Origin of the sequence: Thalassotalea euphylliae, assembly GCF_003390335.1 — a bacterium.
Lineage (GTDB): Bacteria > Pseudomonadota > Gammaproteobacteria > Enterobacterales > Alteromonadaceae > Thalassotalea_F > Thalassotalea_F euphylliae_B.
The window spans coordinates 3,747,786-3,805,456 of sequence record NZ_QUOU01000001.1 but is presented as its reverse complement, the minus strand read 5'-3'; the positions used below and the strand labels follow the sequence as shown (position 1 = coordinate 3,805,456).

Genomic DNA, 57,671 nt, shown 5'->3' with positions numbered 1-57,671 from the left:
GCACAATGGGGGAAACCCTGATGCAGCCATGCCGCGTGTGTGAAGAAGGCCTTAGGGTTGTAAAGCACTTTCAGTCGTGAGGAAAGGTTAGTAGGTAATATCTGCTAGCTGTGACGTTAGCGACAGAAGAAGCACCGGCTAACTCCGTGCCAGCAGCCGCGGTAATACGGAGGGTGCGAGCGTTAATCGGAATTACTGGGCGTAAAGCGTGCGTAGGCGGTTTGATAAGCCAGATGTGAAATCCCGGGGCTTAACCTCGGAACTGCATTTGGAACTGTTTGACTAGAGTACTGTAGAGGGTGGTGGAATTTCCAGTGTAGCGGTGAAATGCGTAGAGATTGGAAGGAACATCAGTGGCGAAGGCGGCCACCTGGACAGATACTGACGCTGAGGCACGAAAGCGTGGGGAGCGAACAGGATTAGATACCCTGGTAGTCCACGCCGTAAACGATGTCAACTAGCTGTTTGTGTTCTTGAAACGTGAGTAGCGTAGCTAACGCGCTAAGTTGACCGCCTGGGGAGTACGGCCGCAAGGTTAAAACTCAAATGAATTGACGGGGGCCCGCACAAGCGGTGGAGCATGTGGTTTAATTCGATGCAACGCGAAGAACCTTACCATCCCTTGACATCCACAGAAGTTACTAGAGATAGTTTCGTGCCTTCGGGAACTGTGAGACAGGTGCTGCATGGCTGTCGTCAGCTCGTGTTGTGAAATGTTGGGTTAAGTCCCGCAACGAGCGCAACCCCTATCCTTATTTGCCAGCGAGTCGTGTCGGGAACTCTAAGGAGACTGCCGGTGATAAACCGGAGGAAGGTGGGGACGACGTCAAGTCATCATGGCCCTTACGGGATGGGCTACACACGTGCTACAATGGCGTATACAGAGGGCAGCAAGACCGCGAGGTGGAGCGAATCCCAGAAAGTACGTCGTAGTCCGGATTGGAGTCTGCAACTCGACTCCATGAAGTCGGAATCGCTAGTAATCGCGAATCAGAATGTCGCGGTGAATACGTTCCCGGGCCTTGTACACACCGCCCGTCACACCATGGGAGTGGGTTGCAAAAGAAGTGGCTAGTTTAACCTTAGGGAGGACGGTCACCACTTTGTGATTCATGACTGGGGTGAAGTCGTAACAAGGTAACCCTAGGGGAACCTGGGGTTGGATCACCTCCTTATCTTGAAGTAAGACACATTATGGGTCGACAAGTCAGACATCCTGTCGAGTCGACACAGGTACATCCATGTACCTTGAGTGTTCACACACATTGCATTGATAACGATGAATGAAGAAGTAAGATCTTGAAATAGGTCTGTAGCTCAGCTGGTTAGAGCGCACCCCTGATAAGGGTGAGGTCGGCAGTTCAAGTCTGCCCAGACCTACCAATTCACGTCAGTGACATTGGCCCTTTGTTTTCAAGTCGACCCAGATCTACGTTAGTAGGTTACCCAATCGATGGGGCTATAGCTCAGCTGGGAGAGCGCCTGCCTTGCACGCAGGAGGTCAGCAGTTCGATCCTGCTTAGCTCCACCACTTCTTCACAAGAGCAAGAAGCCAAATTAAAGCTTACTGATGAGTAATATTTAATTTGGTTTTTTTAACCACGATTTAAGCGAATGCGTCTTAAATTGAGTTCTTTAACAATTTGGAAAGCTGATATATATCCCGAAATAATTAGTAACTTAATTATTTCGAATGGTTGCTTTAGGTAAGACAAGAGTGTCGCGCTCTTTTCTTTAATAAATAAAGTAATCAAACCTGAAATAAGATTTTTCCTTATCTTATTTCAATCTAATTCAAGCATACTCCAATCATTCATTTGATTGAGTACGTGAAAATGTCAGTCATACATTAGCATCAAGGCTTGTCTCTTGATGACTTAAATAAGTAAAACTATTTGGGGTTGTATGGTTAAGTGACTAAGCGTATATGGTGGATGCCTTGGCAGTTAGAGGCGATGAAAGACGTGTTAATCTGCGATAAGCTGAGATGAGGTGATAAAAACCGTTATAGTCTCAGATTTCTGAATGGGGAAACCCAGTTGCATAAGCAACTATCTTTACGTGAATACATAGCGTAAAGAGGCGAACCGGGAGAACTGAAACATCTAAGTACCCCGAGGAAAAGAAATCAACCGAGATTTCCTTAGTAGCGGCGAGCGAACGGGAATTAGCCCTTAAGCTTATGGGCGTTAGTGGAACAAGCTGGAAAGCTTGGCGATACAGGGTGATAGCCCCGTACACGAAGACAAACATAAGTGAAATCGAGTAGGTCGGCACACGTGAAATGTTGACTGAACATGGGGGGACCATCCTCCAAGGCTAAATACTCCTAACTGACCGATAGTGAACCAGTACCGTGAGGGAAAGGCGAAAAGAACCCCTGTGAGGGGAGTGAAATAGAACCTGAAACCGTATACGTACAAGCAGTGGAAGCCTTAGGGTGACTGCGTACCTTTTGTATAATGGGTCAGCGACTTATATTCTGTAGCAAGGTTAACCGATTAGGGGAGCCGTAGCGAAAGCGAGTGTTAACTGCGCGTTCAGTTGCAGGGTATAGACCCGAAACCCGGCGATCTACCCATGGGCAGGTTGAAGGTTGGGTAACACCAACTGGAGGACCGAACACACGTATGTTGAAAAATGCGGTGATGACCTGTGGGTCGGAGTGAAAGGCTAATCAAGCCGGGAGATAGCTGGTTCTCCCCGAAATCTATTTAGGTAGAGCCTCGGACGAATACCATTGGGGGTAGAGCACTGTTAAGGCTAGGGGGTCATCCCGACTTACCAACCCTTTGCAAACTCCGAATACCAATGAGTACTATCCGGGAGACACACTATGGGTGCTAACGTCCGTAGTGAAGAGGGAAACAACCCAGACCGCCAGCTAAGGTCCCAAAGTCATAGTTAAGTGGGAAACGATGTGGAAAGGCATAGACAGCTAGGAGGTTGGCTTAGAAGCAGCCATCCTTTAAAGAAAGCGTAATAGCTCACTAGTCGAGTCGGTCTGCGCGGAAGATGTAACGGGGCTAAACTATGCACCGAAGCTGCGGATTTGAGCTTTTGCTCAAGTGGTAGGGGAGCGTTCTGTAAGCCGTTGAAGGTGTGTTGAGAAGCATGCTGGAGGTATCAGAAGTGCGAATGCTGACATGAGTAACGATAAAGGGGGTGAAAAACCCCCTCGCCGAAAGACCAAGGTTTCCTGTCCCATGTTAATCAGGGCAGGGTAAGTCGGCCCCTAAGGCGAGACCGAGAGGTGTAGTCGATGGGAAACAGATTAATATTTCTGTACTTCTTTATATTGCGATGGAGGGACGGAGAAGGCTAAGCAAGCATGGCGTTGGTTGTCCATGTGAAAGATTGTAGGCTGGAAACTTAGGCAAATCCGGGTTTCTAAGGCTGAGAGTCGAGACGAGACGCTACGGCGTTGAAGTTGTTGATGCCCTGCTTCCAGGAAAAGCTTCTAAGCATAGATATAAAGGAACCGTACCCCAAACCGACACAGGTGGTTAGGTAGAGAATACTAAGGCGCTTGAGAGAACTCGGGTGAAGGAACTAGGCAAAATAGTACCGTAACTTCGGGAGAAGGTACGCCGGCTCTGGTGATGGGACTTGCTCCCTAAGCTGAGGTCGGTCGAAGTAACCAGGTGGCTGGAACTGTTTATTAAAAACACAGCACTGTGCAAAATCGAAAGATGACGTATACGGTGTGACGCCTGCCCGGTGCCGGAAGGTTAATTGATTGGGTTAGCTCTGCGAAGCTCATGATCGAAGCCCCGGTAAACGGCGGCCGTAACTATAACGGTCCTAAGGTAGCGAAATTCCTTGTCGGGTAAGTTCCGACCTGCACGAATGGCGTAATCATGGCCACACTGTCTCCACCCGAGACTCAGTGAAATTGAAATTGCGGTTAAGATGCCGTATACCCGCGGCTAGACGGAAAGACCCCGTGAACCTTTACTATAGCTTGACAGTGAACATTGCTCCTACATGTGTAGGATAGGTGGGAGGCTTTGAAACTTGCACGCCAGTGTGAGTGGAGCCAACCTTGAAATACCACCCTTGTATGCGTGATGTTCTAACCTAGGCCGATAATCTCGGTTGGGGACACTGTCTGGTGGGTAGTTTGACTGGGGCGGTCTCCTCCCAAAGCGTAACGGAGGAGCACGAAGGTTGGCTAAGTACGGTCGGACATCGTACGGTTAGTGCAATGGCATAAGCCAGCTTAACTGCGAGACAGACACGTCGAGCAGGTGCGAAAGCAGGTCATAGTGATCCGGTGGTTCTGTATGGAAGGGCCATCGCTCAACGGATAAAAGGTACTCCGGGGATAACAGGCTGATACCGCCCAAGAGTTCATATCGACGGCGGTGTTTGGCACCTCGATGTCGGCTCATCACATCCTGGGGCTGAAGTCGGTCCCAAGGGTATGGCTGTTCGCCATTTAAAGTGGTACGCGAGCTGGGTTTAGAACGTCGTGAGACAGTTCGGTCCCTATCTGCCGTGGGCGTTTGAGAATTGAAGAGGGCTGCTCCTAGTACGAGAGGACCGGAGTGGACGAACCTCTGGTGTTCCGGTTGTTTCGCCAGAAGCATTGCCGGGTAGCTACGTTCGGAACTGATAACCGCTGAAAGCATCTAAGCGGGAAGCAGGCTTTGAGATGAGTTCTCACTGGGCCTTTAAGGTCCCTGAAGGGTCGTTGGAGACTACGACGTTGATAGGTCAGGTGTGTAAGGGTTGTGAGGCCTTGAGCTAACTGATACTAATTGCCCGTGAGGCTTAACCATACAACACCCAAATGGTTTTGTAGACTGACAGAATAAAGAAAGTCACGTACTAACGTGTGCTTGAACAAGATATATAGCGTCGACAAACAACTGTCATCCATGACACTTGTCGACATCAGTGCATCCATGCACGTCACAGTTTTCCAGATTGTAATTTACTGCTAAGGCAGTAAATAAAAGTTTCGCCTAGCGACAATAGCGTTGTAGAACCACCTGACCCCATGCCGAACTCAGAAGTGAAATGCAACTGCGCCGATGGTAGTGTGGGAGGTCCCATGTGAGAGTAGGTCATCGCTAGGCACATATTTTAAAGCCCGATTCGAAAGAGTCGGGCTTTTTACGATTATATCCCAATGGCTTTCTCTTATCACTTAGCAACAATAGCGTTGTAGAACCACCTGACCCCATGCGCTCTTGCCACAGGAAGGCAGAAGCGGCCGCTCCTGAGCATCTATGCTCTCGCGGCATAAACCTTCCGACTGCAAACGATCGGTAACACTCCATGGCGCGTTCAGCCCTAAGAGGTTGATTTATGGTTTCAAGATGAAGCGCGTTTTGGACAGCAAAACCAAGTGATACCAATTGAAATAAACATGTGATCTAATAGCCATGACTTTTCAACCAGTAGATCAGCATGCATCACCCAACAGAATTAAAAAAGCTCGCCCAACAAGAAAGTAACGCGAGAGTCCGAATGAGGTTGCTCGCCATTTATCACTTTTCACTTGGTCAAAATAGAGCGCAAATAGCTCAATTACTCGGTGTTGCTCGAGGCAGCGTTAATAAATGGGTTAACAGCTACCTATCGGCAGGGCTTAAAGGGCTGCAATCCAAAGTAAACAAGGGGAGACCCTCCAAACTCTCACAAGCGCAACTGAATCAGCTGTCAGCATTTGTGTTGTCCCATGCAGAAAAAAACAGTGGCGGTAGACTGATTGGGGAAGATATTCAACAGTTCATTGCTCAAGAATTTGATGTGACTTATTCACTACGCAATATCTATCACCTGCTCCATGCGCTCGGCTTTAGTTGGATAACGAGCCGCTCCAAGCATCCTAAGCAATCCGAACAAGCCCAAGCGGTTTTTAAAAACCTTCCGACTGGAAACGATCCTTAACACCCCATGGCATGTCCAGCCCGAAGACGTTGATGTGTGGTTCCAAGATGAGGCTCGTTTTGGCCAGCAAAATCAAGTAACAAGAACGTGGGCGAAAAAAGGAAGTCGTCCACGGGCGGTTAAACAACAGCAGTTTGACTACGGCTATTTATTTGGTGCTGTTTGCCCTTCGACAGGCCAAACCGAAGCGCTAATTACGCCGCTCGTCAATAAAGCGATGATGACAGAGCACTTGTCTCAAATATCCAAAGCTACACCTCAGGGTAGACATGCGGTGGTTATCATTGATGGTGCGGGGTGGCATACAATGGATACAGCTAGTCCATTTTCTAATCTTACGCTAATCAAGTTGCCACCCTATTCACCAGAGCTAAACCCAATTGAGCAAGTGTGGCAATGGTTACGCCAGCACTGTTTATCTAATCGTGTATTCAGCGGGTTTGATGAAATAGTAGAACAAGTCTCAGTGGCCTGGAATACATTCATTTCGGATATTGATAGGGTGAAAAAACTCTGTACTCGCGATTGGATCAAGGTGGTCAGATAATTATTTCAATTGGTATGACAAGATTATGGGCTAAGAAAGGGAGTCGCCCCAGAGTGGTATGGCAGCAGCAGTTTGACTATGGCTATTTATTTGGTGCCGTTTGTCCTGCGACGGGGCAAACAGAGGCGCTTATTACGCCATTCGTGAATAAAGCGATGATGACAGAGCACTTATCCCAAATATCCAAGGCTACACCTCAGGGTAGACATGCGGTGGTTATCATTGATGGTGAGGGGGGCATACAATGGATACAGCCAGCCCATTTTCCAATGTGACACTAATCAAGTTGCCACAATACTCACCTGAGCTCAATTCAATTGAGCAGGTGTGGCATTGGTTACGCCAACACTGTTTATCTAATCCTGTGTTCAGTAGGTTTGATGACATCGTGAAACAGGTCTTGTTGGCTTGGAATACATTCATTTCAGATATTGATAGGGTGAAAAAACTCTGCACTCGTAATTTGATCAAGGTGGTCAGATAATTATTTCAATTGGTATAAATTGGTATTAAAACTTGCTCAAGGAAATCAGAAAAAGCTTACTAGTTGATTTAACGTTTTGGGAATTCAAAAATAGAGGAAAAATGGTGGCCCCTCCCAGACTTGAACTGGGGACCTACCGATTATGAGTCGGGTGCTCTAACCAACTGAGCTAAAGGGCCATTTTTATATTGCTTGGCGACTTAGAGTAAAGTCTCCGAAATAAGCGGGTGGCAGTATAAGCATTTTTACTTTTATTGTCACCAGCGTGACGTTAAATAATTAGTGGATAGCATTCAATAGCTTATTTCTTGTTCATTTTGATCGCTTTAGGCTTTATCTGGATATTTCTCTGGATTATAGTGAGATTGTTAATTCACTAGATAATTACATGGCTTTCAAAGATATTTCAAAGCAAACTAGAGAGTGCTGCTTGTAATTTGTGGTGGCTAACGATGTTTACTTAGCTCTGAATCTTTAGGCCTTAGCTAGAGGAAACTTTAAGTCAAAGCGCGTGCCTTTACCTAGTTCTGATTTGACGCTAATTTTACCTCTGTGGTGCTCGATTATCGCATAAGAAACAGAAAGCCCAAGCCCAGTGCCTTTACCTTCGGGTTTAGTCGTGTAAAAAGGTTCAAAGAGCTTCTTTTGCGTATCTACTGTCATGCCAGCTCCGTTATCGGTTACGCTGACATTCACAGTCCCTTGATACCACGACTTGATGGTGATGATACCATTGCCCCCAATAGCGTGTGATGCGTTCACTAATAAGTTGATAAAGACTTGCTGTAACTCTCCTTTGTGACCCATGATCTGCGGCAAGGTTTCATCAGCCTCGACGACCACTTCGCAAGTATGCTTAATATTATTCCATGCGATTTTAATGCTGTCTTGAATGACTTTGTTAATGTCGACTAATGATGTTTTTGTGTTGTCTTCTTTGCGAGCAAAGGAGTTAAGGCTACTTACTATCTCGGCAACCCGGTCAACTCCTTCTAGGCAAGAGCTAATCAATTCACCGACATCTTGCTGTGCAAATGTTAAATCATCATTTTCACCCAAGTGAGGCTCGGCTTCGCTTAACGCACCTTTAAATAAATCTATATACTCATTTAACACGCTTAAATTACTTTTTACATAGCCAATGGGGTTGTTAATTTCGTGTGCTATGCCCGCTGCGAGTTGGCCAATTGAAGCCATTTTTTCACTGTGAATAAGCTGGTGCTGCACTGAACTGAGCTTGTGCACGGTTTTTTGTAAACGGTCATAGTTTTTGGCGAGCTTTTCTTCTGTCGCACGCTTTTGTATTGCTGACACAAATTGCTGGCCTGCCGTATCTAACGTTTGTTTAACCTCTTTACTGTAGCAGTAGTGTGGCAAGTCGATGACCACTAAGTTCTTGCGTTGCTTTAACCTTTGGTAGTTAAAGACAAGTTGATTTTCGTGGTGAAACAAGTCGTGCAAGCTTGACTCTAATGAAGAGTTTTCTGCAATTCGTTGCCAGTGGCTATGGTTTGTTTTGACCGAGCTTTCAGTTTTGTCAGTATTGTCAGCCTCCAAGGCTTGGTGGAGGATAGTGCTAACATCAATTCTGTGTTTATAGGGCTTAACCAGCTTGCTGCTGCCCTTTTCAAGTAAGTAGGCAATCGCGCGTTTGGGGTTTTTATAGTCAAATAAAAGTACCGTTGCTCCTTCCAGTAGCAGTGATATTTCCTTTAAGAAATTTACTAGCATTTCAGCGGTTGAGCCTGAACTTGCGTGATGGTTTGCCAAGTTCGATAGCACTTTAAGTTGCACCTGCCGATTATTTGCCTGCTCAAGCGCATTGATCAACTCGCGGTAAGAGTCATACCTGTGTTGGTCAATATTATCTAGCTTAGCTTCTAGCGCTTTTTTGGCAGTACGCTCGTCTTTTAATGCGTTCTCTAGCAGTGAAACTTGCTTGGTAAGCAGTGCTATTCGCTGATCACTTTCATTAGGCAATGCTTGTCTCCTTGATGCGTACAGCTTAAATGCTCAATGGTTACTTTTTGCTTAAAGTGTTTCGCCGCGCCATAAATCAGCCCTTCGGCAAGAAAACAGACCTGTCGATGGGATGTGTATTTAATGAGTAATTCATTCTCTGAAACCGTGTCGAGAATAAGCGAGGGGGTATAAGCCAGCGGATCTGCTTTTTTGACTTCAATGTGAATGACGTTTTCTACGTGGTCAAGGAACTCAAAAACATTGCTACAGTTGCCAATGTGGTGCTTGGCACTGCCGAGTAAAGTAGGAAAAAGAAATTCGCCGAACTCGGTAAGAATCTCACTTAAACTGACATTTAGTACTTCACTGCTGATAGTGAGTAATTCAACAAATATGTTATCGTCATAGATATCTGTTGCGATAAAACTACTCGATTGTGCTAACTCACTTCTATCAATAATATCAAGCCATGTTAACAAACCATGTGCTTGCTCAACGTACTCGCCGTATCCGCAGAAGATAGCTCCCTTCACTAGACTACTCCTCTCGTTGCCATCAGCTATGAGTTTAGTCTTTGTTTTTCAATCTGTTAAGGTTTTTTCATTAAGTTTTTATCTTAACCACTTTACTATAACTGACTTAAATTAACGTTTATCAACGGTACATGCTATCGGTATCGAAATCGTTGCGGCTAACTGCCTCGTGTTGCATTGCAAATTGCAACTTTGTCTTCATGTCGAGTTAAGGTTTTAAAGATAAGTTTATGATAAATAGGTAAAAAGATTGTTGGAATGTTACTTGCTCAACCCTAATTAACACTATGTAAGAGGGGTGACATTATGCTGAGTTCTACCTTATTCAGTCGTTTATTAATACTGGGGTTACTCGTATTGAGCTGCGGGTTATTTAGCTCGAATTCTAGGGCTGGGGCGTTCGCTACCTGCCCATCAAAAGCCTTCCTTGTGCAGCAGGGCATTGCACAGTTATACGGCGTAAATCTTGTGACAGGCCAATACTCGTTATTGTCTGGCGATTTAGGCACTACCAATAAAATTAATGGTGTGGGCTTTAGTTTTCACGATAACTACATTTACGGTTGGGGTTATGAGTGGGGAACCTTAGTTCGTATTGGCGATGACTACCAAGCGACACCAATAACCATTGAAAATAATCCCGGTGGGAATTTCTATGTCGGTGATGTTGCGCTTAGCGAGAACAGCTACTTTTTTTACAGAAAGGGCAATGGTTTATACAAGATTCCACTTGATGAACAGCACAGTAATTACCTAGTCGCTGAAAAGGTTGCGAGTGGCAGTGCGTTACCACTGACGATATTTGATTTAGCTTTTCATCCTGACAACTCATTTGCTTACAGTGTCGATAACAAAGGCCGCTTGCACAAAATTGATGCCTCAGCAGGCACCAGTGAAATGCTAGGCAATGTTGGTCAATCAGGCACATTTGGGGCGGTTTATTTTGATGTCGATGGCAATTTTTACATTAGCCGTAACAGTGATGGCTATGTGTTTATTATTGATGTTGATGCGCAATCGCCACAAGCGGAGCTATTTGCTTACGGCCCCAGTTCGTCAAATAACGACGGTGCCCGTTGCGCAACCGCGCCAATTGTTGATGACTCTGTTGCCCCCACGGTTGACTATGGCGATGCCCCTGACAGCTATCGCACATTACTCGCCAGTAATGGTGCACGCCACAGTGTGGGGAGCAACTTTTTAGGCGCTAGGATTGATGCGGAGCACAATGCTCAGCTTTATCCAGCAAGCGATGATACCAGTGGTGTTAATGATGATGATGGTGTGGTGTTTATCACCCCGCTAATTGCCGGTATGAGTGGTTTGTTGCAAGTAACGGCTACTGGTGGTGGCTACGTTAATATCTGGGTTGATTTTGATCAGGACGGGACGTTTTCAGAAAGCGAAAAGCTACTGACAGATCATTATCTTTACAATTCAAGTGAAACCTTACTCGTTGAAACGCCGTTCGAAGCGGTAGCCGGTTACACATGGGCGCGAGCACGATTAACTACCGAGCCAGGTATTATCGCCTATGGTGGCGTGACTGACGGTGAAGTTGAAGACTATCGCGTTTACGTGACGAATCCAAACCTGAGTCAGATAAAACACAATACGTATTTCATTGCATTTGAAGACAACTGGCCAGAAATGGGGGACTACGACATGAATGATGTCGTGATTAAGCAAGAGTCATCAATATTACTGAGTCAAAACAATGAAATTCATCAACTGGAAATTACCGGTGAAATGATGGCTTACGGTGCGGCCTACGCCAATGGCTTCGCTATTCAAATTGACAATGTTGTACCAAGCACAGTCAATCAAGCGCTGGTTCGATTTGAAATTAATGGCGTTGCCCAAACGGCGTCTCTAGTAGAAGCTGGCACAGACTCACTGGTACTGATGATTTCTGATAACTTGGGTGACTACTTCAGTGCAAAGTCGGGCTGTAGTTTCTATAAAACCCAATCAGGCTGCCGCAATGGCGAACAAATGAAGTTTAGCTTGCAGGTGCCGTTTATCACACCGATTGCTTATAGCGCGTTTCCACAGGCACCGTTTAACCCATTTATCTTCGCTAAACCAGCAACTTATCACGGTGATTCATTTTTCCATCCCGGTCGCAGTATGGAAATTCACCTGAAAAACAAAATGCCAACATCAAAAATGGACACAGGTTACTTTGGCTTAGCATCAGATCGCACCGATCTGGCAGCAGGTCACACTTTCCAAACTGAAACAGGGTTACCTTGGGCGTTAGCCATTAATCCGGGCTCATCACAAAATTGGCGTCATCCATTAGAAAAAGTCGACTTACTCGAGGCTTACCCAATGTTTCGAGATTATGTAAGCAGTAGTGGTGTTTCTTCAGGCGATTGGTACACGGAAAGCAAGGCGAATTCGGCCAGGGTCTACAAGTAATAATATTGATTAAGACATATATCTTTTTAAACAACGGCTTATTAGTAAATGTGTTTGCGACAAAAACCATTTACTAATAAAAGCGAGGTGAATTATGAACACAGTAACAAGAATGGCTTTAGTAGCTCTGCTACCTTTGGTATTAGCAGCATGCGGTGGCGGTGACGATAGTAGTAGTGCTTCACCCGCCCCACAACCTGCGCCAGCTACACCAGCTGATAGCGGTGCCAGTGATAGCAATACAGAGCAAACTGAAACAGAGACTGCCAATCAAGCTGCCGACACGACAGCAGAGCTGATCAGTACGCCAGAATTCGAGTTTACTGGCACTTTTGAGTTGAACGTTAAAGTCGCGCCTGCACCTGCGGGAAGTGTGCAATATTACGTGAATATCTGTAGTGACTTTGAGCAACTTGAGGCTACAGAGGCTAAGCCTGCTAGCTGGCTAGTTAACTACGATAGTTGCTTATTACGTACGTTTGTCACTTCACAGGAGCAAGTATTTAACTTGTCGTTAAGTGAATCGCAAAGTGAGTTGATTGCCCAAATTTGGCCTATGGAAAACGGTGCTATTCCTGTGAATATGTTTTGGCAAAAACAGTCGCAAGCAAGCGAGTGGATAATCGCCTTGTAACATGGGAGGTATATTGGCTCTATTGTTATCGGCCCCGCTTTGGCGGGGATTTTTTCTGGCTTGGGGAGTGAACTCACCCAAGCTCTGTTTATCACTGTGAGCAATAAAAACTATATTTAGCAATGGCTTAGTGCCTTGAATTGAACTAATAAGCTCCCCCGCTTCCTTTCTAAAAAAGCAGCAGCCCTTTAAACATTAAACAATGCACCTTTCTATTAGCATTTGCGCTGCATTTCTCTAAACGTGAGTTTGCAACTCTCGCAACTCTCGCAGTTCTTGCAATTAAACAAGTCACTGCATTGCAATTTGCAAAACTACTGGTGGTTTGATTTTTGTTTTTCTATAAATATCTTTTAAAAACAGTGGTTTAATTTTTTTATTTGCTTGGTACATAAATTGAAATAGAAGTAACAGTAGAGAACTAACAACACGGAAAAGTAGGTACAGCCTGCTTAAATGGATGCCAAAGGTTAGCAAGATGCAAGTAATGAACAGACAACGAGTAAAACAAGTCGCCATGATGATATGGCTACTGAGCGCTCCTTTCGTGTTGACGGGCTGTGCATCTACGCTACTAATGAGTGCTTTGCAACAAGACCAACACGCTACGAACCAAGCGCCTACCGTTAATCATCAGGTATTAAACGCAATTCAATCGCTACGGGCATTACAGGCTAAACAGCAGCCTAATCAGCAAAATAGCGCATATCAATCGGCACACAGTAAATTTAATCGAGAGGATATTACTTTCGAATATCCGTTAAGCAATACCGAGTTAGCGGTTGTTGATCGTTTAGCACTAATGCAGCTGCTTAATCGCTCACAAGCGTTGACGCTGCACATAGCGCCTGCTAAAGCCAATAGCCTGTGGCAGCAGTTGTCGCTGACCCAAAAAAGGGTAGCGGCGTTGCAAGCCATGGCTGCTAAGCAGAACAGAATGCTTGTTATCGAATTTCAGCCGTCACTTGCTGACGATACCTTGTTGATCAAAGTGGAGGTGTAATGTGAATACCGCTGTGATTGTCAACATTCACCTATTACTTGCAGCCTTGTGGCGCAGACGTTACTTAATTGTTGTCCCACTCATTGCTTTGCCTGTGCTCGCGGCGATTGTCAGTGTTATTACCCCGCGTAACTGGCAAACCCATACCACGATTTTGGTGCAGGAGAGTGCCAAGATGAATCCCTTTTTGGAAGATTTGTCTGTTTCGACTGATTTGGAAAACAGAATCACGGCGCTCGACACCTTACTGCACAGTCGACACATGTTGTTAAAAGTGGGGGAAGACTTAGGTGAGTTAAGCCGCGAGTCTACGCCAGTAATGCAGGAAAAGTTTGTTAAGCGAGTGTCGAGCTCGCTCAGCGTTCAGCTTGTTGGCAAAGATTTGGTGAAACTGATTTATCGCAGTCAGCAGCCAGAGAACATTGACAATACCTTGTTGGCAATTCGCCATCGCTTTCTTGAAAAGCTACTGGCGCCAGAGATATCGGCAATTGCTGCTTCGGAAACGTTTTTAACAGAGCAATTGACGATTAAGAAAGCCGATTTACAAAGCGCTGAGCTTAATCTTGCGCAATTTAAACAGCAGCATGCCGACAGTTTACCGCGTTTGTACGGCAGCAATAGCAATCGCTTAGCCGAGCTTACCGAGCTTATTGCTAAGCGCAAAATTGACCTGTCAGGCGCTATTGCGGCGAAGAAAACCATTCGTACTCGTTTGGCACAGGTTGATCCTGTGATGAGCGAAATCGAGCAAAGTATCGTTGATACCAAGGGCGAGCTCGCCATTTTACGCTCTCGTTACACCGACAAGCACAGCAAAGTCCAACGGGCGCTGCGTAAACTGGCGCAATTACAAGATGAACGTGCGATTCAAAGCAAAGCCTCGTACCAGTTAGATGAGCAAGCGTTAAGCCGTTTGTGGGAGGTGGCGAATCAGATGCAAGCAGGCGATTTAGACAATCAGCAGCACCCGCTTTTAGTGTCACAGCTTAAAGAGTTGCAATCTGCGGACGGCAAAGTTGAGCAAATTCGCGAAGAACTGGCGTCGATTCAACAGCAGGCCAAACAATTACAATCGGCGATTGCGGGGACGGGCGATATGGAACGTCAACTGCAAGAGCTTGAGCGAGATTTATCGGTTAAACGAGCGCTTTACGACGATCTCTTATCACGTTTTGAGAAGGCCAAAATTACGGGCGCGCTAGGACGTTTTGAGCAACCTGAGCGCATTAAAATTATCGATGAGCCTTATCAGCCATCAATTCCCAATAATTTTCCGCTAGTGGTGTTTTTACTCGCTGGCGTAGTGGGTGGCTTGGCGCTTGGTATGGGGATGGCGTTATTCGCAGAATTAGCCGACACCACGATTCGTGCCAAAAAACAGCTAGAGGCGCTAACTCGTGTGCCAGTGTTGACACGCATTCCGAATTTAGCGGGCCAACCCGCCACAGGTAAATATTCATCAACACAGAAACACAGCATTAAGCAGCATAGCATTAAGTAAAAGTAAGCAGGAGAGCCATTATGAAGCCTACGATCGTACATGTCGTGCAACATCTAAAACCGGGTGGCATCGAAAATTTCGCTTTAGAGTTTCAGCGCGCCGCCGCGCCTTACTACGATGTGCATATCATTGCGTTGGAGCGCAGTAATAGCCAAAGCATTCAGGGTAAATATCACGGCTCAAGAAAGTTTATTCATATTCTCAACAAAAAGCCCGGTTGGCGGCCGAGTGTGGTCAGTAAAATTAAACAACTGCTGGCTGAAATTAAGCCGATGTATGTGCACACGCATCACATTGGGCCATTGATTTACGGCGGTTTAGCCGCGCGTATGTTGGGCATTAACTGTGTTATTCACACGGAGCACGACGCATGGCATTTAAAACAACAAAAGCGACGCTTATTGCAAGAGTTGTGTTTAAAGCTCGTTCGCCCAGTGTTTGTCGCAGATGCGGAGTTTGTTGCCGAGCAAGTTAAGGCGATGTTACCAGCGACGACCCCCTACGTTATTGCCAATGGTGTTGATACGGAGCACTTTACGCCAAGTGCTGTTGATAAGCGTGTACTGAAAGAGCGCGCTGACCTGCCAACAGACATGAGGTTTATTGGCTGCGCGGCGCGCTTAGAGCCCGTAAAAGCACACCATTTGCTGATTGAAGCACTCACTCAGCTACCTGACGATACTGGCTTATTGTTAGCAGGCACAGGCAGCTTGGCGCAAACCCTCAAGGCGCAAGTGAAGCAGCTCAAGTTGGAAGATCGTGTCTTTTTCCTCGGGCACTTGGATGATATGCGCGGCTTCTATCAGCTGCTTGACGTATTCTGTTTATCGTCAAGCAATGAGGGCTTGCCACTGGCGCCACTCGAAGCGCAGTCTTGTAATGTGCCCGTTGTGCTTACTAATGTTGGCGGTTGCAAAGAGGCCATTTGCCAAGCAACAGGTAAAGTGGTTGAACCAAACAATGTACAAAAGCTTGCTCAAGCCTTGAAGCAAAGGTTGGCGCAACCTTTGCAAAAGTCTCCAAGAGTGTTTGTTGAGCAAAAGCGTTCAATCAAATCCATGATCAATCAATATGTGGCGCTGACCCAACCCAGCTTGAGGGGAAAATTATGATGGTATTAACCTTAATTGCAATGTTTGCTTTCGCGGTGTTTTTGGTGATTTATCACCATGTGCTTTATCCGGTGATGCTGGCGTTGTTTGCCAAGCAAAGGAATACACCACTGCGTGAAATTAGCACTCGTCACTACGTACAAAGCGGCGAAGACGCTAATATGCGCCGTTTTTCAATCGTCATCCCTGCGTATAACGAAGCGGCTTATATCGCGGATAAAGTCAGAAACCTTGGGTGTCTAGATTACCCTAATGATCGCTTTGAATTAATTTTATTGTGCGATGGCTGTCAAGATCAAACCTATCAGTTAGCGACAGAAGCGCTGGCGGAATTGGGCTTAGAAGAGTTGGACTATCAAGTCATTAACTTCGATGTTAACCGCGGTAAAGTTGCGGTGTTAAAAGACGGTGTGAGGCGCGCCAAGTATGAACATTTAGTGTTTTCTGATGTATCAGCATTGCTGCCTGTTAACGCATTGTTGATGCTTGACAGTAACTTCCAAGACTCAACGGTAGGTGCTGTTTCTGGCGGTTATTGCTTTGCCAATAAAGGTTCGTTGGGCGAGCAAAAATACTGGCAATACCAGCGACAAGTGCGAGAACGAGAAAGCTCTGTAGGTAGTGTGATTGGCGCACATGGGGCATTTTATGCCGTTCGCTCAGATTGTTTTGAAGATATTCCTGCTAACACCATCAATGACGACTTCTTAATTCCCATGAAAGTGGTTAAGCAAGGTTATCGCGTGCTCTACGACTCGCGTGTTGCTGCGATTGAACTTGAGCAAGTTGAGTTGGCGCAAGATATGCAGAGACGTTTACGTATTGCGGCAGGTAACTTTCAACAAATGTTGATGCTCGTGCCGTTAATGAACCCTAAATACAGGTGGAACGCGGTGAATTTTGTCTCTGGTAAGGTACTGCGAGCGTTAATGCCTTTTATCTTGCTTTTCATTTTGCTAAGCAATTTAGTAATCACGGCACTTTTACCTGTTGGTTTATCGACGGCAGCTCACGGGGGAATAGAGCAACTGGCGCTTTGGTCATGGTTTTTTCAAATGACGTTAAGTGCTCAGGTGTTGTTATACGCTGGGGTGAGCCTGCTCAATGTGAGTCGCAAAGTACCGGCAAGCGGTCTCGTTAAAATAATGTGTTATATGGTGAATGGTTATTGGGTGGCGCTGATTGGCTCGACTAAGTACATGTTGGGTTTACAAGCCAAAGTGTGGTCAAAAATTAGTGACTAATTCGACCCCAAGCAATGTCAACTAAGCGTTAAGGGTATTGAAAAATACAGCAGGAGTAGTATATGAACAAGCAAGTTTTTATCACCCCAAAAGTGAGTAAAGCAAAACGGGTTTTCGACGTACTAGTATCGGTATTGGGGTTAGCTTTTAGTGCGCCGTTATTTGTTGTTATTGCCGCGGCAATTAAATTGACCAGCAAGGGGCCAGTGTTTTATCGCCAGCAGCGCATTGGTGCAATTTCTAATGCGGGCGCGAATTATTTTGAAATGATTAAGTTTCGCACTATGCGCGTTGATGCCGAAGCAGGCACTGGAGCGGTTTGGGCAAGTGCTAATGACAATCGCCTTACCCCGGTTGGGCGCTTTTTACGCAAAGTTCGTTTAGATGAGTTACCGCAGTTTATTAATGTGCTACGTGGCGAAATGTCACTTATTGGCCCAAGACCAGAGCGCCCAGAAATCGCTAAAACATTAGAAGAAAGCATCCCCTTTTATCTTGAGCGCACTTATGGTGTCGTGCCTGGGATCACTGGGCTGGCGCAAGTTAACCAAGGTTATGATACCTCGCTTGATGATGTGCGCTCGAAAATTGCTTACGACTTTGCCTATGCAATGTCGCTGACTTCCGTGAGCCGCTGGCTGTACATGGATATTAAAATTATGATGAAAACTGTGATGATTATGGTGTTGGGCAGGGGGCAATAAATGACTAGGCGATGTTTTGTATAGCTATTTATATACAGCTCATTAAGTCTGTTCTCGAAAGGTGGTAGGCGTTATTGAGGCTATTCATTGATTTTGTTTTAAAAACTACTCACGGTGTGCTTAATTATATACGCAGCTATGTATGTAACTATGTACCAAGTTGTGTATACTAATTTCAATACACTGTTTATTTGGGGCATTGAATGGCAATTCAATCAATATTAGCGGAAAAGACCGTCTCGGTAACTGAACTGAGAAAAAAGCCATGCGATTATTTTATGGATGAGCCTGTTGCAGTGTTATCTAACAATAAAACTGCTGGATATATGATAAGTGCACAAGTCTACGAGCAAATGATCGCACTGATTGAATCTCAATCTAAAATATCACGGTTTAGACCCACGCAAGAGCGGCTTTCGCAAATAGCCAAAGAAAATGCTCAAGTATTATTGGCTGCTTCTGATGAGACGCTCGGCGACTTTACAGAGTGATACGAGTATTTAAAAGTAAAGTCATCAGTAGTACGTTGTCTGAGCTAGAACTTGACAATCTTGTCAATGATTTTAAAAGCTATAAGTTAACAGGCACTGCCCCTCAATACTTAGGACGCGACGTTCCCTACGATCATCCAGGCACTCTCCCTACTGTATTGGCTGAAGAGGTTCAGCATATTCACTTAGGTAACCAAGATAATCCTTTACCATTAAATAAAATTCAATACCATCGTACAAGCGACGTTCACTTGGTATATTGTCAAGGCGCTTTAGATGGTAATTGTTACTTATTGATGGCCATATTAGCTCCTGACGCTCATAACCAAGCAAAATCTAGAGATATTATGTTTAAGCTTGGCACAATGGCGGAAAAGTTCAGGAGTCGCTTTTAGTTAAATTGAGCTTTGTGAATCCTTGGGAGCAAATTTGAGACATGGATCGAGTTAACCTTACCTGTATTGGTGGTGGCCACGGCTTGGGTCACTTACTTAGCGCCGTATCGTCATTAGCACATTGCCAAGTGACAGGCATTGTTTGTACAACTGACAATGGTGGCTCGACAGGGCGCTTGAGGGAACATAGTGACGGTATCGCGTGGGGCGATATCCGCTATTGTTTGTCAAAATTGAGTAAGCCAAACGAGATCAAGTCACTGTTGTTTGAATACCGATTCGACAATGCAGGTGAGCTGTCTGGTCACAGCCTTGGCAACTTAATGTGCACTGCGGTTGACTCGCTGTGCCTTCGTCCAACCGATAGCGTTAAAGTAATGCGTGACTTTTTAGGGATTAAAACCAAAATTTTACCTATGTCTGATCATGCGACAGACTTAGTTGGCGTGCTTAATTCTGGCGAAGAAGTTATCGGTGAATTAGCCGTTGACGAGAAGGCTGTGTTAGGTATTGAGCAATTATTGCTTCGTCCAGCGGTTCGTACGAGCGAAGAAGTCATTACTGCTATTGCCAATACCGATATACTACTGCTTGGCCCCGGTAGCTTTTATACCAGCGTGATACCGAGTTTACTGGTGGCTGGCGTTGTCGAGGCAATTAACGCGAATTCAACGCTTCAACTTTATTTTCTCGCCAATGTAAAACCTGAATTTACCTCCATTAACAATGAACTAGACAAGCAAATTAAGCTTTTTGCACAATTGGGCATTAAACATCAAATTACGTGTTTGCTACCTACGCAAAGAGCAGACGAAGCCGCTTTACTTGAACCTTGTATAAATGAATCCTATTCAAGTGAACCTGACGCAAGTGAACCTTATACAAGCGGGCATAGGGCAAGTGTGAGACTATTACCAATCGAAATTGGTGCTGATAAACACGGCCGTCATCGCATTGATGAGCTCCAACAATTGATCATACGATTAACTACGGCTTCATAAAACGCTTAAACGCTTTAAAAAGTGTATACGCAACTTTAATTGTTCAATTTATCATCGCTTACTGATAGCCAAATAGCTGGGGGCTGTTACCTGTTGGAGTTTGAGTGTCTCGAATTTGTTTTAGGTACGTGTCAAACCTGACGTCTATTTCTTTTTAACACGCATTTGTCTCGCCATTGACCTCGCGCTTTGCAATCTGCAATTCGCTCCACTGCTTTTTGCAAAAGATACATTTACTAAACTTCTGCAACGTATTTAAGTTATTGTTAAATATGGTTTTAGTTTTTTGGTTCGATGTTTGCTCTAAGTGTTAGTAGTACGAATAAATGCAAATTACACCGTCAGTAACCAGAATTCGAGGTGCTTATGTTAAATGAAATTTACAACTTAAATAATGATGTCGTGATTAAATTATTTGAAGACTTAGATGCCGATGCCGTCAAAGCAATGAAGGCCGATTTAGCGGCTTACGCTGAGCTTTCTTCAGACATCGTGATTGACCTAAAAGACGTTGATTTTATTGATTCCTCTGGCATTGGTGCCATCGTATTTTTGTACAAGCGCATGGTAGCAAAAGGCAAGTTAGTGGCGGTTGTTGGCTTGAACGAGCAGCCTAAGGAACTTTTCAAAATGCTGATGCTGGATAAAACCATTCACTGCTTTAACAGTTTAGAGCACTACGTCACCAGCGCCAGTATGTTGAAGGCGGTATAACATGAAAGCTTTATTGCAACTGTTACCAGTGTCTGAGTTAACCGTGGCTAAGCCAAGGTTAACTCCGCTAAAATTAGCCAAGCACAAGTTACTTAAACCGAGAGTTTTGCTGGCAGCTATCATGCTAAACACAGCTTTGTTGCTTGCCAGTTGTAGCGTTGCTAATCGCGCTCAAACAACTTTAGCGTCAACTGCTGCACAGCCTGCTGCGTTAAATTCAAATCAACAGGTTGTACATGAATATTTGCAAGCCACACGTTTGAAAGTCTTGTCGCTCACCACGCGGTTAAGCCATCAATGTTTGGCGGGGCAGCTTGACGTTAGCTACCGTTTGTTGAACCAGACTGAGCAAGAAGTTGCTGGGCAAATGTACGCAGATGCGTTTATTACGCTTACTCACTTAGATCGTCAGGTACGTAAGCTTGAATGTATCCAAGGCTACATTGAAGGTCACTTTGGTTGCCATCAAACTGAAAATATCACGGTACTAAGAGACTGGTATAAAGAAGGGCCGTTCGATCAATGTGATCGCAACCCCGCTTTTGCTGATACTCGCTTGAACCGTTTAACCGCGGCGAATCAGTTTGAAGCAGCCAATCAATCTGAAACAGAGAGTGTTGAGCCAAGCCGTCATACGATTATCACTGAAACACTGCATGACTTTGACCAAGCTGGCATCAAGCCTATTTACTTTCCAGCGCTCGATAAGCTCGTGGCGCTAATGCTGTCATTTCCCGACTCAACATTAGTGATATCAGGGCATGCAGACAGTCTGGGCAGTGAAAAATACAACCTAGGTTTAAGTCAACAACGCGCTCAGCAAGTGGCTGACTATTTTACCGCGGCAGGCGTTGCGAGTAGCAAGATTCAAATTAAGGCGCTAGGCGAAACTGCGCCACGCCAAGTAGCGACTTCGCCCGTGCAGCGCGTTTTTAACCGTTACACACAAGTCTCGTTAAGTTTGGTATTGCCATCAACAGCCAAAACATCTTCGCTATCCCTTGCTAGCAGTAAATAGCAAGAGGCCAAGCAACAGCAAGTAAGAAGCATGGAGGTGAACAATGAATAAGTGGACTATATTTTTCTGGTTAATATTCACGACTTTCCTAGCGTTACCAATGAGTGGCTTAGCGCAAGAGCCCGTTGTGCTGCGCGCAGGTGATATCGTAAAACTCAACCTGCCAGGTGAGGCGGACTTCGAGCAGAACTTTCAAATTAACCAAGACGGTATGCTAATGCTACCTGAAGTGGGTCAAGTCACTTTGGGGGGCATGCAGCTACCAGCAGCTACGCAACACGTGAAGGCGTTGTTAGCTGAACAATATCGCGCCATAGATGATTTCGCATTGTTGTTAATTGAGCGCCGCTTACCAGTGCGTGTACTTGGCTTTGTCAAAGCACCGGGTATGATTGATTTACCCGCCGATGGCAACATACAGCTTGCTTTGCAACAAGCGGGTGGGCCAAGCGCGGGTGCTCAGCTAGATAAAATTCAGTTAAACCGCGCAGGCGAAATTACGGCCTTTGATTACAAAAAATATTTAGACACAGGTGATTTTGCGATTCTGCCGGAATTACAACCGTTAGACGTTATCTTTGTACCAGCTTCTCCTTTGATTGGTAATGTGCAAATGGACTTTGATGCGGCGACGCTATCGGCGAGTGGTGATGGCGCGGAGGCTGGAACAGCGATCAAAGTATTTGGTGAGGTATTAAAACCAGGTGTGTTTTCTTACAAAGCCGGCAATACAGTGGTTGATATGTTAATGCGCGCAGGTGGCGTAACTCGCTATGCTGGTGTTGAACATATCCGTGTCATTAACCAAGGCGTGCCTGAGTTGTTTGACCTTAAACATTACCTTGATACTGGCGACGTTGCGAGCATGCCAAAAATTACTGCGGGCTCTACTTTGTTTGTCCCTATTCAAGAAGAGGAAATTAAAACCGGGTTACGCACTATTTATGTGATGGGGGAGGTGTTTAAGCCCGGGGCGTATGAAGCGCCAGACGGTACAGCTTTCTTTGATATTTTAGCCAATGCTGGTGGCCCAACTCGTTTTGCGGAAAGCCGCCAAGTACGTATTATCCGCGCTTCAGGCGAGGTCGACGCATTTGATTTACAAGCTTATACCGAAGGCCTTTCAGCTCGCAAAATTCCAGAAATTTCACCTGGTGACGCGATATTTGTACCGGAAAAAACCGATATGAATGAAAAGTCATGGCTAAAAATTACACCTGACCGCGCTATTCGCGTTATTGGCGCGGTGATCAAGCCCGGTCGTTATGAGTGGGGCGATGAAATGTCATTTCTCGATATCTTGGCGCACGCCGGCGGCCCTACACAAGATGCTGATATTTCACAAATTAAGGTACTAAAAGACGGCCAAGCCAGTCGTGAAAAACCGTTTGATTTAGCGGCATTTATTACCGATGGTGGTGACTTTTCATTGTTACCCCAAGTCTCGGCTGGCGATACCATTATTGTCCCTGAAAAACCAAGAGATGTTATCGACAATAAAGCTCGTTGGTTGCGCCAGTCACAAGAAAGTTCAATTTACGTGTTTGGTCAAGTAGGACAACCTGGTCGCTACGCATTCGATAACAAATTGCACTTTCTCGATATTTTGTCAGCAGCCGACGGCCCAAACCAATTTGCCGATATTCACGCGATTAAGGTGACGCATCGCAATGGCTTTACCAGCAAAGTCACCACCGTCGATTTAGGCTTGTATTTTGAGACTGGTGACGAAACCTTGCTGCCGCTGGTACGTGCAGGCGACACCATCTATGTACCACAACGAGACAAAGCTTGGCTTGATCACAAAAAAGAACAAACGGTGCGTATTATCGGTGCTGTTGCTAAGCCGGGTCGCTATACCTTTAGCGAAGCCATGACCATTTTAGATTTACTGGCAGAAGCCGGTGGCCCGACGGATAAAGCACATTTGTCTGACATCATGGTGGTCAATATCTCTAAAGCCAAAGCCAGCGAAAATCAAAGTCAGCGTTTTGATTTAGAAAAGTTCGTCAAGCGTCCAGACTTTACCAAGTTGCCTTTGGTGCGCAGTGGTGACACGGTTTATGTCCCCGATATTAGTAATAGCGATTGGAATGTATTTTTAAACAACGTAAAAGATATGGTCAGCGTTGCATCTCTAATTGCCATCACCGGAGGGTTATAAATGATGACTTCACCTAGCCACAATTTATCTAGCAACAACTTAGCTTGCGACGATCTACCCTGTCATGACTTACCTTGCCACGATCTACCCTGTCACTATGCGGAAGTTGAAGCGGTTTACAGCCAAACCTTAGGGGCTAATTATCGCACGTTAGCGGTGACTTCGGCCGCTCCGGGGGAAGGCAAATCAACCTTGGCCGAAGCCTTGGTAAAACGCGCACAAGCAGCCGGTAAAAAGGTGCTGCTAGTGGAACTTAATACCTTCAACCCTGTGTTAAAGGCGCGCTTAGATGCTGTGCAAAAACAGGCGTCTACTGTTCAAGTAAATGAAAGCAGCCAGTGCCAAGAAGCCTCTCACAAAGATCATGAGGCCGCCAGTAATGGTGATAAAAATGGTACTTTTTCGCTGAATGAACAAGGCTACAGTGTGCTGGCGGTAAGTGGCAATGTCGCTCTAATCAACCAATACCGCGAGGCGAGCCTGTTAAGTAGCGCCATTCACCATTGGTTGAATGAATTTGATTGTATCGTTTTTGACACCGCATCGCTGGCTATGCTAAATCAACACAACATTCCTGCAGATACGGTTTGCCAAATGTGCGATGGCGCAGTATTGGTCGTCGAGGCGGGCAAAACTCCTGCTAATCTAATAGAAGAGGGAATTGAAAAGTTGGTGGCAAAACAGGTAAATATTGTTGGCACTGTGATTAACGATAAAACCAATCCATCGCTACTGGCTGAAATGATCCGTGAAACCTACAAGCTTGATCCTTGGCTACCGAACCTGATGCGTAAGCTAAGAGCCAAATTAGCGGATGTAGTAATGTTAAACGTAGCTGTATAAAGGGAATTACGATGACGTTATTTGACCGAAAAACAGAGCATAAGCACTGCGCGCCTTTTACTAACAAAAGTAGTCAGGAAGGTAGTAACGAATACGGCAGAGATGGTGATCATGAGGTGAGCAATATGTCGGATAACAAGCTATCGCGCCACGAACGATTGAATGACGCGGCATCACACAAGCCAATAAAACAGCTAAACCAGCCAAGTCCGCCAAACCCGCTAAATCAAACAGGCGAAACATCATCTGTCGAAGCTAATCAGGCACCTGTTCGCATACTTTTTGTCGATGACGAACGTGCCATTTTGGCTGCGATTAAGCGCTTAACACGCAATATTGCTGCGCATTTTGAGTTTGTCACAAGTCCATTAAAAGCGTTGGAAATTATTGCCCAGCAAAACATCGATATTATTGTCTCTGACATGCGAATGCCAGAGATGGACGGGGTGACGTTTTTGTCTGAGGTTGCGGCGAACTATCCTGAGACTATTCGTATTATGCTAACTGGCAATGCCGATTCAGAGTTAGTGATGTCGGCCATTAACAAAGGGCGAATTTGGAGTTTTATTGAAAAACCGTGGGACAGTGAGCAGCTGATCCTTACGTTGCAGCAAGCAATACAAACACGCAATTTAATGCGCAGTCGTGTCAATCATTTGTACCACGAATTAGAGCAAGCCAAACTTGCTGCCGATTCTGGCTCGCAAGAAAAAAGTAACTTTTTAGCCGTAATGAGTCATGAAATTCGCACGCCGATGAATGCGATGTTGGGCTCGATGGAGTTATTGACCAGTACTGCATTAGATGACCATCAACGACAGCTGCTAAACAACGCCTTAACTGCTGGCGAGTCGTTGTCGACACTGGTGAACGACATTCTGGACTTCTCCAAAATAGAAGCAGGTAAACTGCAACTGACGCCGCATGAATTTAATACCCTAGATCTCGTTGACGATTTACACAGCCTCTTTATTGAGCGCGCGAAAGAGAAAGGCATTGGCCTGATGTTTTGTCTGTCGCCACAGCTATCTAGTCAATTGATGTTAGACGAGCAACGGGTAAAGCAGATCCTGATCAACCTGATCGCCAATGCGATTAAATTTACCCAACACGGCGGAGTTGAGGTCAGTATTTATGCCAACGATAGCGTCCTTCAGTGTGAAGTCAGAGACACTGGCGTAGGTATTAAAAATGAAGATATCTCTAAGTTGTTCAAGAAGTTTGTACAGGCTGATTCTTCCTATAAGCGCCAGTTTGAGGGGACCGGGCTTGGCTTAGCGATCACCAAACAACTGGCGGAATTGATGGGCGGTGAAATTAGAGTTGGCTCAAAAGAAGGGGAAGGCAGTACGTTTTTGGTGGTGATTCCTCATCAGCATTACACCCAGCCACTAGTGGCTAGCGAGTCTCTGACTCACAAGCAAATGACGTTTGTGAATTTTAGCCCCTTCTATGAAAATGCGATAAAAAAACAGCTGCATTTATGGCAATGTCAGGTAGATTTTGTTCGTGATTCTAGTGGCGGTAGCCAAGTTATTCAGCAATTAGCCTCGCTACAAGCTAATCCGCAAAGTCCTTTACAACACCAATTACAACGTCAGGAGCAAGAGGACAACACTTATGACGAGGTGCTGCTCTTTAACGAAGGCGAAACGCGCTGGCTAGCATCCCCCAGTGAGCTGATGGCCTTAGTGCTAGGGCAGGCGGTTTCCAAGAAAGATATCGAGCCTGGGCCTTGCGATAACTTAACCGGGCATGGCGAGCGCATTTTAGTGGTAGAAGACAGCTTGCCTAACCAACTGGTGATAACAACTATGCTTGAGCGCGCTGGTTACCAAGTGGATATTGCCAATAATGGTGCCGAGGCGGTGAAACAAGTGGAATGCGAGCGCTATGCCTTGGTGCTGATGGATTTGTCGATGCCCGTGATGGATGGTGCACAGGCATGTCGTATTATTCGCAGTAAATCACCGCAGTTTAAGCAGTTGCCTATTTGGGCAATGACAGCTAATGTCACTAAAGATGATATGCAGCATTGCTTTGCGGCGGGCATGAACGAGTTTGTTGAAAAGCCAATTAACAGAGAGCAGCTACTGTTAAAAATATACAGCTATTTTGAACAAATACGTCAACAGCAGTCGTTATCAAACACAGTTGCTAACTCAGACAGAGAACAAGCCAATTTAACAAGCACTGTCGAAATCAATGCCGAAACCAATGCCGAAACAAATGCCAAAACAACTGTAGCAACTAAGCGAGAACCATCGCCAATCACTCAGCATAGCGCGGCACTGAGCGCATCGCCTAAGTCGGCAGCTGATAAGAAAATCATTGAAAAACCGATTATCGACCAACTGTTAGTGGATACTGGAGAAGAGATTTTTCAACGCGTACTGCATCTCTTTGTTGATGAAACACGACGCCGTATTGCGGTTATTGAGCAAGCGCAAATTAAAGCCGATGCGAGTCAAATTGAAAAAGAAGCGCATGCCATCAAAAGCAGTGCAGCCAGTGTTGGTGCCATAGGACTTGGCGAACTAGCTAAACAGCTTGAGCACGTGTGTCAGCGTCAACCAAGCAATGGGCAACTATCAGACGCGACGATTAGCTTAGTCGAGCAAGTTTCTGAGTCGGCAGTACTGGCATTACAGGCACTAGAGCAAGATTATCTTGGCCACAGTGCGGGTTGAGACCTGACTTATTAACCCGCACTAGAGCCACAATGAGTCTTGCCGCTAGACATATAACTACGTTCAACAACTAAACTGAGTAGCCTTAAATGCCACAGATTGTATTGCTTACACTTACGCGCCCTGCGTCACTTGATGAAATTAAAACACTGCGCGATGCAACCGCCAAAGTGTTAGCTAAGCTCGGCATTGATGGCGCCCAAATCAATAAAGTGAAACTGGCAATCTCTGAGTGGACGACTAATATTGTCAAGCACGCTAAACACCCTGCCAGTTTTGTAAAACTTGTTATCTCACAAATCAAAAATATTGAGGGTAATGAGGCACAGCCATCACTAGAACAACGAATTGTAATAAGTATTGAGGATAACAGTACTTACTTTCAGGCTTTTAGCGAACACCAAGCACAAATGACAGGCGAAATGCCGAGCGCAGCTCAATTAGAAAGCTCAACTCAAACAAAAAGCACAGACCAAATTACTCTAAGCTTTGGCGAATCAGGTATGGGGTTGGGCATTATTTTTAAGTTATTTGCCGATTGTGCATACCAACAGAAAATTTCAACAGCGGCGTTAGGCGATCAGATCACCAACGTATTCACCTTTTCTTTACCTTACCAAGCAACGCAGCGCAAAACCGTGCACGTCGCCATCGTAGAAGATGAGCCTATGATGCGCGAGCTGATAAAAGGTTATTTACCTGCGCACTACGAAGTCACTATGTTTGCCGATGGATTAGCGTTTCTTGCAGCATTTCAGCAAGATAGCCCAAGTTCGGCCGCTGCACTGTCGCCAATACCTGCATTCGACTTGGTTATATCGGACATTGCGATGCCCAATTTAGATGGCTTAGCCCTTAAAAAAAGGCTAGCTGACCATCCGCACTTGGCGCAGGTGCCGTTTATATTTTTAACCGCCCAAGACGACTTCGATGTTGAAATGCAGGCGAACCACTTAGGTATCGATAATTATCTGTTAAAACCGATACAAAAAGCGAAATTGCGCTTGTCTGTTGAACGGGCGTTAATTCGTCATCAGCAGCTTGAGGCCGAGCGAGCCGACACGCTAAACCGATCACTCGACAATGCGTTAAATCAATCGCTCAAACCTCAAGTTAACAATACGATTGATGGCTATCAAGCCGGCGTGCGGTCGATATCCCCCATGACAGGTGGAGGAGACTTTATTTATCAACAAGCCATTGGTGACAAAACCTTATTGATTCTGGCTGATGTTATGGGGCATGACGCACAGGCCAAGTTATTTGCTCACAGTTTCAGTGGCTTTTTTGCCGGATTTTTTTCCGGCTTGGCGCAAAACCAACAAAATACGTATCAACAAACAGCTTCCTTTGCATTAACTGAAATGATGGCAGCCCTGTCCAACAAGTTATTCGAAGACGAGTTGTTAAGCACGAGTATGTTTACTTATGTGGCGCTGCTAATTGATAAGCAAGGGGTAGAAGTTGCTTGTGCAGGCCACCCACCACCCGTGCTGATGAGCAATCAAAACGCCAGGCACAAAAACAATCACGACACAAGTAAACACGAATCAATGTACGCCGTTCTTAATGTCGGAGGAGCACTTGCTGGCGTGTGTCCGGATCTTTCATACCAATCGAGCTATGTGCCAATGCAAACCGGTGAGCAGTTAGTGCTGTTTACCGATGGCTTAACCGATTGCTTACCTGATGGGATGACGCCAAACGCCTTATTTGCGCAGTTCGCAATCATCAAGCAGCAATACTCGAGGCTAGATGAGGTTATGGAGCATAGTTTTGGTTATTTTCAATCGCTTTGCCTTGCGTTTGATGATGACGTGACATTGCTGATGTTGGCGAAAATTTAACTGCATGAATGATTTATACCAATTGAATTAATTAATTGATCAATTCAGAGCGCTGTCAGCGGTGGGAGAGCAAGTCAAATTTTTGTTGATATAGTTATTCTACATCTCATCAATTTGGCGCAGTTATCGCGACGCTGACACGCTCCCAAGGGCGAGTTTAAAAGGCTCATATGCGGCGTTATTGATTTTGACAAGGGAGCGACCATTCTCTGCAATCAATGCCTTGCCTCTAAGCCTTTTAATTCTCGCTGAATGATTAAGTATTTATTTCAATTGGTATTAAAGCTCAATTCATCACTTTTCCCGCACTTTCAGGCGAAATTTTTATGGTGTTTAACAGCGACCTAGCTTAGAGTTAGGGGGCGTGTTACTTGCCAAGGAATGAAGTCTGTGACGGAAAAAACACAAATTCTGCTGCTTGAAGACAGCCCAACCTTATCAGCGATTTATGCTGGCTTCTTATCGAAAGAACCCTACGATTTATTGATGGCTGGTAATGGCCAAGCGGCGCTTGACATTATCAACACTGAATGCCCGCGAATCCTGCTGCTCGATTTAAACTTGCCAGATATGTCTGGCATGGATATTTTAAAATATATTCACAAGCAAAATTTACCTATTGCCGTTGTCGTGCTAACCGCTCATGGCTCGGTTGATATTGCCGTAGACGCGATGAAGTATGGCGCATTCGACTTTATCAGTAAGCCTGTTGAACCCAAGCGATTGCTGATCACTTTACGCAATGCCATCAAAAATCAACAAATGAGCCAGATTATTGATGAATATCGCGAGTTAGACCGGCAAGACTTTTGCGGCTTCATCGGCTCGTCAATGGCGATGCAAGGGGTTTATCGCATCATTGAAAGTGCCGCGCCAAGTAATGCAACCGTATTTATTACTGGTGAAAGCGGTACAGGTAAAGAGCTAGGTGCCGAAGCGGTGCATCAATTAAGTGCTCGTAAGGACAAACCTTTCGTTGCCCTTAACTGTGCGGCGATTCCAAAAGATTTGATGGAAAGTGAAATTTTCGGGCATGTGAAAGGCGCGTTTACTGGCGCTTCAGCAGAGCGCAAAGGTGCAGCAGCCATGGCAGATGGCGGCACCTTATTCCTTGATGAACTATGCGAAATGGACTTGGATTTACAGAGCAAGATTCTGCGCTTTATTCAGTCAGGCACCTTCCAAAAAGTTGGCTCAAGTAAGCAAGAAAAAGTCGATGTACGCTTTGTTTGTGCAACCAACCGCGACCCGTTAAAAGAAGTGCAAGCGGGGCGTTTTCGCGAAGATTTATATTACCGACTGCATGTTATTCCCGTAACACTGCCTGCACTGCGTGAGCGCGGCAATGACATATTGCAAATTGCGAAAAAATTCTTGCATGCGATCAGTAATGAAGAGGGTAAGGCATTTAACCGTTTTGCTGCCGATGCTGAACACGTTTTCTTATCGCATAGCTGGCCGGGCAATGTCAGAGAGCTGGAGAATGTCATTCGCAATTTGGTGGTACTCAACAATGGAGAAGCGGTTACTGCCGATATGCTACCGGCGCCATTAAACCAATTAGCACTGGGTACAGCAAAGCTAGCGACAAGCTTTACTCAATCAGTACAGCCGATGAGTGCAGCTGAAAGTCCTGTACTTGAAAGCGCACCATTAATAACCGCAGATCACGCTCAGGTACACGAAGGTACGGCGAGCAATGGCGCAACTATTCATGCAACAGGCGCTGAAACCAAAGCCCCTAATGTTGCTGACATCATGCCACTGTGGCTGGCAGAAAAGCAGGCGATAGAGCAAGCCATTGACGCTTGTGACGGCAATATTCCTAAAGCCGCTGCGCTATTAGATGTCAGTCCGTCAACCATATATCGCAAAAAACAGTCTTGGGATGAGTAACGGCTTAATTGATGCGTTTTGTATAGCAAGCGCTAATTATCGTAGTGAGCAAACCGTTTAAGCGTAAAGGATTGCGTAAATTCTTCGAGACTGGCAGTAAAGCTGGCATTCAAGCGAAACACGAGCGTCGACTGAGGATGCAGTTGGCGCTTTATGCTATGTGACAGCGTCAACACTCAGTCGAATCTTAACAGGCCAAAGCGCCATTACATTCAAAATGTCGCTACGTATATCCCAAACCTTAGAGCGCTCGCCAGCAAGCTGGTTGGGGGCTGTCTAGTGATTGGTTTGTTAAGCGATTGGCTTTGCATCATTTTGCTTATTTAACGTTAACCTTCCAAAAAATTTAGCAGCTTGCAAATATTTAACACCGCTCACTTATTACAGCGTTGCAGTTTGCAAATCGCTGAAGGTATAGATGTTTAACTATTTGTAAATTAATAGAAAAATATATTGGCGCGTATTGTGCTGTTACTCACTTAAAATCGCTAGGATGCAACATAAGGTGAATATCATGAGTCGTTCTTCGCTAAATATCGCTCTGTTGGCTGACAGCCGCAGTTTTGGCGGCATAGAAAGTCATATTGCCAATTTGGCTTTGGGATTAGAGCAGTCAGGGCACAGGGTGTTAATCGTGCTAATGGCAAATTATGGGGAGCATCCGGTGTTTGATGCTAACCCTAAGCTAAGAGCCAAAACCATTAAACTTAGTGGCGGGGTAGTAGAGCTTTATAACACGCTCGACAAGCTCTCGGTCGATGTGGTTCACACTCATGGCTATAAAGCCGGCATCATCGGTCGCTTTGTTTGCCGCATGCAAGATAAAGCGGTTGTTTCAACCTTTCATGCGGGTGAGCGCGGCAGTCTTAAAATTCGCTTTTATCGCTGGCTAGATCGCATCAGTGCCAAAGGGCATCAGTGTATTAGTGTGTCTCAGCCCATTGCCAGAGAGCTCGGTATCAGCAGCGATGTTATTCAGAATTTTGTCGAACCAGCGACAACGAAAAATGTCTCGTTTGGCGGCCGTCAATTGGCATTTGTCGGGCGTTTTAGCGCTGAGAAAGGCCCAGACACATTCGTGAAAGTGGCAGCATCAATGCCAGAGCATATTTTTGCCATGTACGGCGCAGGCCCTCAGTTCTCTTCGCTGGACAAATGTAAACCACTTAATATGTGCTTGCTGGGGCAAGTGCCATCGATGTTACCGCACTGGCAAGATATCAAAGTACTGTGCATTACCAGCCGAGCTGAGGGGCTACCCTTAGTGGCGTTAGAAGCCATGGCGCACGGTATTCCCGTTGTCAGCTATGCCGTTGGCGGTTTGCCGAGTTTGATTGATCATGGCAATAACGGTTGGTTGGTTGAAGGTCATGAGCCGAGCCAGTTTATTGCGGCGCTAACGCAAGTTATGCAGCTTAGCCAAAGTCGTTTCAAACTGATTGCGCAAAACGCGCGAAAAACCATTCTCGATAAGTTCTCAACGTCAGCAGTGGTACCGCAAATTGAAACCGTATATCGCCAGGCACTGGGTGGTTAAGTAAACGCTCAGGTGGTTAAGTAGCGCGCTTTTAGGTTGCAACTATTGATTCGTTAGCATTAGCAGTAGGAGGCCAATCAAATGTTATCTCGACAAGTGAAAAGCTTACTTAGCGATTCTGCCCTGTATGGCTTAGCCATTTTTTTAATGAAGGGCATCTCGCTGCTGATGCTGCCGGTTTACACCCACTATTTGTCGCCCAACGACTATGGTTGTTTAGAGGTGCTGGTGGTGGTTGCTAATGTGTTTTCTATTTTTCTCGGCTTTGGTTTAGTCGAAGCTTTGTATCGCTTTGTTGGACTCGCTGATGGCGATAAACAAAAGCGCATACATGCAGGTGAGTGTTTACTTATTGCTTTGGTGATTGGCTGTTTAGCTTATCTGGTGTTTCATGTTTATTGTGATCAACTTGCCAGTTTGCTGCCAGACCATATCCAAGGTGAAGAAGTTTATTTGTTGGGGATTGCACTGGCGCTGGGCGGTATTATCAATGTGCCGTTAGCTTGGTTGAGAATCACCAGTCGCGCTCGACTGTTTTTCGCTGTCACTATGGTGAAGGTGATCATTCAAGTGGGCTTATCATTTTATTGGTTAGCACAAGGCTGGGGTGTGAAGAGTATTTTAGCTTCTGGTGCCGTTTCTTCTTTAGTGATTGCGCTCTGGCTAAGTGCGATTCAAATCAAAGAAACTGGTTTATCGATTAGTCGCGAGCATTTGGTCGCCATCCTTAACTACGGTTGGCCTATTTTTATCGGTGGCGTGGCGACTTTTGCGTTATCTGGCATGGATCGCTGGCTGCTGGCAGAACATTTTAGCGCCGCAGATATTGCCACCTATGCGATTGCGTTAAAGTTCGCGCTAGTGCCTACGCTATTGATCCAGCCATTTACGCTGTGGTGGTATCCAAAGCGCTTTAGCGTGCTAAAAGCGGACAACGGTACCACAGTCAATGCCCGCTTTGCCATGCTAGGGGCGGTACTAGCGATTGTTTGTTGTGGTCTGCTTGGGCTTATTGGACCTAATTTGATCCGCTGGCTAACGCCACCAAGCTATCACGGCGCGGTACTGCTACTACCTTGGCTACTACTGTGTATGGCACTCAAATTGGTCGGTGAGCTGCTTAACCTAGGCTGCTATGTCGATGCCGATAGTCAGCGTCAAATGCATATCAATCTGATTGCCTCTGCTATTGGCGCTATCTTACTTGTGTTACTTATTCCCGAATTTTTTGTCAACGGCGCACTCGCAGCCTTGGTTGTTGCTTACAGCGTACGTGCCTTGTTGTTTTATTGCTGGAGCCAGCGCCGTTTGTATTTACCATACCGCTTCACTCACTTTAATTTGGCGATTGTCGGGGCGTTAATGGCCAGTTTAGTGGGTCAATTTATCGAGGTGTCACCATGGTTTGGTCTGTTTTAAACACTTCGTTATTTGGTCTGTTGTTTGTCGTTGCCGGCGCTGCCTTGTACTTTTTTCCGCACCCCGTATTACTGGTTGCCATTGGCTTACTGCCGTTTGTTATCTGGGGTGTGGTGCGCTTCTCTTTTTATGTTGTACTGGGCTTTGTGGTGTGCTCGTTTTTTCGCATACACGAAGTGTTTCCCATGCTTTCACCGCTCAAATTACCGCAGTTGTTTGCCTTAGGGGCATTAATGGTCATTTTCCTGCGCTTGGTAGTGATTCAAAATTTAGCGCCTTATTGGTGTCGCCAATTTACTTACTTGATGGCATTTTTTGTGCTGGTGACCTTTGCTTTACCATTTTCAGCGAACGTTGGCGTGGCAATGAATTCATGGTCAGGTACTTACAGTAAAATTATTCTGATGACCTTTGTTATCGCTTGGATGATGCGTGACGAGTCTCACTTTGTGAACGCCTGCCGGATTTACTTGCTAGCCGGGACTTGTGTTGCGGTTGTTGCACTGTTGAACAAAGCCAATGGTATTGGCTTAGTGGAAGGCACTCGCGTCACTATTGGCCGTGATATTGGTTCATTACTGGGCGATCCAAATGATTTGGCGTTGGTACTGTTATACCCGATGGCGTTTGCCATTGGCGCTGCGCTTGAAAAAGGGCTGTCGCGATCAGAGCGTCTGCTTGGTGCGGTTATCTTTATCGTGCTTGTTTTTGCGCTGTTGGCAACGCAAAGCCGCGGTGGTCTCTTGGGGCTAGTGGCGGTGGTGGGGCTATTTGCCTATCAAAGAATAAAGTCAAAAGTGCTGCTCTTTGGCGGTGGTGCAGTGGCTTTAGTTGTACTCTTTGCCGTTGCTGGTATCAGTGAACGCTCTTCGGGTGGTGCGGCGGAAGAGGGCATAGACGAATCGGCGATGGGGCGATTGTACGCGTGGCAAGCCGCGTGGAATATGGCGCTCGACAACCCCATTGCCGGTGTGGGGATTAGCAATTTCTACTTTAACTATTTCTTTTACAGCACCCATTGGGACGGGCTAAACCACGCGGTTCACTCTACTTGGTTTGGCGTACTAGCAGAAACCGGATTCGTTGGTTTGTTGCTGTTTATTTGTTTGGTGGTCTCTACTTTTCTCGTCAGTTGGCGGTTAGTTAATGACGCGCGAAAAATGCTGCTGGCACCCATGATCCGCGTGGTGGTGTGCGCGGCGCCAGCGGGCATTGCCGGCTTTGTGATCTCAGGTACATTCCTGACGCAAGGGTTTATTTGGCCCATTTACCTGCAAGTGGCCTTAGTCATCGCATTAAATAAATTTACTGAGCAGCAATTTGCAAAGTGCAGTGACAAGCCTGTACATCCCTATTTGCAAGTTGCAAATCGCAAATACTAGCCCGCAGTTCCTCCTTTAAATATTCTGAAACTTCCTATCTTATTTATAGTTAACAGTCACTTATCAAACTTGGTGTGTACTTGGTTCGGCACTTGCTCAAAGCTAGTTATCGCTTGCTCAAAGCTGAGTGCTCCAAATAGCTTACAGCAGCGAATAGAACCAGATTAGTGGCTGAGGTAGGTATGACACATGTTAACAGCGAACATATTAGAGCTCTAAATCACGCCAATGAGCAACAAACAACACGCGTATTGTATGTTCATTTTGGCGATAACTGGCTGCGTGGCAGTGAGATTGTCTTGCTAGATGTCATCAACAATGCGCAGCAACAGGGTTATCAGCCTGTGCTTTGGTGTAACAGCCAAGTGTTGGCAGACCAAGCTGAGCAGTTAGGTATCGAAGTTGTTTGTCAGCCCATGGTTTGCTTGGGGTATTGGCTTGAGCCAAAGTGGCAGGTAATAGCATTTATCAATCAGCTATTAACGGCGAGGAAGCTTATCACTAAGCACAATATTGCTTTGGTTCACTGCAATAATGGCGCACCTTGCCAGTGGTTGTCCGTTGTGTGTAAGTGGCTCAAGGTGCCGTTAGTACTGCATTTACATGCTCGCTACCAATATTTTGATCGCTTGGCGTTGGTCTTTGCTGGCGCTGATCACACCATCGGTGTGAGCCAGTCGGTTATCCAAGTTTTTAGTCGCACTGAGCCTAATCACAGTGCGATGAGCGTTATTTACAATGGCGTTGAGCAGCAACGCGCGGTTTCTAATCGTCCCAAGGATCTGCGCGCACTCGTTGGTGCCAGGCAAAATGATACCGTACTACTGTTTGTTGGCTCGCTGATCGCACGCAAAGGTGTTGCCACGCTCATTGCGGCTGTTGCACAGCTGTCTAGCCAACAATCGCCCTGCCAACAATCTAAGGGCCACAAAGTAAAACTGGCCATAGTGGGAGAAGGCGAAGAAAAGCTGCGCCTACAAATGCAAGTGGAATCGTTAGGGCTTACCGAGCACGTTTACTTTTTGGGTGAGCAGCAAGACGTTGCGGCTCTGTATGGTGGCAATGCTGACTGCTTTGTGTCGGTGCCGGATGAAGAAGTGTTCGGGCTAACCTTGGCAGAAGCAAGCTTGGCAGGTATGCCTGTGATCACCACTGATGTGCCCGGCGTTAATGAAATCTACCAAAACAATGTCAGTGCGCGCTTGGTACCAGCCGGAAGTGTTGACGCCCTAGCGAGGGCAATGAGCGAATTAGAGCGTCACCCGCAGCGCTTCAAGCGCTTTGCGACTGAGGCCCAGCGCCACATCGCCCAATCGTTTAGCTGCCAACAGCAATTTCAACAGCTTGATGCGTGTTATCAAGACGTTCTCACCCGTGGCAGCCAAAAAAGCCTGGTGTGGTTAGTGCGTTATCAAATCTCACAAATGACGAGTGCGCTGGTATCACGACTGTGCAGCAAGTTACTAACAGGTTTAAAACATCTTGGTGTGCTGCAAGCAACAGCAAAATAACTAGCGACAGAAGTGGAGGTTGTGATGGAAGTGGTCTCAAAAAAACGCATGTTAGTGTTTGATCCGGTGGCGTATTTTGGTGGTTCAAAACAAGTCGCCAAGCGCTTGCTAGCTCAATTACCACGCGATATCGAAGTTTGGGTTACCACCAATGATGTGGCAACTTGGCAAGGTGAAGCTGTGCATTGCTACCAACTATCAACACCTAGTTGGCTGCGTGATAAAAAATACGGTATCCCGTTTTACCTCAAACACATGTGCTATGCCTTGCAACTAATGCGGCTTAACAAAGAAGCGGGGGGCTTTGAACGTATTGTTGGCTTGTCGGGGCCAACCGTCGACTTTGCTTTAGCGATATTACAATGTTGTAAACAATCCAATTTGGTTCAGTTAGTACAAGGCCCGGTACCCAATTCACGATCTGCTGGCTTTGGCTTATCAAGGGCAACGCGAATTTTTTCCCTCACGAGCGCGCTGCCAACGGTTAAGCTGGCGATAACCAGATTTGTGAACAGCACAATAGTGGGGAAAAAAGCGGTGCCGACCTCTGCTATCGAAGAGTTTACCAATGCCATTGAACGAAGTGATATTAAGGTGCACCAACGCAGCAAAAAGGTTGAGATTTTATGGAGTGCCTCACTGGTGAAATGGAAGCGTTTAGACGTCTTGCTTGAGGCGATAAAAGTGCTGCGCACGACATACCGACTCACTGAATTTAGCGTCAACGTTTGTTACATCAAGCCACCCGCTGGCGAGCCTAAGTGTATTGATCTTGAGGCAATAAAAGCGCACCTCCCAGATAACGTTAGGTTGTTCGAGCAACCGGACAACCTCGCTGAACTGCGCGCTCGTTCAAGTATTTTTGTTTCAACGGCAGAGCAAGAACCCTTTGGCCTAGCCATTTTAGAGGCACTGGCCGCCAAACTGGCTGTCGTGCTGCCACGTGATGGTGCGTACTGGGACAAAACCCTGGTGGATGGCAAAAACTGCGCAAAATACCAACCCTTATCACCACTTGCGTTAGCCCAGTGCTTGGCAAGGCTTATTCACAACCCGAAAGGCTGTCATCGCATTGCCATCAAAGGGAGATTAAAAAGCAAACACTATCGAGCAACCCAGTGTTATTCGCAGATCACAAAGGCGCTGTCATTTTAAGAAGCGAGTCGCTTGCATTTTGCAATAGCTTTGCAGTGATTGTTTTTAAGGGTTTGTTATTTAATGTCTTTTTTATTGGTTCGGTTTCTGCATTAGCTAAAGGGGTAAGGCAAAGTAGCTAAGCAAAGTAAGCAATAACAACTCGATAGTAAAGTGCAGCACAGTGTGAATTTTTCAACAGTATTGAAAGTAAGCGTTGGGCTAGGCAGTAGGAGGCGATATGCAAAGTTTTAGTATTCACTACGCTAAACAATGGGCAAAAACCAGTGATAGTTGGTTTGCCAAACTTATTAAGCGCGGCTGGCGAACAATAAAGGCGCTAGAAATGCCCAATGTGCCGATAGTGTTCAGCTTACTCTATCACCTGCATGTGGTGGTGAAGCAATGCTTGGCGGACTTATTGCGAGTACTTTATTACACGCCAATGTTCAAAGCACGGCTAAGCAATCAACCCAAGCAACTCTATTTGTACGGCGGCTTACCTGTGGTTATTGGCAGTTTAGATATCTACATGGGGGATCGTGTCAGACTCGCGGCGATGACGACAATTAGCGGCCGCGCAGTAGGGCGTCGCGTTCCCAAGCTCGTGGTTGGCGATAATGTGGGTATTGGCTGGCGAACGTCTATTTCGGTCGGTCAAAACATTGTAATAGGTAACAATGTGCGTATTGCTGGTGATTGCTATTTAGCGGGTTACCCGGGACACCCTGTCGATGCTAAAGCAAGAGCGAAGGGGTTGCCAGATACCGATGATCAAATTGGCGATATCGTTTTGTACGATGATGTGTGGCTGGCGACAGGGGTAAAAGTGATGCCAGGCGTTACTATCGGCAAGGGCACAATTGTTGCCGCTGGCAGTGTTGTCACCAAAGATTTACCTGAGAATGTGCTGGCCGCTGGTTCCCCTGCAAAGGTTGTCAAGTCGCTAAAGTCGTTAAAATCGATAGTGGAGTAGCTCATGGATAAGTCTGCAAATAATGACTGCACTCAAGGTGGTAATGAGCCGATTGCGAGTCGTCCTATGATTGTTTTTGGCGAAGACTGGGGAGCACACCCAAGCTCGACACAGCACTTAGTCAAAGTACTAAGTACGCAGCGCGACATTGTCTGGGTAAATTCAATTGGGCTGCGCAAACCCAGATTTAACTGGCGTGATCTCACGCGTATTGTGAGCAAGCTTAAAGCCCGGTTTTTCGGCCAAAGTGCTGATTCTATGGCAGCTCACACTGGTCAAGATAACAGGGCTAGCAATAACGATTTCAGCACTCAAGCTGCCAGTGGCAAGGGCGAGCAAAAAGGAAAAGGGTCGTATACGTTTACGGTTATTAACCCGCTAGTCTTTCCTTGCACAGATCAGCCGATACTTGCTTGGCTCAACAAATTGTTACTCAAGCAACAATTGAGGCGGGCGATGAAAAAACTCAGTGGCAAACCCATTGTTTGGGCGTCGTTACCGACCGCGGTCGATTATTTATCTTTGTTTGAGCGCAAGCAATTTGATTGTGACTGCGTGTACTACTGCGGTGACGATTTTAGCGCGCTGGCTGGGGTTGACCATGATTTTGTTGTCACCAAGGAGCAAGAGTTATGCGAACGCGCCAGCACGGTATTTGCAGCAAGTCAGCCGCTGGTGAGTAAATTACCACAGCAAAAAACGGTCGTAATTCCACACGGTGTTGATTGTCAGCTTTTTCAATCGCCCAAGGTGGCGAGCGGTAAAAGAGGACTTGATAAGGTGTGGCCACGCGATTTGCCTATGGGCAAACCGATAGCGGGTTTTTATGGCAGTGTGTCACAGTGGCTAGATCAATCACTATTGGCGCAAAGTGCAGAGACGTTGCCTAATTGGAATTTTGTGCTAATAGGTAATATCGAATGCGATGTAAGTTTACTGACAAAATACAAGAATATTCACTTTCTGGAGGCAAAGCCACACGAATGCTTGCCACAGTATATACAGCATTGGCAAGTGGCGATGTTGCCATTTAAAAACAGCCAACAAATTCGCATGTGTAATCCGCTAAAACTGCGGGAGTATTTAGCCAGTGGCACGCCAATCGCGAGTACTTACTTCAATGCGTTGGCTGAATATCAGCACTTGGTGGAAGTGGCGAGTGAGCAACAAAGTTTTGCGAGGTCGATAGTACTTGCAAGCCGACGTTCGAGCGTTGCAGAAGTTAAATCGCGCGTGGCAAGTGTCAAACAAGCCTCTTGGCAGCGCAGGGCTGAACAGGTAAGCGAGTATTTGCTGTTTTCGCGCTAACGCCTGATTGTTAGTAATACTTGTTTGTAGAGTTAAGGGAGAGTAATCATCATGAAGCCGTCAATTTTAATTGTCGACGATGAGCAGGAGATTGTAAAAGCACTGACACGGTTGTTGGTCAAACATTACCGCGTTCACGGTTTTACAGATCCGCAAAAAGCACTGGCATTTTTCAAAGAGTCGCCAACCCATGTTGTACTGAGCGATATGAAAATGCCTGAATTAAATGGTGTGGAGTTAATGGCAAAGATTTATGACATCAGTCCTAAATCACGTCGCGTTATTTTAACTGGCTATGCGGATGCTGAAATGGCTCAAGCGGCAATTAACCATGGGCATGTACAAGCTTACCTAGGTAAACCGTGGAGCAATGACGACTTAGTCACCACCCTTGAGCGCCTAATCAATGAGTTAAAGCAAGAAAATAAGCGCGCCTTGGCAGTGAAAAAGCTCAAGCGGAAAAACCAATACCTCAAAGATAAGAGTGAAGCCAATGAGCTGCTAAACACTATGATGTTGTCGACTAATGAACAGTCGCAGCAACAAACCGAGCGTTTGGTTAGCTCGCATAACGATTTGATTAACCTGTCGGCGAACTTGGTGGCTAGCCACACTCAAGACAACTTAGGACATGCCAATCGCATTGCTCGCCAAGCAAAAGTATTGGCTGAGCGAATGGCATTGCCGCTTGAGTTTACGACAACAATTTACTTAGCTGGCCTGTTCTATCGCATTGCCCTTACCGAGCAAGATGCTAACTTGTCAGGGTTACCGCTGTTAGCGTTAAAACCGCAACAGCTGCATATTTGGCAGCGCCTTCCTCAGTTAAGCAGTGATATTTTATTTGATACGCCAATGCTTGTTGCTAGCGCAAAAATTATCAGCAATGCTTATTTTGTTTGGGGGAGCGAGCACTGCCAGCTGGACGATATCGAACTCTTTCAACAAGACAACACTGCACTGGCTGCGGCCGCTAAAATACTTTCTCTGGTGGTCTTTCTCGACTTGTATATTTGTGGGCAAATTGATGGTGAGTTACATCACCCTGTAGCGGCGTTTAAATCGTTAACCCCGCTGATGCGACAGTACTTTAGCCATAAGCTCATTCAAGAAGCGGAGAAAATGTTATGCCAGTCATTGGCTGAGCATCACTATGAGTTACCTCGTACCATCGGGCAATTGCGCCAAGGGCAAGTGCTAGCACAAGATGTATTTGATCGATTAGATCAATGCTTACTGACTCAAAACTCTGTGCTTACTCAAGCGAATTTAGAGGCATTAAGCCAATTGCAGGAAGAATGTGAAGCGCCGATCTTGGTTTTTATTTATTCAACGGCACCGAACGACCAAACAGTGCCAAAGGCTAATCAAAAAGCAGGTATCGAGGCAACGGTGTAAAAGTAAAGGCAGAGCAGCAGAAATAAAAAATCCAGCACTAGGCTGGATTCTTTGTTTGGTATAAACACTGTTCAGGACGAAGGGTATACTGCGTTGACATGGAGGTCAAGGCGCAGTATTACCGATTACTCACCAATTATTCGCCGTCAAGGAAGCTTTTTAGCTGCTCTGAACGAGAAGGGTGGCGAAGCTTGCGTAATGCTTTTGCTTCGATTTGACGAATACGCTCACGCGTTACGTCAAACTGCTTACCGACTTCTTCTAGCGTGTGGTCAGTATTCATGTCGATACCGAAACGCATACGCAATACTTTTGCTTCACGGGCGGTTAGGCCCGCAAGTACTTCGTGTGTTGCGTGTTTCAAGTTTTCAGATGTCGCTGAGTCCACTGGCAGTTCACCGCTACCGTCTTCGATAAAGTCACCTAAGTGCGAATCTTCATCATCACCGATAGGCGTTTCCATTGAAATTGGCTCTTTGGCAATCTTCAATACTTTGCGGATCTTGTCTTCTGGCATCACCATGCGCTCTGCCAACTCTTCTGGGGTTGGCTCGCGACCCATTTCCTGAAGCATTTGACGAGAGATACGATTAAGTTTGTTAATCGTTTCAATCATGTGCACCGGAATACGAATGGTACGTGCTTGGTCAGCAATTGAACGGGTGATGGCTTGGCGAATCCACCAAGTTGCATAAGTGGAGAACTTATAACCACGGCGATATTCGAACTTATCAACCGCTTTCATTAGACCAATGTTACCCTCTTGGATAAGGTCTAAGAATTGTAAACCACGGTTGGTGTATTTTTTCGCGATTGAAATAACAAGACGTAAGTTCGCCTCAACCATTTCTTTTTTCGCGCGGCGCGCTTTCGCTTCACCGATTGACATACGACGGTTAATATCTTTAATACCGTGTACGTTTAAGAAGGTTTCTTCTTCTAACTGCTTGAGTTTTAAGATACTGCGCTCAACATCCATTTCGATGTCAGACAAGCGTTTTGCGTAACTTTCACCCGAGGCTTTTTGTGCTTCAAACCAGTCTAATGACGTCTCATTACCTGGGAAGATTTTAATGAAGGTCGCTTTTGGCATACCCGCACCAACCACGCAGTGCTTCATGATCAAACGCTCTTGCACACGTAGGCGATCCATTACGTCACGCATGTTCTTAACAAGGCGGTCAAACACTTTAGGTACTAAGCGGAATTCTTTGAAAACGTCAGCTAATGCATCAATGGCTTTTTCTGAATCAGCATGGCCACGACCTTTAGCGTCAATTACCTTGTTCGCTGCTTCGTACGCTTCGCGCAGGGCAGTGAATTTTTCTTTGGCAACTTCCGGATCTGGCCCCGTATCTGCTTCTTCTTCGCTATCGTCGCTGTCATCGCCGTCGTTTGATTCTTCTAAATCTGCATCTTCATCAGCAAGATCTTCATCAGATAACTCTGAACCGACGTGCGTTGCCGCAGCGGCAACGTCATCATCTTCTGCATCTGGGTCAAGGAAGCCAACAATAATGTCACTCAAGCGAATTTCTTCAGCAACAAAGTTGTCCCATTGATCCAATAGGAAGTTAATCGCAGGTGGGTACTCAGCGACAGAGCGTTGTACTTCTTTGATACCTTCTTCGATACGCTTGGCGATAACAATTTCGCCTTTGCGGGTTAGTAGTTCAACCGTACCCATTTCGCGCATGTACATACGCACTGGATCGGTAGTACGGCCGATTTCGCTTTCTACCGTGGCAAGTGCTTGGGCAGCAGCCTCGGCAGCGTCTTCATCCGTATTAGCCTCGCTCATCATCAAGGTATCAGCGTCAGGTGCATTTTCAAAAACCTGAATACCCATGTCGTTGATCATGCGAATGATGTCTTCTACTTGATCGGAATCGATAATGTCTTGAGGGAGGTGATCGTTAACTTCTGCAAAAGTTAAATAACCTTGTTCTTTACCTTTGGTTATTAACTCTTTAAGTCTAGATTGTGGGGCTTGATCCATTGACGAATGTCCACCTATTTATGGCTATCAAAATTAGAACAGTAAGCGACAAATTCTAGCAAGTTGACGATAAAATTGCCAGCGCTTTAGCTGTTTACTGCGTTACTTATTGTTAGGAGATGTTAAAGTGATTGCTCGTTTAACAACGCCTGTAATTCTCTTTTTTCACCTGCTGTTAGTTGGTTCAGTCGCCCTTTTTGCAGCAGCAATTCGGTACGCTGTTCCACTAAAGTGTTCAGCAGTTTTTCAATGCTATCTAGGAATACGTCCTCGGCATTGTCAGCGTTTATTTGATGTTCCCAGCACAGTAATTTAGCCAGTTGTTTGCCTTCATCACGGTCGCGAAACATTTCAATAATTTGACCGCTGTTGATATTGGGGTTGCGCGTGCAAATTTCAAGCAATTCCGTTAATAAACTTATGCCGGGTTGATCTAATTGGCTGAGCACGTGCGGATTGGGGAGTGCTTGTGCCAAATTTGGCGACTCTAATAAAAGTGCAATGGCCAACCTGGCAGGCGTTGTTCGCGTTGGCGTATTGGCTCTTGCTTGCGCCTTTGCTGGCGACGGCGCCGCTTGGCTAAGTTGTTTAGCCAAGTGCTCACTACCCGTACCGAAATTGTTGGCAATTTCGTTGATTAAGGTTTCTTTTAAAATGCTGGCAGGCATTTTATTTAAATACGGCTGGAATGATTCCGCCAGCGATGCGCGCCCCTCTAAGCTGGTCATATCCACTTTGGCAATTAAGTTTTCTAACAAGAATTTAGACAGCGGCTGCGCTTGGTTTAGCACTTGTTCAAAGGCTTGTTGACCTTGCTGGCGTACCAAGCTGTCAGGGTCTTCACCGTCGGGCAAGAAGACAAATTTTAGTGACACGCCGTCTCGAACCAAGGGCAGGGCGTTATCCATGGCACGCCATGCCGCTTCGCGGCCTGCGCGGTCACCATCGTAGCAGCAAATCACTTCATTGACGGTGCGAAACAGGGTTTGCAATTGCTCAGCTGTGGTTGACGTGCCAAGTGACGCGACTGCGTAATCAATGCCGTGTTGTGCCAGCGCTACGACATCCATATATCCTTCGACAACGACTAAGCGTTGTAAGTTTTTATTCGCTTGTTTCGCTTCGTACAGGCCATAGAGCTCTTGGCCTTTGTGATAAATTCTGGTTTCGGGGGAGTTTAAATATTTTGGGGTGCCATCGCCGAGTACTCGGCCACCAAAGCCAATCACTTTGCCTCGTTTCTCGCGAATGGGAAACATAATGCGACCGCGAAATCTGTCGTAAGGGCGACGACCATTGTCACTTTCAATTGCCATCCCCAAATCAACCAACTGTTTGGCTAATTGCTGGTTATGGGCAAAGGTATTCATCATGCCATCCCAGTTATCTGAGATGTAACCGATACCAAAGCGCTTGGCGATTTCGCCAGAAAGGCCACGACTTTTCAGGTAATTAATGGCGACGTCTTTGTCGCTGGCGACGCGCAGTTGTTGTTGATAAAAGCGTGAGATTTGCTCCAGCAACTGATAATCACTTTGCTTTTGCTGTTGTGCTTGTTGATATTTGCGCTGTTGCTCTGGCGTGTGGCTACGCTCTTCGCGCGGTACTTCCATCCCTTGCATTGACGCCAATTCTTCAATCGCGTCAACAAAATCAAGGCGGTCGTACTCCATTAAAAACGAGACAGCATTGCCGTGCTCACCACAGCCAAAGCAGTGATAAAACTGTTTGTCAGGGCTGACGCTAAACGAAGGTGTTTTCTCGGTGTGAAATGGGCAGCAAGCTTGGTAATTTTTACCCGCTTTTTTTAAGGTAACGCGCGCATTGATAAGCTCTACGATATCAGTGCGAGCAAGCAAGTCATCTATAAATTGTCGTGGGATTAATCCGGCCATGGCTGGGAACAAAACTACCTAAGTTATTATCATTATAGCGGCAATGCGAGTCGAGATTTTATGGAATTTATCCAAAGAGAAATACCCGCATAACAGGCCATTTTGACATAAAAAAACCGTGATGCAAAACATCACGGCTTTCTTTGCATATCGCTTGTTGCTTTTAAAGCAACAAGAAAATTATGCGTTTAAAGTTGCTCTAACTTTACCACTGACAGCGCCTAAATCGGCTTTACCTTGCATTGCAGGTTTTAATACTGCCATGACTTTGCCCATATCCGCCATTGAACTGGCACCTGTATCGGCAATAGCATCAGAAATCATTTTTGCGATTTCTTCGTCGGTAAGAGGCGTAGGTAAAAAGGCTTCTAATGCGGCAACTTCGGCTGCTTCATTAGCGGCTAACTCTTCACGACCACCTTCGGTGTACATAGTAATCGACTCTTTGCGTTGCTTAACCATTTTGGTTAGCACGGCAATAATACCAGCATCATCGAGCTCAGTTTTATTGTCGATTTCCGCTTGTTTGATTGACGAAAGCGCCATACGGATTGCACCAAGTTTAATTTTTTCCTTGGCGCGCATTGCGACTTTCATTTCATCTTTTAATTGAACAAGCAAACTCATGTCTTCAGTCTCAAGCAAGTTGACTAATTAATGTTTTAACAGCGTAAAACAGTGATTAGTACATACGAACGCGACGTGCGTTCTCACGAGATAATTTCTTAGCAGCGCGCTTAACAGCAGCAGCTTTCTTACGCTTACGCTCCCAAGTCGGCTTTTCGTATGACTCGCGACGACGTACTTCAGAAAGGATACCTGCTTTCTCACAAGAACGTTTGAAACGACGTAGTGCAACGTCAAATGGTTCGTTTTCTCTTACTTTAATTACTGGCATATGCCTCTTACCTTAATATTTCTATATAAATCTATAAACGCTTTCGGTCTTAATCAGTTTAAGCAACCTAACGTTTATACGCTCATATTGGTTAATTGGGGCGCGCATTCTATGCCGAATAGTGAAGTTTGTAAAGACAAAACGCATTTTGATAATGAAAAGTTATAAAAGCCTTTTTAATAAAAGCTACATTGATAAAAGTGCCGACAGGTTGGCTTTTTTATCTTCATAGTTTGTATAGCTATAAATGCCCAGTTACTGCTAAAATCGCGCCCCAGCATTTTTACTCTGGCCGCCGTCAAGGCGTGCCAAGGTCAGCAGGTGACAAGGCGGCTAATTTAAAATATAAGTAGGCCGAAAAGTGACTAGGTTAAAAGGTAAATAGGTTAACAGCATGCGAATTTTAGGTATTGAAACATCCTGCGACGAAACAGGAATTGCGATTTATGACGAAGCACAAGGCATTATGTCGCACCGTCTGTTTAGCCAAATAGCGGTTCACGCTGATTATGGCGGCGTTGTACCTGAATTAGCGTCGCGTGACCATGTGCGTAAAACTATTCCGTTAATCAAAGAAGTCTTAGCCGAAGCTCAGCTGACCCCGCAAGACCTTGATGGTGTTGCTTACACTGCAGGGCCAGGATTGGTTGGTGCATTACTCGTCGGTTGCTCTATTGGTCGCAGTTTAGCTTATGGCTGGGAGTTACCCGCTGTGCCAGTTCATCATATGGAAGGACATTTACTTGCGCCTATGCTAGAAGATGAGGTGCCAGAGTTTCCTTTTGTCGCGCTGCTAGTCTCTGGTGGTCATACTATGCTGGTGCGAGTGGATGGCATTGGTCATTACGAGCTACTTGGTGAGTCTGTTGATGATGCTGCCGGTGAGGCGTTCGATAAAACCGCCAAGTTACTAGGGTTAGATTACCCCGGTGGGCCAGTGCTGGCGAAAATGGCAGAAAATGGTACTCAAGGGCGCTTTAAATTTCCTAGGCCGATGACTGACCGGCCGGGCTTAGACTTTAGCTTTAGTGGCTTAAAAACTTTTGCCGCTAACACCATTGCCAAAGAAGATAATAGTCCACAAACCTACGCGGATATCGCTTACGCGTTCCAAGAAGCTGTGGTTGATACCTTGGCGATAAAGTGTCGTCGCGCATTAGAGCAATGTGGCTTAAAACGTTTAGTGATTGCTGGCGGGGTAAGTGCCAATATCTCGCTTCGTCAAAAACTGGAAGCCGTGACCGACAAATTAGGTGGCAAGGTGTACTATCCTCGCCCAGAATTTTGCACTGATAACGGTGCCATGATCGCTTATGCCGGTATGCAGCGTTTAAAAGCCGGCGTTTCTGCTGACTTAACGTTTAAAGCAACGCCACGTTGGCCGTTAGATACTTTGCCTGCTATTTAGGCTTGTAATTTTAGTCTGAAATTTAGCTCTGAAAGTTAACTCAGCGATCTAACTAGACGCTCATCTAGAGACGACTGATTTGCGGCTCGGTGCCTTTAATCAGTCGGCTAATATTTTCTTTGTGGCGCCAAATAATCAATGCCGAAAGCATCAACACCGGGTAGACATATAAAGGTTTGAGTAGCCACACATATAGCGGTGCCAGTGTTACAGTGACAATGGCGGCAAGGCTTGAATAGCGAGTAGATTTCGCCACGATAATCCAGGTTAAAAGCAGTAAAATACCTAAATCAATACCAATCGGCACCAGCACGCCAAAGGCGGTCGCCACGGCTTTGCCGCCTTTAAATTCAAAAAAAATCGGGTACATATGCCCAAGACAGGCTGCTACCGCTACCACCCCCAACCATATCGGCTCTAATCCTAAAAAGTATCCGCTCCAAACGGGCAGTGTGCCTTTTAATACATCCAACAGCAGTACGGTGGCCGCCGTGGCTTTATTACTGATGCGCAAGACATTAGTCGCGCCCGGGTTTTTTGAGCCGGTAGCACGCGGGTCAGGGAGATTGAGCAAACGACAAATCAAAATGGCACTTGAGATAGAGCCAAGCAGGTAGGCAATGACTATCATGGCTGTCGTAATGATCATCTCTTCCTTAATCCATTGGTCTGTGGGGATTTGTCTGCTGGTTGGTCATTCTAGCGCTTATAGCACTGGTTTTTCTATACCCTGACGGGTAAACTCGCGGTTAAATTTAGCAAACTCGCAGATAGCTGGGAATACGAGTGGATAAAGTTTTTATTGAAGGACTTAAAATACAAACCACGATTGGTTTTTATGAGTGGGAAAAGCAAATCAAACAAACACTAGTGATTGATTTGACCATGGGATGGAACACGCGATTAGCGGCAGAAAACGATGAACTGGCAAAAACGCTAGATTACGCTGAAATTTCTGTAGAACTGGAAAAGTTTGCCAATAAAAACCCAGTCGATTTGTTGGAAACACTGGCCGAGCGCATGGCAAATTTTCTGATCACTGAATATCAAATTCCTTGGCTAAAGCTGGCGATTGGTAAGCCAGGAGCTGTGCATAACGCGCAAACTGTTGGCGTAGAAATAGAACGTGGTCATTTAAGTTAATGGCGCAAATTTATATTTCACTTGGCTCCAATGTCGAACGTGAAAAATACGTGATTAAAGGGCTAGATGATCTTGCCAGTGCATTCGGAACACTTAGTGTGTCATCACTATATGCGTGTGAAGCCGTTGGTTTTGACGGCCCTGAATTTTACAATCTAGTGGTGGGAGCCAATACGGCAATGTCGCTTTGTGAAGTGGCGAAGTTACTTCGAGAAATTGAATACGCCAATGGCCGAAGCCCCAATGCCGTTAAGTTTAGCCCGCGCACCTTGGACTTGGATTTACTGTTGTATGACGACTGTATTGCCGAGTCACCCGCACAAATTCCACGCGATGAAATATTAAAAAATGCTTTTGTGCTTTGGCCGTTGGCGGAGGTCGCACCGAGCTTACTTCACCCCATCACCAAACAGAGTTTTATGGCGCACTGGCAAGCCTTTGACCAAAGCAGCCAACAAATTCAACAACTGCCACTGCCATGGCAGCAACCCGTTTTACACAACTAATTAGCGTTACCAATCATCATTATGGATATTATCGAAATTATACTTTTGGCATTGATACAGGGATTGACTGAATTTTTGCCAATTTCTAGCTCTGCTCATCTTATTTTGCCGTCACAACTCTTTGGCTGGACAGATCAAGGGCTGTCATTTGACGTTGCCGTGCATGTTGGGTCACTGCTGGCGGTAATGATCTATTTTCGCGAAGAAGTGGGGCGCATGTTTATGGCATGGGTTAGCTCATTTTCAAGCAAGGGCAGAGCCAGTGACAATTTTGACGGCAAGCTCGCTTGGTGGATCTTATTCGCAACCATTCCCGCTGGTTTATTTGGGCTATTCGGCAAAGACTACATCGAAGAATATTCGCGCTCTGTACTCGTTATCGCGGCGACGACAATACTCTTTGGCGTATTGCTGGGTTTTGCCGATATCAAAGCGAAGCAAAATGTTTCGTTGGAAAAATTGGGTTTTAAAGGCGCAATGCTGATAGGTGTTGCTCAGGCCATTGCCATTATTCCGGGCACATCACGCTCTGGCATTACCATGACCATGGGCTTAATGCTGGGGTTAAGCCGTGACAACGCGGCGCGTTTTTCATTTCTGCTTTCCATCCCAGCCATTGCCATGGCGGGCAGCTACTTAACGTATAAAGCAATCAGTGAATCTCAGCCATTGGTTTGGTCAGATGTTGGTTTAGGGGCTTTATTGTCGTTTGTCAGTGCTTATGCTTGTATTCACTTCTTTTTAATTTTGATCAACAAGTTAGGCATGATGCCGTTTGTTATTTACCGTTTGCTTTTGGGCACAGGTTTGCTCTTCTTTGCGTTTAGTTAAGGCTATAAATTAGCCCCAATCCTGTTTTGCCAGATAGGGTTGATATTCTGTACAAGGATATGTTGAACCCGCATTGAAATGTGATGTCTGTGAGTCATTTTATGAAAGCGTATTTTTATGTCAGCGAACCAACGCAACCATTTGATCCCTGTTCTCTGGAAGCACTCGTTAATAGCGCGATGGTAAAGAACGCGGCCTACAATATTACCGGCTTTTTATGCTACCAAGATGTCTTCATTCAGTATTTTGAAGGTGATTGTAAAGCCGTTGACGCCTTGTTTGATGTCTTAAAAAAAGACCCTCGTCATACAATTTTAAATTACATTACGTTTGAAGACATAGACCATCGTCAGTTTCCCACTTGGCGCATGAAGTTGATTGGGAGAAATGCACTTAATCAAGATTGTGTAGAGCCTTTGTTATACAACAAGTTGGCTCGTGCGAGTGGCGCTGTGCTGGAACCCGCGAATTGGCGCAAGCAAGTGTGGTTGGCCATTGAACACATTGCGAGTCAACCTGGGACAACTGTGGGCTAGCTGTGAAAGAGAGCTGGTAGATTGGGGCAGCCACTTGTTTCTGCTGGGCATTGCCCCAACTATAAAACACATAAGCAATTACTGAGGATAAAACGTGAATCCTAACGCTGTATCACTAACGCTAGAAAATTTTCAGCAGGTCGTACTGGAAGACAGTAAAGAGAAATTAGTACTTGTCGCTTTTTGGGCTGAGCAAGTACCAGAGAGTCTTGAGTTAAGAGACAAACTCGCCAGTCGAACTGCGCCAGTAGGGGAGCATGTTATTTTTGCTGACGTTGACTGCCAAGCTCAGCAACAAATCGCGATGCAATTTGGTATACAGGGCTTGCCTACCGCTGTATTGGTTAAAGCTGGTCAGCCGATTGATGCACTATCTGGTCCGCAACCAGATGAAGCAATAGAGCAGTTTCTGGCCAAACATCTGCCGCAACCGCAAGATGAATTACTCGCGCAAGCACAGGCCGCGTTAGCTGCCGGTGATAATGCTCAAGCGTATACTGCTGCAAAGCAAGCTTATGAGCTGGATAACACGCGCGCAGACATCAAACTGGCGTTGGCTGATGCCTGTGTGGGGACAGGTAAGACTCAAGATGCTCAAGCCTTGCTCGAGACAATAATGATGGTGGATCAAGACAGCTACTACCAAGCCGTTGTTGCCAAGCTTGAATTAGCGAATGAAGCGTCAAACTCTCCTGAATTACAGGCATTGGAAGCAAAACTTGCTGAAAACCCTGATGACAGTCAATTAATTCAGCAATTAGCCGCGCAATACAGCCAAGTCAATCGACATGAAGACGCATTAGCCTTGTTGTTTAAGCGAGTACAAACGGTGAGAGATGACGCCGACAGTAAAAAGTTACTGCTTGATGTGATGAAAGCACTGCCAGATGGCGACCCTTTGGTAAGCCTATATCGCCGTAAGCTTTATACCTTGATGTATTAGCACTGTATTTGTTTACTAGATGCTAACCAGATTTAAGCCGCATTAGCGGCTTTTTTCTCAGTGAAATTTAAAAGGCGTTAAACTAAAAGCACGGTTAACCGCTGATAAAAACTGATGCCATCTCAAAGTCACTTCATTTCAAATTTAACGTCACATTAAGAAACCCTATGAAACGAATCGTCTTGTACACTATGCCACGCTGCCCACACTGTGATACTGCAAAACGTTATCTGGATGAGCACAACATCGCTTATCGCTTGGTTAATGTAAAAACGCCTGCCGGGCAAAAAGAGCTGCACCGATTGGGGTTTCGCGCCGTGCCTGTGTTAAAAATTGGCGATCAGTTACTCAATGGTTTTTCAATTAAAGACTTCAAACGCTTAGTGAAAAACTAGTGGCATAATCTCGTGACATACCAGTGAAATTTTTTTCGCTGGATTCGGCTCTCATTGAGTTATCAATAGCGATTTTTTACATATGTTAGCACCTGTGTTTTGTACAAATGTTAAACGCAAGATAATTGCGTTATCATGTTGCCATTGTTTGCTTTATTTCCCGACAAGGATGTTTGTTAGTGCTGCTTTTTAGGTGTGGAATTGTTATTTGCTGGCTGTTATCGGCGGTTGTTTCTGCCAATAGTTATTCCGTCGAGCACTTTCAAGCCATAGGCAAAGACATCAATCGCAATCCCCACCCCGTTTATCAGCAGTTGTTAGAAATTGAAAAAAACAGGGAAGCACTCAGTCAACAAGCTTACCTTTGGCTGCTTTATCGCAAAGCCCAAGCGGAAAATTTACTGTATTTTCACCAAGAGTTTGCGCAAACGGTTCAGGCTGCCAATGCCTTAATTCGCGAAGATTCTCCAAGTGAGGTACGCGCTTACATTGGTATTTATCGCGGTATTGTCAGTGAACGCCGCGGCCACTACACCAAGGCGATAGCGCTTTACCGCGAAGCTATGGCACTTGCCAAAGCCGACAACCTCAATTACGCCTACACGTATGCCAAGCAAAATTTAGCGTACTCGTTGAGCTTAACTGAGCTGTACGAAACTTCCTTATCTGACTTACAAGAAGCTTATGTTGAGGCTTTTGCCATTGACGATCATTTGTTAATTGCCGTGATTAATGAAACTTATGGCGCGGTCTATGGCTACATGCATGAGTATGAAAAATCGATCGAATATTACAATCGCGCACTCGATACATACGAGCGACTTGGTTATCGACCATTTGTGGCCGAGGCAATTTACGGTCTAGCTTCCACGTATCGCTATATGAAGCAATACGACAAAGCAATTGCTAAGTTTAATCTCTACCTCAAGCGTATTGATTACACCCCAAATAAGGAAATTAGTTATTTTGGCGCTTATGGGCTTGGCATGACCTACGCCGAAAAAGGCGATTGTGCGCTTGCCATTGAGGCCATAGATCGTGCTTTGCTATTAAATGGACAGATTGACTATGACGCAGAGTTGTATAAACAAAAAGCGAATTGCTTGATTCGTCAGGGTAAGCTGGCTGAAGCTGAGCAGAACATTATTCGCGCTGAACAGATATTTGCACAAATGCCCGAACTTGCGGGTACCACATGGACGCTAGAAACGACCAAGGTTCGTGCTGCATTGGCCTACGCTCGCGGGGAATACGAACTTAGCTACCGCCTACTCAAGCGCTATTACGAAGCGTACGCTGAGCTGTTGATTAAAAACTCGTCACAACAATTGATTCGCGTGCGCGCGGCGATGGAGCTGGAGCGACAAAACGTTGAACTTTCTTTGTTAGAACAACGTAGTAAGGTGCAATCTTTGCGGCAAGAAAGACAAGAGCAAAGCACTTGGCAGCAAATTTTTCTAGTGGCAGGCGTCAGCATTGTAGTGGTTTTGGCGCTGGTTATTGTGGTTGTGCTGTATCGCACAAACAAGCGTATTTACGAGCTTTCTATTAAAGATCCCTTGTCAGGTGTTTTTAATCGGCGCTATGTCTTTGAATACTTAGATAAGCTATTAGTCAATAGCTATGGTCGCAACAGTGACTTAGCCGTTCTACTATTTGATATTGATGACTTTAAACAAGTAAACGACAAATATGGGCACCCATTTGGCGACGAAGTGATTTATCGCGTTAGCCAAATTGCACAAGACACGCTGCGCCTTGGCGATGTACTCGGTCGTATTGGTGGCGAAGAATTTTTGTGTATTCTACCGCGAACTGATGCAATGCAGGCCAAAGCCATAGCTGAACGTCTAGCTAATAACATTCAGCAGGCACTGTTTACCAATGAGATGGGGCAGCAAATAACCATTACTTGTAGCGTTGGTATTAGTGCGCTTGATGACAGTCATCAAGATCGAGCCACCTTGTATGTGCAATCAGATAAAGCACTTTATCAAGCCAAAACCAATGGCAAAAATCAGGTGGTAATCTTTAGCACTGGCTAGTATTGGTTAGCATTACAGATAGGTAAGATATGGACATCAATATTTTACCGCATGGCAGTATAAATCAGGGTAAGTGCGAGCGCGTGATGCATCGCTCATTAATAAATGCTCAACACACCTTGAGATTAGAGAACACAGTATGACAACAACTAGCACGCTAGCACAGCGAGCCATTGAGTTATTGCAGCAGCATATTAAAGCACTTGGCTATCAAGCTTTGGTGCACTTTGAGTTGGAAGGTTGCTGTCAGTCTTCGTCTCTTCTACCTGCCCACATCCATCGCGCTGCGGCAACAAGAACACACACTAAGCGCCACCAAGCGCCACAGAAAAATCCGAATAAAGCGCTACCAGCTACAACGCAGCGCAAGCCTTTGCGCAGCAATACGTTATCGGCTGCCGCGCCTCAAAGTGAAAAGCAATTATGTGAAGCGCACTTTGTCGCGATCAATAGTGCGCTAACCCAGGCGGGGATTGAAGGTAAACTCGTCTCTGAATATTGGCATAATCAATGGGAATATGTGTCACTATTTGCGGGTCAATCTCCCCTTAAAGAAGCACATAATCTGGCACGAGCAATTCAACTATTACCGGAGCTTTTTGCACAACAGGGCTTTGAACATACCTTGATAAAGCCCGTGGTTTGGTCTGGTGACACAGGCCAGTTAGCCGTGGGCAGTAAGAATATTTTTACCGACAGGCAACGGGCGGTTCATATTCCCAATGCGATCCAAGTGAATGTGAGCGTATTGGATCGGCACGGTAACAACCTCGTTGCGCAAGACAACTTTGGTGAAATTTTACAGCGCTGCTTGCTCAATACGAGCTTGGCCAACAGTCTGCTGTATATGCCAGAGCCAGATGCGTTTGAACGCTTGGCCTTGAAAGACAAATATGGATTGGCACAAGAGCTGTGCTCACCGACCGACATTTCTGGCGGCCACCAAGGCAGCGTTGCGCTGTACAAAGAGCGGGGTAAGCACAATCAGCCAATGGGGGTCGAAGTGCTGTTGTACGATCAACACAACAAAGCCCTAGTTAGCGAGCAAAACTGGCAAAAAACAGCGCGAGTTGAGCATCGCTTAGGCTCGGCAAGCACTGCCTATAATCCTTATGTGAATGTCGCTTATGCGCTTGCTAATGTCATGGATGCGCTTGACGCATACCTTGCTGACCAAGGACAAGCACTACTTAGCCAAGCTTTTGTAGAGCAAGCGTTGCCCAGCCAAATGTACGCATCGCAAGACGATAGTCAAGCTAGTGTAGAGAGCGAGCAGAGCGCCTATGGTTTGTTTGCGAAAAGTCGCTGGTTTGCCGAACGAATAAATCGCTCTGCACGGGCTGCAGAGCACTCGAACAATGAAGATCGTGAGCTAGGCGAGCAATTAACTCGTAGTATCCTCACTTTGTATCAGCCAACTAACACAATTGCATTACTGACAACAGGATAATGCGCACTATGATGAATATGACGAAACAACAATTAAAAACACCTTATTTAATCGCCAATGATGTAAACCTGAGTGATGCTGACGCTGTGGCTGCAAAACGGGCAGAGCTCAAAGCCTATTTCGTTAACAGCTGGCAAACGTACGAATCGTTATTTGCATTAATTAATAATGACAACGCCTTTTACGCTCGACCCGAGCCACTTCGTCATCCGCTGATTTTCTATTACGGCCACACCGCTACTTTTTATATCAATAAATTGATGTTGGGCAAGTTTATCCACAAGCGTATTAATGAAAAATTAGAAGCGATTTGTGCCGTTGGTGTTGACGAGATGAGCTGGGACGATCTGAACAGTGAGCATTACGATTGGCCCAAGGTTGATGAAGTGCGGACTTATCGCGATCAAGTGTTTGCGCTAGTGTGTGATTTGATCGACAACATGGCATTGCAACTGCCTATTACGCAAGACTCACTCGCATGGATAATCTTAATGGGCAGCGAACATGAGCGTATTCATTTAGAAACCTCATCAGTTATTATGCGCATGTTACCGCTCAGTGATTTAACTGCCAATGCCGCTTGGGCAGATTGCCCCTATCAAGGTGAAGCGCCTCTCAACGAATTAGTCCCCGTTGCCAAGCAAGTCATCAAGTTGGGCAAGAAAACAGACGACCATACCTATGGTTGGGACAATGAGTATGGCACGGCAACACTTGATGTACCTGCTTTTCGCACCAGTAAGTTTTTGGTTTCTAACCAAGAGTTTATGCAATTTGTTGAGGCTGGCGGCTATCAAACACCTGAGTATTGGACTGAGGAAGGGCAGAGCTGGCTGCGTTACAAGCAAGCGACCATGCCGCGTTTCTGGTTGAAAAAAGAGGGGCGTTACTATCAGCGTAACCTACTTGGTGAGGTGCCATTGCCACTGAACTGGCCTGTCGAAGTTAACTATTTAGAAGCGAAGGCGTTTTGTAATTGGCTTGTACAAACAACGGGGCGTGATATTCGCTTACCTACCGAACCTGAGTGGTATGCGCTGCGCGAGAAAGTGTCTGGGGATCTCCCCAGTTGGCAAGAAGCACCGGGCAATACAAACCTTGAGTACTTCGCCTCTAGTTGCCCAGTTGATAAATTCGACAATCAAGGCATTTTTGACGTGGTTGGTAACGTCTGGCAGTGGACTGAATCAAGCATTGATGCATTCGAGGGGTTTAAAGTTCATCCGCTGTACGACGACTTTTCAACGCCAACTTTTGATGGCAAACACAACTTAATCAAAGGCGGCTCTTGGATTTCAACGGGTAACGAAGCCATTGCCAGTTCGCGTTATGCGTTTCGCCGACATTTCTTTCAACATGCGGGGTTTCGTTATGTCGAAAGTGAAAGTGCAGATATGCCGCTGGTGCCAGCAAATCACTTTGAGCAAAACGTAGATGTTTGCCAACAATTGCAAAGCCACTACCAAGAAACGGGTTTTACCGGTGGCAATTATCAACAACAATTGGCACAGCAAGTGCGCCAGTGGTTGGTTGAACACAATGCAAATACGGAAAAGCTGTTAGATTTAGGCTGCAGCGTTGGCCGTACCAGCTTTGAGTTAGCCGATGTGTTTGAACACGTCGATGGCGTCGACTTTTCCGCTCGCTATATTCAACATGGGGTTCAGTTACAAACGGGCGAACCGGTGCGCTTTGAAACGGTGCAAGAAGGGGATATCGTTGATTTTCACGAAGTCGCACTTGCCGACACGGGCTTGTCCGCAGCCAGTAATATCCTGTTTAGCCAAGGGGACGCCACCAATCTTAAAGCCATTTTTGCTGATTACGATGTGATACTGGCGCAGCA

General features: G+C 45.8%; 44 protein-coding genes, 3 tRNA genes, 3 rRNA genes and 1 pseudogene (2 of these 51 cut by a window edge). 43 read left to right on the top strand and 8 right to left on the bottom strand.

All coding sequences use genetic code 11. From position 1 onward, the window contains the following. The 7 genes and pseudogenes from DXX93_RS16685 to DXX93_RS21030 form a co-directional block, all read left to right on the top strand. A 16S ribosomal RNA gene (locus tag DXX93_RS16685) occupies positions 1-1,175 on the top strand; it begins 382 nt to the left of the window's first position. 131 nt (positions 1,176-1,306) lie between these two features. After that, positions 1,307-1,383: transfer RNA gene (locus tag DXX93_RS16680), tRNA-Ile, on the top strand. Positions 1,384-1,455: 72 nt separating this feature from the next. Then, positions 1,456-1,531, top strand: a tRNA-Ala gene (locus DXX93_RS16675). A 376-nt stretch (positions 1,532-1,907) separates the two neighbouring features. Further along, a 23S ribosomal RNA gene (locus DXX93_RS16670) occupies positions 1,908-4,784 on the top strand. 185 nt (positions 4,785-4,969) lie between these two features. Continuing rightward, positions 4,970-5,084 (top strand): 5S ribosomal RNA (gene rrf / locus DXX93_RS16665). The 16S, 23S and 5S rRNA genes sit together here with 2 tRNA genes alongside, the layout of an rRNA operon. A 334-nt stretch (positions 5,085-5,418) precedes the next feature. Further along, positions 5,419-6,448, top strand: a protein-coding gene (locus DXX93_RS16660; RefSeq protein WP_441351376.1) for an IS630 family transposase whose coding sequence is annotated in 2 segments (ribosomal slippage) — positions 5,419-5,877 and positions 5,879-6,448 — 1,029 coding nt in all. Because the reading frame shifts where the segments join, the coding sequence is not laid out codon by codon here. Positions 6,449-6,465: 17 nt separating this feature from the next. After that, positions 6,466-6,932, top strand: a pseudogene (locus tag DXX93_RS21030) (IS630 family transposase); the annotation flags it as partial. 102 nt (positions 6,933-7,034) lie between these two features. Here the strand turns inward: DXX93_RS21030 and DXX93_RS16645 are convergent. The 3 genes from DXX93_RS16645 to DXX93_RS16635 all read right to left on the bottom strand — a co-directional run bounded on the left by DXX93_RS16645 (position 7,035) and on the right by DXX93_RS16635 (position 9,427). Beyond that, a tRNA-Ile gene (locus DXX93_RS16645) sits at positions 7,035-7,111 on the bottom strand. A gap of 295 nt (positions 7,112-7,406) precedes the next feature. Continuing rightward, complete coding sequence (locus DXX93_RS16640; protein ID WP_116009092.1) at positions 7,407-8,912, bottom strand: sensor histidine kinase; 1,506 nt, start codon at positions 8,910-8,912, stop codon at positions 7,407-7,409. After that, a complete protein-coding gene (locus DXX93_RS16635) occupies positions 8,885-9,427 on the bottom strand; it encodes a heme NO-binding domain-containing protein (protein WP_181902243.1) in 543 nt (180 codons plus the stop codon). The genes DXX93_RS16640 and DXX93_RS16635 overlap by 28 nt, the downstream gene beginning before the upstream one ends. Before the next feature lie 306 nt (positions 9,428-9,733). Here DXX93_RS16635 and DXX93_RS16630 point away from each other — a divergent pair, with 306 nt between their 5' ends. The 26 genes from DXX93_RS16630 to DXX93_RS16500 all read left to right on the top strand — a co-directional run bounded on the left by DXX93_RS16630 (position 9,734) and on the right by DXX93_RS16500 (position 41,776). Further along, complete coding sequence (locus tag DXX93_RS16630) at positions 9,734-11,851, top strand: LruC domain-containing protein (protein ID WP_116009090.1); 2,118 nt, start codon at positions 9,734-9,736, stop codon at positions 11,849-11,851. Positions 11,852-11,945: 94 nt separating this feature from the next. Further along, positions 11,946-12,485 (top strand): hypothetical protein, encoded by a 540-nt coding sequence (locus tag DXX93_RS16625; protein ID WP_181902242.1) that lies wholly within the window; start codon positions 11,946-11,948, stop codon positions 12,483-12,485. 487 nt (positions 12,486-12,972) lie between these two features. Continuing rightward, positions 12,973-13,488, top strand: coding sequence for a hypothetical protein (locus DXX93_RS16615; protein ID WP_147302707.1), 516 nt, complete (start codon positions 12,973-12,975; stop codon positions 13,486-13,488). Between the two features lies 1 nt (position 13,489). Continuing rightward, positions 13,490-14,992 (top strand): GumC family protein, encoded by a 1,503-nt coding sequence (locus DXX93_RS16610; protein WP_116009086.1) that lies wholly within the window; start codon positions 13,490-13,492, stop codon positions 14,990-14,992. Between the two features lie 20 nt (positions 14,993-15,012). Beyond that, positions 15,013-16,104, top strand: coding sequence for a glycosyltransferase (locus DXX93_RS16605; RefSeq protein ID WP_116009085.1), 1,092 nt, complete (start codon positions 15,013-15,015; stop codon positions 16,102-16,104). Then, entirely contained in the window at positions 16,101-17,348 is a 1,248-nt protein-coding gene (locus tag DXX93_RS16600; protein WP_116009084.1) for a glycosyltransferase family 2 protein, read from the top strand. Before DXX93_RS16605 ends, DXX93_RS16600 begins: the two co-directional genes overlap by 4 nt. Before the next feature lie 62 nt (positions 17,349-17,410). Next, positions 17,411-18,052: a sugar transferase gene (locus DXX93_RS16595; protein ID WP_116009083.1), complete on the top strand. Its 642-nt coding sequence runs from the start codon at positions 17,411-17,413 to the stop codon at positions 18,050-18,052. A 203-nt stretch (positions 18,053-18,255) separates the two neighbouring features. Beyond that, positions 18,256-18,543 carry a type I toxin-antitoxin system antitoxin YafN gene (gene yafN / locus DXX93_RS16590; RefSeq protein WP_116009082.1) on the top strand — a complete coding sequence of 96 codons (288 nt, stop codon included), beginning with the start codon at positions 18,256-18,258 and terminating at the stop codon, positions 18,541-18,543. Further along, complete coding sequence (locus DXX93_RS16585) at positions 18,540-18,938, top strand: type II toxin-antitoxin system YafO family toxin (protein WP_116009081.1); 399 nt, start codon at positions 18,540-18,542, stop codon at positions 18,936-18,938. Before yafN ends, DXX93_RS16585 begins: the two co-directional genes overlap by 4 nt. 41 nt (positions 18,939-18,979) lie before the next feature. Beyond that, positions 18,980-19,939: a gluconeogenesis factor YvcK family protein gene (locus DXX93_RS16580; RefSeq protein WP_116009080.1), complete on the top strand. Its 960-nt coding sequence runs from the start codon at positions 18,980-18,982 to the stop codon at positions 19,937-19,939. A gap of 366 nt (positions 19,940-20,305) precedes the next feature. Then, positions 20,306-20,653, top strand: coding sequence for an STAS domain-containing protein (locus DXX93_RS16575; protein ID WP_116009079.1), 348 nt, complete (start codon positions 20,306-20,308; stop codon positions 20,651-20,653). Position 20,654: 1 nt separating this feature from the next. Next, complete coding sequence (locus tag DXX93_RS16570; protein WP_116009078.1) at positions 20,655-21,671, top strand: OmpA family protein; 1,017 nt, start codon at positions 20,655-20,657, stop codon at positions 21,669-21,671. Positions 21,672-21,771: 100 nt separating this feature from the next. Then, the gene (locus tag DXX93_RS16565; RefSeq protein ID WP_116009077.1) at positions 21,772-23,835 is read left to right on the top strand and encodes a polysaccharide biosynthesis/export family protein; all 2,064 of its coding nucleotides are present in this window, start codon (positions 21,772-21,774) and stop codon (positions 23,833-23,835) included. Further along, a complete protein-coding gene (locus tag DXX93_RS16560; RefSeq protein ID WP_116009076.1) occupies positions 23,836-24,678 on the top strand; it encodes a tyrosine-protein kinase family protein in 843 nt (280 codons plus the stop codon). A gap of 11 nt (positions 24,679-24,689) precedes the next feature. Beyond that, complete coding sequence (locus DXX93_RS16555) at positions 24,690-27,368, top strand: response regulator (protein ID WP_116009075.1); 2,679 nt, start codon at positions 24,690-24,692, stop codon at positions 27,366-27,368. Between the two features lie 89 nt (positions 27,369-27,457). Further along, positions 27,458-29,215 carry a SpoIIE family protein phosphatase gene (locus DXX93_RS16550; RefSeq protein ID WP_116009074.1) on the top strand — a complete coding sequence of 586 codons (1,758 nt, stop codon included), beginning with the start codon at positions 27,458-27,460 and terminating at the stop codon, positions 29,213-29,215. 381 nt (positions 29,216-29,596) lie between these two features. After that, the gene (locus DXX93_RS16545) at positions 29,597-31,111 is read left to right on the top strand and encodes a sigma-54-dependent transcriptional regulator (protein WP_116009073.1); all 1,515 of its coding nucleotides are present in this window, start codon (positions 29,597-29,599) and stop codon (positions 31,109-31,111) included. Positions 31,112-31,271: 160 nt separating this feature from the next. Beyond that, on the top strand, positions 31,272-31,391 hold the full coding sequence (locus tag DXX93_RS21205; RefSeq protein WP_374188933.1) for a hypothetical protein: 120 nt from the start codon (positions 31,272-31,274) through the stop codon (positions 31,389-31,391). 234 nt (positions 31,392-31,625) lie between these two features. After that, entirely contained in the window at positions 31,626-32,648 is a 1,023-nt protein-coding gene (locus DXX93_RS16535; protein WP_181902241.1) for a glycosyltransferase family 4 protein, read from the top strand. 81 nt (positions 32,649-32,729) lie between these two features. Next, positions 32,730-34,067, top strand: coding sequence for a lipopolysaccharide biosynthesis protein (locus DXX93_RS16530; RefSeq protein ID WP_116009071.1), 1,338 nt, complete (start codon positions 32,730-32,732; stop codon positions 34,065-34,067). Beyond that, a complete protein-coding gene (locus tag DXX93_RS16525) occupies positions 34,049-35,449 on the top strand; it encodes an O-antigen ligase family protein (RefSeq protein ID WP_116009070.1) in 1,401 nt (466 codons plus the stop codon). The genes DXX93_RS16530 and DXX93_RS16525 overlap by 19 nt, the downstream gene beginning before the upstream one ends. 182 nt (positions 35,450-35,631) lie before the next feature. Then, positions 35,632-36,960, top strand: a complete 1,329-nt coding sequence (locus DXX93_RS16520) for a glycosyltransferase (RefSeq protein WP_116009069.1) — start codon at positions 35,632-35,634, stop codon at positions 36,958-36,960. A 24-nt stretch (positions 36,961-36,984) separates the two neighbouring features. After that, positions 36,985-38,115: a glycosyltransferase family 4 protein gene (locus DXX93_RS16515; protein WP_116009068.1), complete on the top strand. Its 1,131-nt coding sequence runs from the start codon at positions 36,985-36,987 to the stop codon at positions 38,113-38,115. 220 nt (positions 38,116-38,335) lie between these two features. Next, a complete protein-coding gene (locus DXX93_RS16510; RefSeq protein WP_116009067.1) occupies positions 38,336-39,070 on the top strand; it encodes an acyltransferase in 735 nt (244 codons plus the stop codon). 3 nt (positions 39,071-39,073) lie between these two features. Next, positions 39,074-40,378, top strand: a complete 1,305-nt coding sequence (locus DXX93_RS16505; RefSeq protein ID WP_116009066.1) for a glycosyltransferase family 1 protein — start codon at positions 39,074-39,076, stop codon at positions 40,376-40,378. Positions 40,379-40,429: 51 nt separating this feature from the next. Next, positions 40,430-41,776 carry a response regulator gene (locus DXX93_RS16500; protein WP_116009065.1) on the top strand — a complete coding sequence of 449 codons (1,347 nt, stop codon included), beginning with the start codon at positions 40,430-40,432 and terminating at the stop codon, positions 41,774-41,776. A 136-nt stretch (positions 41,777-41,912) separates the two neighbouring features. Here the strand turns inward: DXX93_RS16500 and rpoD are convergent, their stop codons facing one another. From rpoD to rpsU, 4 genes are all read right to left on the bottom strand, one after another. After that, entirely contained in the window at positions 41,913-43,775 is a 1,863-nt protein-coding gene (rpoD, locus tag DXX93_RS16495; protein WP_116009064.1) for an RNA polymerase sigma factor RpoD, read from the bottom strand. 122 nt (positions 43,776-43,897) lie between these two features. Continuing rightward, positions 43,898-45,670 (bottom strand): DNA primase, encoded by a 1,773-nt coding sequence (dnaG, locus tag DXX93_RS16490; RefSeq protein ID WP_116009063.1) that lies wholly within the window; start codon positions 45,668-45,670, stop codon positions 43,898-43,900. 180 nt (positions 45,671-45,850) lie between these two features. Next, the gene (locus tag DXX93_RS16485) at positions 45,851-46,297 is read right to left on the bottom strand and encodes a GatB/YqeY domain-containing protein (protein ID WP_116001187.1); all 447 of its coding nucleotides are present in this window, start codon (positions 46,295-46,297) and stop codon (positions 45,851-45,853) included. Positions 46,298-46,352: 55 nt separating this feature from the next. Then, positions 46,353-46,568: a 30S ribosomal protein S21 gene (gene rpsU / locus DXX93_RS16480; protein ID WP_074500846.1), complete on the bottom strand. Its 216-nt coding sequence runs from the start codon at positions 46,566-46,568 to the stop codon at positions 46,353-46,355. Between the two features lie 394 nt (positions 46,569-46,962). Between rpsU and tsaD the strand changes: the two genes are divergently transcribed. Beyond that, positions 46,963-47,976: a tRNA (adenosine(37)-N6)-threonylcarbamoyltransferase complex transferase subunit TsaD gene (gene tsaD / locus DXX93_RS16475; protein WP_116009062.1), complete on the top strand. Its 1,014-nt coding sequence runs from the start codon at positions 46,963-46,965 to the stop codon at positions 47,974-47,976. Positions 47,977-48,040: 64 nt separating this feature from the next. On the opposite strand, the gene plsY is transcribed toward tsaD, so the two are convergent. Next, positions 48,041-48,625 carry a glycerol-3-phosphate 1-O-acyltransferase PlsY gene (plsY, locus tag DXX93_RS16470; protein WP_374188932.1) on the bottom strand — a complete coding sequence of 195 codons (585 nt, stop codon included), beginning with the start codon at positions 48,623-48,625 and terminating at the stop codon, positions 48,041-48,043. 137 nt (positions 48,626-48,762) lie between these two features. Between plsY and folB the strand changes: the two genes are divergently transcribed. From folB to ovoA, 9 genes are all read left to right on the top strand, one after another. Further along, entirely contained in the window at positions 48,763-49,119 is a 357-nt protein-coding gene (folB, locus tag DXX93_RS16465; RefSeq protein WP_116009061.1) for a dihydroneopterin aldolase, read from the top strand. Beyond that, on the top strand, positions 49,119-49,625 hold the full coding sequence (gene folK, locus DXX93_RS16460; protein ID WP_116009060.1) for a 2-amino-4-hydroxy-6-hydroxymethyldihydropteridine diphosphokinase: 507 nt from the start codon (positions 49,119-49,121) through the stop codon (positions 49,623-49,625). The genes folB and folK overlap by 1 nt, the downstream gene beginning before the upstream one ends. Positions 49,626-49,646: 21 nt before the next feature. Beyond that, positions 49,647-50,456: an undecaprenyl-diphosphate phosphatase gene (locus DXX93_RS16455; RefSeq protein ID WP_116009059.1), complete on the top strand. Its 810-nt coding sequence runs from the start codon at positions 49,647-49,649 to the stop codon at positions 50,454-50,456. A gap of 101 nt (positions 50,457-50,557) precedes the next feature. Continuing rightward, positions 50,558-50,992 (top strand): BLUF domain-containing protein, encoded by a 435-nt coding sequence (locus DXX93_RS16450; RefSeq protein WP_181902240.1) that lies wholly within the window; start codon positions 50,558-50,560, stop codon positions 50,990-50,992. A gap of 94 nt (positions 50,993-51,086) precedes the next feature. Next, positions 51,087-51,935, top strand: a complete 849-nt coding sequence (locus tag DXX93_RS16445; protein ID WP_116009057.1) for a tetratricopeptide repeat protein — start codon at positions 51,087-51,089, stop codon at positions 51,933-51,935. Positions 51,936-52,102: 167 nt separating this feature from the next. Beyond that, positions 52,103-52,330, top strand: a complete 228-nt coding sequence (locus DXX93_RS16440; protein WP_116009056.1) for a glutaredoxin family protein — start codon at positions 52,103-52,105, stop codon at positions 52,328-52,330. A 179-nt stretch (positions 52,331-52,509) separates the two neighbouring features. After that, positions 52,510-54,375, top strand: a complete 1,866-nt coding sequence (locus tag DXX93_RS16435) for a diguanylate cyclase (protein WP_116009055.1) — start codon at positions 52,510-52,512, stop codon at positions 54,373-54,375. Positions 54,376-54,514: 139 nt separating this feature from the next. Continuing rightward, positions 54,515-55,825 (top strand): hypothetical protein, encoded by a 1,311-nt coding sequence (locus tag DXX93_RS16430; protein WP_116009054.1) that lies wholly within the window; start codon positions 54,515-54,517, stop codon positions 55,823-55,825. Between the two features lie 17 nt (positions 55,826-55,842). Further along, on the top strand, positions 55,843-57,671 hold the 5' portion of the coding sequence (ovoA, locus tag DXX93_RS16425; protein WP_116010011.1) for a 5-histidylcysteine sulfoxide synthase. Its footprint extends 307 nt past the window's final position; 1,829 of the gene's 2,136 nt are visible here — the first part of the coding sequence; it begins with the start codon at positions 55,843-55,845; its stop codon lies off the right edge, out of view.

Bases quoted from the DNA above. Each gene is read 5' to 3' on its own strand.
- DXX93_RS16630 (WP_116009090.1), top strand. From the start codon at position 9,734: ATGCTGAGTTCTACCTTATTCAGTCGTTTATTAATACTGGGGTTACTC.
- DXX93_RS16625 (WP_181902242.1), top strand. From the start codon at position 11,946: ATGAACACAGTAACAAGAATGGCTTTAGTAGCTCTGCTACCTTTGGTA.
- DXX93_RS16615 (WP_147302707.1), top strand. From the start codon at position 12,973: ATGAACAGACAACGAGTAAAACAAGTCGCCATGATGATATGGCTACTG.
- DXX93_RS16605 (WP_116009085.1), top strand. From the start codon at position 15,013: ATGAAGCCTACGATCGTACATGTCGTGCAACATCTAAAACCGGGTGGC.
- DXX93_RS16600 (WP_116009084.1), top strand. From the start codon at position 16,101: ATGATGGTATTAACCTTAATTGCAATGTTTGCTTTCGCGGTGTTTTTG.
- DXX93_RS16595 (WP_116009083.1), top strand. From the start codon at position 17,411: ATGAACAAGCAAGTTTTTATCACCCCAAAAGTGAGTAAAGCAAAACGG.
- yafN (WP_116009082.1), top strand. From the start codon at position 18,256: ATGGCAATTCAATCAATATTAGCGGAAAAGACCGTCTCGGTAACTGAA.
- DXX93_RS16580 (WP_116009080.1), top strand. From the start codon at position 18,980: ATGGATCGAGTTAACCTTACCTGTATTGGTGGTGGCCACGGCTTGGGT.
- DXX93_RS16575 (WP_116009079.1), top strand. From the start codon at position 20,306: ATGTTAAATGAAATTTACAACTTAAATAATGATGTCGTGATTAAATTA.
- DXX93_RS16570 (WP_116009078.1), top strand. From the start codon at position 20,655: ATGAAAGCTTTATTGCAACTGTTACCAGTGTCTGAGTTAACCGTGGCT.
- DXX93_RS16565 (WP_116009077.1), top strand. From the start codon at position 21,772: ATGAGTGGCTTAGCGCAAGAGCCCGTTGTGCTGCGCGCAGGTGATATC.
- DXX93_RS16560 (WP_116009076.1), top strand. From the start codon at position 23,836: ATGATGACTTCACCTAGCCACAATTTATCTAGCAACAACTTAGCTTGC.
- DXX93_RS16555 (WP_116009075.1), top strand. From the start codon at position 24,690: ATGACGTTATTTGACCGAAAAACAGAGCATAAGCACTGCGCGCCTTTT.
- DXX93_RS16550 (WP_116009074.1), top strand. From the start codon at position 27,458: ATGCCACAGATTGTATTGCTTACACTTACGCGCCCTGCGTCACTTGAT.
- DXX93_RS16545 (WP_116009073.1), top strand. From the start codon at position 29,597: ATGAAGTCTGTGACGGAAAAAACACAAATTCTGCTGCTTGAAGACAGC.
- DXX93_RS16535 (WP_181902241.1), top strand. From the start codon at position 31,626: ATGAGTCGTTCTTCGCTAAATATCGCTCTGTTGGCTGACAGCCGCAGT.
- DXX93_RS16530 (WP_116009071.1), top strand. From the start codon at position 32,730: ATGTTATCTCGACAAGTGAAAAGCTTACTTAGCGATTCTGCCCTGTAT.
- DXX93_RS16525 (WP_116009070.1), top strand. From the start codon at position 34,049: ATGGTTTGGTCTGTTTTAAACACTTCGTTATTTGGTCTGTTGTTTGTC.
- DXX93_RS16520 (WP_116009069.1), top strand. From the start codon at position 35,632: ATGACACATGTTAACAGCGAACATATTAGAGCTCTAAATCACGCCAAT.
- DXX93_RS16515 (WP_116009068.1), top strand. From the start codon at position 36,985: ATGGAAGTGGTCTCAAAAAAACGCATGTTAGTGTTTGATCCGGTGGCG.
- DXX93_RS16510 (WP_116009067.1), top strand. From the start codon at position 38,336: ATGCAAAGTTTTAGTATTCACTACGCTAAACAATGGGCAAAAACCAGT.
- DXX93_RS16505 (WP_116009066.1), top strand. From the start codon at position 39,074: ATGGATAAGTCTGCAAATAATGACTGCACTCAAGGTGGTAATGAGCCG.
- DXX93_RS16500 (WP_116009065.1), top strand. From the start codon at position 40,430: ATGAAGCCGTCAATTTTAATTGTCGACGATGAGCAGGAGATTGTAAAA.
- rpoD (WP_116009064.1), bottom strand. From the start codon at position 43,775: ATGGATCAAGCCCCACAATCTAGACTTAAAGAGTTAATAACCAAAGGT.
- dnaG (WP_116009063.1), bottom strand. From the start codon at position 45,670: ATGGCCGGATTAATCCCACGACAATTTATAGATGACTTGCTTGCTCGC.
- DXX93_RS16485 (WP_116001187.1), bottom strand. From the start codon at position 46,297: ATGAGTTTGCTTGTTCAATTAAAAGATGAAATGAAAGTCGCAATGCGC.
- rpsU (WP_074500846.1), bottom strand. From the start codon at position 46,568: ATGCCAGTAATTAAAGTAAGAGAAAACGAACCATTTGACGTTGCACTA.
- tsaD (WP_116009062.1), top strand. From the start codon at position 46,963: ATGCGAATTTTAGGTATTGAAACATCCTGCGACGAAACAGGAATTGCG.
- plsY (WP_374188932.1), bottom strand. From the start codon at position 48,625: ATGATCATTACGACAGCCATGATAGTCATTGCCTACCTGCTTGGCTCT.
- folK (WP_116009060.1), top strand. From the start codon at position 49,119: ATGGCGCAAATTTATATTTCACTTGGCTCCAATGTCGAACGTGAAAAA.
- DXX93_RS16455 (WP_116009059.1), top strand. From the start codon at position 49,647: ATGGATATTATCGAAATTATACTTTTGGCATTGATACAGGGATTGACT.
- DXX93_RS16450 (WP_181902240.1), top strand. From the start codon at position 50,558: ATGAAAGCGTATTTTTATGTCAGCGAACCAACGCAACCATTTGATCCC.
- DXX93_RS16440 (WP_116009056.1), top strand. From the start codon at position 52,103: ATGAAACGAATCGTCTTGTACACTATGCCACGCTGCCCACACTGTGAT.
- DXX93_RS16430 (WP_116009054.1), top strand. From the start codon at position 54,515: ATGACAACAACTAGCACGCTAGCACAGCGAGCCATTGAGTTATTGCAG.